This is a genomic window from Hymenobacter sp., from assembly GCF_036388155.1.
Classification (GTDB): Bacteria; Bacteroidota; Bacteroidia; order Cytophagales; family Hymenobacteraceae; genus Hymenobacter.
Genome location: NZ_DASVSI010000060.1, coordinates 1 through 57,383, shown reverse-complemented (window position 1 = coordinate 57,383; position 57,383 = coordinate 1). Strand labels below are relative to the sequence as shown.

At 62.0% G+C, this 57,383-nt stretch carries 48 protein-coding genes, 1 other RNA gene and 1 pseudogene; 34 read left to right on the top strand and 16 right to left on the bottom strand.

Going from position 1 to position 57,383, the window contains the following annotated elements:
* Positions 1-241: 241 nt before the first annotated feature.
* Positions 242-532 (bottom strand): type II toxin-antitoxin system RelE/ParE family toxin, encoded by a 291-nt coding sequence (locus VF629_RS08465; protein WP_331058033.1) that lies wholly within the window; start codon positions 530-532, stop codon positions 242-244.
* Positions 520-699 (bottom strand): hypothetical protein, encoded by a 180-nt coding sequence (locus tag VF629_RS08460; RefSeq protein WP_331058032.1) that lies wholly within the window; start codon positions 697-699, stop codon positions 520-522. The genes VF629_RS08465 and VF629_RS08460 overlap by 13 nt, the downstream gene beginning before the upstream one ends.
* A gap of 150 nt (positions 700-849) precedes the next feature.
* Here VF629_RS08460 and dnaN point away from each other — a divergent pair, with 150 nt between their 5' ends.
* Together dnaN and gldC are read left to right on the top strand one after the other, a co-directional pair.
* On the top strand, positions 850-1,974 hold the full coding sequence (gene dnaN, locus VF629_RS08455; RefSeq protein ID WP_331058031.1) for a DNA polymerase III subunit beta: 1,125 nt from the start codon (positions 850-852) through the stop codon (positions 1,972-1,974).
* 120 nt (positions 1,975-2,094) lie between these two features.
* Complete coding sequence (gene gldC / locus VF629_RS08450; RefSeq protein ID WP_331058030.1) at positions 2,095-2,430, top strand: gliding motility protein GldC; 336 nt, start codon at positions 2,095-2,097, stop codon at positions 2,428-2,430.
* 71 nt (positions 2,431-2,501) lie between these two features.
* Here gldC and VF629_RS08445 read toward each other — a convergent pair whose 3' ends face one another.
* From VF629_RS08445 to VF629_RS08425, 5 genes are all read right to left on the bottom strand, one after another.
* Positions 2,502-3,050 carry a hypothetical protein gene (locus tag VF629_RS08445; protein ID WP_331058029.1) on the bottom strand — a complete coding sequence of 183 codons (549 nt, stop codon included), beginning with the start codon at positions 3,048-3,050 and terminating at the stop codon, positions 2,502-2,504.
* A 127-nt stretch (positions 3,051-3,177) separates the two neighbouring features.
* Positions 3,178-3,717: a dCTP deaminase gene (dcd, locus tag VF629_RS08440; protein WP_331058028.1), complete on the bottom strand. Its 540-nt coding sequence runs from the start codon at positions 3,715-3,717 to the stop codon at positions 3,178-3,180.
* Between the two features lie 52 nt (positions 3,718-3,769).
* Positions 3,770-4,648 (bottom strand): hypothetical protein, encoded by an 879-nt coding sequence (locus tag VF629_RS08435; protein WP_331058027.1) that lies wholly within the window; start codon positions 4,646-4,648, stop codon positions 3,770-3,772.
* 82 nt (positions 4,649-4,730) lie between these two features.
* Positions 4,731-6,047, bottom strand: coding sequence for a glutamate-1-semialdehyde 2,1-aminomutase (gene hemL, locus VF629_RS08430; RefSeq protein WP_331058026.1), 1,317 nt, complete (start codon positions 6,045-6,047; stop codon positions 4,731-4,733).
* A 39-nt stretch (positions 6,048-6,086) separates the two neighbouring features.
* Positions 6,087-7,856, bottom strand: a complete 1,770-nt coding sequence (locus VF629_RS08425) for an ABC transporter substrate-binding protein (RefSeq protein ID WP_331058025.1) — start codon at positions 7,854-7,856, stop codon at positions 6,087-6,089.
* A 205-nt stretch (positions 7,857-8,061) separates the two neighbouring features.
* Here VF629_RS08425 and VF629_RS08420 point away from each other — a divergent pair, with 205 nt between their 5' ends.
* The 8 genes from VF629_RS08420 (at position 8,062) to VF629_RS08385 (ending at position 20,949) form a co-directional block, all read left to right on the top strand.
* Positions 8,062-8,718 carry a TetR/AcrR family transcriptional regulator gene (locus tag VF629_RS08420; RefSeq protein ID WP_331058024.1) on the top strand — a complete coding sequence of 219 codons (657 nt, stop codon included), beginning with the start codon at positions 8,062-8,064 and terminating at the stop codon, positions 8,716-8,718.
* A gap of 21 nt (positions 8,719-8,739) precedes the next feature.
* On the top strand, positions 8,740-10,479 hold the full coding sequence (locus VF629_RS08415; protein ID WP_331058023.1) for an ATP-binding cassette domain-containing protein: 1,740 nt from the start codon (positions 8,740-8,742) through the stop codon (positions 10,477-10,479).
* Between the two features lie 103 nt (positions 10,480-10,582).
* Positions 10,583-11,968 carry an HlyD family secretion protein gene (locus tag VF629_RS08410; protein ID WP_331058022.1) on the top strand — a complete coding sequence of 462 codons (1,386 nt, stop codon included), beginning with the start codon at positions 10,583-10,585 and terminating at the stop codon, positions 11,966-11,968.
* Positions 11,952-13,412, top strand: a complete 1,461-nt coding sequence (locus VF629_RS08405) for a TolC family protein (RefSeq protein ID WP_331058021.1) — start codon at positions 11,952-11,954, stop codon at positions 13,410-13,412. The genes VF629_RS08410 and VF629_RS08405 overlap by 17 nt, the downstream gene beginning before the upstream one ends.
* A gap of 163 nt (positions 13,413-13,575) precedes the next feature.
* The gene (locus VF629_RS08400) at positions 13,576-14,259 is read left to right on the top strand and encodes a DUF1361 domain-containing protein (RefSeq protein WP_331058020.1); all 684 of its coding nucleotides are present in this window, start codon (positions 13,576-13,578) and stop codon (positions 14,257-14,259) included.
* Between the two features lie 292 nt (positions 14,260-14,551).
* The gene (locus VF629_RS08395) at positions 14,552-17,539 is read left to right on the top strand and encodes a M1 family metallopeptidase (protein WP_331058019.1); all 2,988 of its coding nucleotides are present in this window, start codon (positions 14,552-14,554) and stop codon (positions 17,537-17,539) included.
* 134 nt (positions 17,540-17,673) lie between these two features.
* Positions 17,674-19,041, top strand: coding sequence for a dGTP triphosphohydrolase (gene dgt / locus VF629_RS08390; protein WP_331058018.1), 1,368 nt, complete (start codon positions 17,674-17,676; stop codon positions 19,039-19,041).
* Positions 19,042-19,059: 18 nt separating this feature from the next.
* Positions 19,060-20,949 (top strand): DUF4153 domain-containing protein, encoded by a 1,890-nt coding sequence (locus VF629_RS08385; RefSeq protein ID WP_331058017.1) that lies wholly within the window; start codon positions 19,060-19,062, stop codon positions 20,947-20,949.
* Positions 20,950-21,006: 57 nt separating this feature from the next.
* Here VF629_RS08385 and VF629_RS08380 read toward each other — a convergent pair whose 3' ends face one another.
* Genes VF629_RS08380 through guaA form a run of 3 tightly spaced genes read right to left on the bottom strand, consistent with a single transcriptional unit; the run spans position 21,007 to position 23,943 of the window.
* Complete coding sequence (locus VF629_RS08380) at positions 21,007-21,699, bottom strand: type 1 glutamine amidotransferase (RefSeq protein WP_331058016.1); 693 nt, start codon at positions 21,697-21,699, stop codon at positions 21,007-21,009.
* Positions 21,700-21,734: 35 nt separating this feature from the next.
* Positions 21,735-22,385 (bottom strand): DUF4291 domain-containing protein, encoded by a 651-nt coding sequence (locus VF629_RS08375; RefSeq protein WP_331058015.1) that lies wholly within the window; start codon positions 22,383-22,385, stop codon positions 21,735-21,737.
* 22 nt (positions 22,386-22,407) lie between these two features.
* Complete coding sequence (guaA, locus tag VF629_RS08370) at positions 22,408-23,943, bottom strand: glutamine-hydrolyzing GMP synthase (protein ID WP_331058014.1); 1,536 nt, start codon at positions 23,941-23,943, stop codon at positions 22,408-22,410.
* A 349-nt stretch (positions 23,944-24,292) separates the two neighbouring features.
* Here guaA and ffs point away from each other — a divergent pair.
* From ffs to VF629_RS08330, 8 genes are all read left to right on the top strand, one after another.
* An RNA gene (gene ffs / locus VF629_RS08365) (signal recognition particle sRNA small type) lies at positions 24,293-24,388 on the top strand.
* 181 nt (positions 24,389-24,569) lie between these two features.
* On the top strand, positions 24,570-25,226 hold the full coding sequence (gene fsa, locus VF629_RS08360; protein ID WP_331058013.1) for a fructose-6-phosphate aldolase: 657 nt from the start codon (positions 24,570-24,572) through the stop codon (positions 25,224-25,226).
* A gap of 91 nt (positions 25,227-25,317) precedes the next feature.
* A complete protein-coding gene (locus tag VF629_RS08355) occupies positions 25,318-25,521 on the top strand; it encodes a fructose-6-phosphate aldolase (protein WP_331058012.1) in 204 nt (67 codons plus the stop codon).
* Between the two features lie 249 nt (positions 25,522-25,770).
* Positions 25,771-26,412: a cell division ATP-binding protein FtsE gene (locus VF629_RS08350; RefSeq protein ID WP_331058085.1), complete on the top strand. Its 642-nt coding sequence runs from the start codon at positions 25,771-25,773 to the stop codon at positions 26,410-26,412.
* Between the two features lie 227 nt (positions 26,413-26,639).
* Positions 26,640-27,539 (top strand): glycosyltransferase, encoded by a 900-nt coding sequence (locus VF629_RS08345; protein ID WP_331058011.1) that lies wholly within the window; start codon positions 26,640-26,642, stop codon positions 27,537-27,539.
* 42 nt (positions 27,540-27,581) lie between these two features.
* Positions 27,582-28,739 (top strand): DegT/DnrJ/EryC1/StrS family aminotransferase, encoded by a 1,158-nt coding sequence (locus tag VF629_RS08340; RefSeq protein ID WP_331058010.1) that lies wholly within the window; start codon positions 27,582-27,584, stop codon positions 28,737-28,739.
* 3 nt (positions 28,740-28,742) lie between these two features.
* The gene (locus VF629_RS08335) at positions 28,743-29,774 is read left to right on the top strand and encodes a Gfo/Idh/MocA family oxidoreductase (protein ID WP_331058009.1); all 1,032 of its coding nucleotides are present in this window, start codon (positions 28,743-28,745) and stop codon (positions 29,772-29,774) included.
* A gap of 80 nt (positions 29,775-29,854) precedes the next feature.
* Positions 29,855-30,589 carry a hypothetical protein gene (locus VF629_RS08330; RefSeq protein WP_331058008.1) on the top strand — a complete coding sequence of 245 codons (735 nt, stop codon included), beginning with the start codon at positions 29,855-29,857 and terminating at the stop codon, positions 30,587-30,589.
* Positions 30,590-30,802: 213 nt separating this feature from the next.
* Here the strand turns inward: VF629_RS08330 and VF629_RS08325 are convergent, their stop codons facing one another.
* Complete coding sequence (locus tag VF629_RS08325) at positions 30,803-31,744, bottom strand: DUF3078 domain-containing protein (RefSeq protein WP_331058007.1); 942 nt, start codon at positions 31,742-31,744, stop codon at positions 30,803-30,805.
* A 267-nt stretch (positions 31,745-32,011) separates the two neighbouring features.
* Between VF629_RS08325 and VF629_RS08320 the strand changes: the two genes are divergently transcribed.
* The 6 genes from VF629_RS08320 (at position 32,012) to VF629_RS08295 (ending at position 40,345) form a co-directional block, all read left to right on the top strand.
* The gene (locus VF629_RS08320; protein WP_331058006.1) at positions 32,012-32,467 is read left to right on the top strand and encodes a BLUF domain-containing protein; all 456 of its coding nucleotides are present in this window, start codon (positions 32,012-32,014) and stop codon (positions 32,465-32,467) included.
* A gap of 51 nt (positions 32,468-32,518) precedes the next feature.
* On the top strand, positions 32,519-35,515 hold the full coding sequence (locus VF629_RS08315; RefSeq protein ID WP_331058005.1) for a PD-(D/E)XK nuclease family protein: 2,997 nt from the start codon (positions 32,519-32,521) through the stop codon (positions 35,513-35,515).
* A 16-nt stretch (positions 35,516-35,531) separates the two neighbouring features.
* Positions 35,532-35,984 carry a nucleoside deaminase gene (locus VF629_RS08310; RefSeq protein ID WP_331058004.1) on the top strand — a complete coding sequence of 151 codons (453 nt, stop codon included), beginning with the start codon at positions 35,532-35,534 and terminating at the stop codon, positions 35,982-35,984.
* A gap of 501 nt (positions 35,985-36,485) precedes the next feature.
* Positions 36,486-37,019, top strand: coding sequence for a helix-turn-helix domain-containing protein (locus VF629_RS08305; RefSeq protein WP_331058003.1), 534 nt, complete (start codon positions 36,486-36,488; stop codon positions 37,017-37,019).
* 252 nt (positions 37,020-37,271) lie between these two features.
* Positions 37,272-39,023, top strand: a complete 1,752-nt coding sequence (locus VF629_RS08300) for a chloride channel protein (protein WP_331058002.1) — start codon at positions 37,272-37,274, stop codon at positions 39,021-39,023.
* 47 nt (positions 39,024-39,070) lie between these two features.
* Positions 39,071-40,345 carry a TIGR03862 family flavoprotein gene (locus tag VF629_RS08295; RefSeq protein ID WP_331058001.1) on the top strand — a complete coding sequence of 425 codons (1,275 nt, stop codon included), beginning with the start codon at positions 39,071-39,073 and terminating at the stop codon, positions 40,343-40,345.
* A 9-nt stretch (positions 40,346-40,354) separates the two neighbouring features.
* Here the strand turns inward: VF629_RS08295 and VF629_RS08290 are convergent, their stop codons facing one another.
* The gene (locus VF629_RS08290; RefSeq protein ID WP_331058000.1) at positions 40,355-40,618 is read right to left on the bottom strand and encodes a hypothetical protein; all 264 of its coding nucleotides are present in this window, start codon (positions 40,616-40,618) and stop codon (positions 40,355-40,357) included.
* A gap of 184 nt (positions 40,619-40,802) precedes the next feature.
* Between VF629_RS08290 and VF629_RS08285 the strand changes: the two genes are divergently transcribed.
* Complete coding sequence (locus tag VF629_RS08285; protein ID WP_331057999.1) at positions 40,803-42,251, top strand: DNA integrity scanning protein DisA nucleotide-binding domain protein; 1,449 nt, start codon at positions 40,803-40,805, stop codon at positions 42,249-42,251.
* A 190-nt stretch (positions 42,252-42,441) separates the two neighbouring features.
* Here VF629_RS08285 and VF629_RS08280 read toward each other — a convergent pair whose 3' ends face one another.
* The gene (locus VF629_RS08280) at positions 42,442-43,434 is read right to left on the bottom strand and encodes an aldo/keto reductase (protein ID WP_331057998.1); all 993 of its coding nucleotides are present in this window, start codon (positions 43,432-43,434) and stop codon (positions 42,442-42,444) included.
* Between the two features lie 287 nt (positions 43,435-43,721).
* On the opposite strand from VF629_RS08280, the gene VF629_RS08275 reads away from it, so the two are divergent.
* From VF629_RS08275 to VF629_RS08245, 7 genes are all read left to right on the top strand, one after another.
* Entirely contained in the window at positions 43,722-44,180 is a 459-nt protein-coding gene (locus tag VF629_RS08275) for a hypothetical protein (RefSeq protein WP_331057997.1), read from the top strand.
* Positions 44,181-44,182: 2 nt separating this feature from the next.
* Positions 44,183-44,872 (top strand): SCO family protein, encoded by a 690-nt coding sequence (locus VF629_RS08270; RefSeq protein WP_331057996.1) that lies wholly within the window; start codon positions 44,183-44,185, stop codon positions 44,870-44,872.
* A complete protein-coding gene (locus VF629_RS08265; RefSeq protein ID WP_331057995.1) occupies positions 44,873-45,277 on the top strand; it encodes a cytochrome c in 405 nt (134 codons plus the stop codon). It abuts the gene before it with no gap.
* Positions 45,278-45,470: 193 nt separating this feature from the next.
* Positions 45,471-46,400 carry an enhanced serine sensitivity protein SseB C-terminal domain-containing protein gene (locus tag VF629_RS08260; protein WP_331057994.1) on the top strand — a complete coding sequence of 310 codons (930 nt, stop codon included), beginning with the start codon at positions 45,471-45,473 and terminating at the stop codon, positions 46,398-46,400.
* A gap of 194 nt (positions 46,401-46,594) precedes the next feature.
* On the top strand, positions 46,595-47,953 hold the full coding sequence (locus VF629_RS08255) for a M28 family peptidase (RefSeq protein WP_331057993.1): 1,359 nt from the start codon (positions 46,595-46,597) through the stop codon (positions 47,951-47,953).
* 87 nt (positions 47,954-48,040) lie between these two features.
* A complete protein-coding gene (locus tag VF629_RS08250; protein WP_331057992.1) occupies positions 48,041-48,430 on the top strand; it encodes a hypothetical protein in 390 nt (129 codons plus the stop codon).
* 98 nt (positions 48,431-48,528) lie between these two features.
* Positions 48,529-49,296 (top strand): slipin family protein, encoded by a 768-nt coding sequence (locus tag VF629_RS08245; RefSeq protein ID WP_331057991.1) that lies wholly within the window; start codon positions 48,529-48,531, stop codon positions 49,294-49,296.
* Between the two features lie 198 nt (positions 49,297-49,494).
* On the opposite strand, the gene VF629_RS08240 is transcribed toward VF629_RS08245, so the two are convergent.
* Positions 49,495-50,349: a DUF2911 domain-containing protein gene (locus VF629_RS08240; RefSeq protein WP_331057990.1), complete on the bottom strand. Its 855-nt coding sequence runs from the start codon at positions 50,347-50,349 to the stop codon at positions 49,495-49,497.
* A 226-nt stretch (positions 50,350-50,575) separates the two neighbouring features.
* Between VF629_RS08240 and VF629_RS08235 the strand changes: the two genes are divergently transcribed.
* Together VF629_RS08235 and VF629_RS08230 are read left to right on the top strand one after the other, a co-directional pair.
* Entirely contained in the window at positions 50,576-52,075 is a 1,500-nt protein-coding gene (locus tag VF629_RS08235) for an SDR family oxidoreductase (RefSeq protein WP_331057989.1), read from the top strand.
* Positions 52,076-52,249: 174 nt separating this feature from the next.
* Positions 52,250-54,097 carry a prolipoprotein diacylglyceryl transferase family protein gene (locus VF629_RS08230; RefSeq protein ID WP_331057988.1) on the top strand — a complete coding sequence of 616 codons (1,848 nt, stop codon included), beginning with the start codon at positions 52,250-52,252 and terminating at the stop codon, positions 54,095-54,097.
* 9 nt (positions 54,098-54,106) lie between these two features.
* Here the strand turns inward: VF629_RS08230 and VF629_RS08225 are convergent, their stop codons facing one another.
* Complete coding sequence (locus VF629_RS08225; RefSeq protein WP_331057987.1) at positions 54,107-56,686, bottom strand: DNA topoisomerase 3; 2,580 nt, start codon at positions 56,684-56,686, stop codon at positions 54,107-54,109.
* 111 nt (positions 56,687-56,797) lie between these two features.
* A pseudogene (locus VF629_RS08220) lies at positions 56,798-57,383 on the bottom strand (hypothetical protein); the annotation flags it as partial.

The following is a 57,383-nucleotide window of genomic DNA, read 5'->3' as shown; positions in this document are numbered from 1 at the left end:
ATGCAAACGTGGGCAGCGAGGTAGTGCTCAATACTGTGGCGGCTGTTGGAATAGCGTTGGTGCTCGGGCTGATAGTAGTCGCGCCGTTATTCCATTGGCTGAACAGCTAACGCTCCGCCAGCACCTAGGCGCTAGGGTGCATCCTGGCTTCTATGCCCTTACTGATGCCCAAATGGGCCGTTAGGCGAGTTACAGAGCATTCTTGGGTTCTGCGATTCTCTGAAAATTGTTTTGCGAACAGTTACAATTTCAACGGCCGCGCAGTATGATGAATCTTCAAAATCAGAATCCGGTCGTCAGACAGCAATTCGTAGATGATTCGATAGTTGCCTTCAAGTAATTCTCGCAACGACTCGTCATTCGGAGCTTCAGGCAACTTGCGGCCAGATTGCGGGAAGTTGTGCAAGACATCAACCCGGCTGATGATTTTGTCAAGCAGCCGATTCGCGTATGCCGGGGAGTTTTGCGAAAGATATTCGTGCAACTGGTGCAGGTCGTCGCGAGCACCGTTGACAAACGTTATTTTCGCCATGAGCTCACCTCGCGCTTCATGTCCTCAAAGGATACCGTTTCACCGTTCTCGCCCTGCTTACGGCGATTTTCAAGCTCCTCCAGCAGAATCAAACGCTCCACCAGCTCATTCAACTCAAAATTGCGCGGGAGGGCTTTAATAGTTTCGATGGCAGCTTCCTGGGTCATGGCGTAATAGCAATGGTATGTAAAGCAAGATACGCCCGCCACGAATAGGTTGGTTCAACGAATGCACGAAGCCAGCAAAAATGCTCTTTCCAAAGCCCAACCCCACCCCCTATCTTTGTCCTCCCTTATTCCAAGCCCCAGCCTTGCACCATGAAATTCATCGTATCATCCTCCGCGCTGCTTAAGCAGCTGCAAAGCATCAACGGCGTGGTTACGAACAACCCCGTGGTGCCCATTCTGGAGAACTTTCTCTTTGAGATTGAGGCCGGTAAGCTCACCATTACGGCCTCCGACCTGGAGACCAGCATGATTACCGAGCTACCCGTGGAGGCCCGCGACACCGGCCGCATCGCCGCGCCGGCCCGCATTCTGCTCGATACCCTGAAAAACCTGCCCGACCAGCCCGTGACTTTCACGTTGGACGAGGAGACCTACACCATTGAAATCAGCTCGGCCAACGGGCGCTACAAGCTGGCCGGTGAGAACGCCGCCGACTTCCCCCGCGTGCCGGTGGTGAAGGGCTCGGCCCCAATTGAAATGCCGTCGTCGTCGCTGGCCCGCGCCATTAATAAAACCATCTTCGCGGTGAGCACCGACGAGCTGCGCCCCGCCATGACTGGCATTCTGGTGCAGCTGGCTGACTCGCAAGTGACTTTTGTGGCCACCGATGGCCACCGCTTGCTCCGCTACCGCCGCCAGGACGTAGGCCCTGGTCAAACTGCCAACCTCATCATCCCGCGCAAAGCTTTCAACCTGCTGAAGGGCACGCTGCCCTCGGAGGCCACGCCGGTTAAGATGGAATTCAACCAGAGCAACGCTTTCTTCTCCTTCAACCAGATGCGCCTCGTGTGCCGCCTGATTGACGAGCGCTACCCGGACTACGAAAACGTGATTCCGGTGAGCAACCCCAATAAGCTCATCATCAACCGCGCCGAGCTGCTAAATTCGGTGCGCCGCATCAGCATCTACTCCAACAAAACCACCCACCAAGTGCGCCTGCGCCTGGCCGGCTCCGAGCTGGTGGTATCGGCCGAGGACCTGGACTTCAGCAACGAAGCCAAGGAAACGCTGACCTGCCAGTACGACGGCGAGGACATGGAAATTGGCTTCAATGCCCGCTTCTTGCTGGAAATGCTCTCGAACATCGACTCCGAGGAAATCACCCTGGAGCTGAGCACGCCCAACCGCGCCGGCCTGCTCATGCCTACCACGCCGGATGAAAACGAAAGCATCCTGATGCTGGTGATGCCAGTAATGCTAAACAACTACGTTTAATTTTTTGCCCTTAAAACTGTCATCCTGAGCGCAGCGAAGGACCTTGTCACCGCCGAACGATAGCCGTTCTGACTTGATAAGGTCCTTCGCTACGCTCAGGATGACACATTTTTATTAATCATGAAAAAATCAGAAATCCGCTTCAGCATTGCGCTCGACGAGAACAAAGTGCCCGAGGCCATCAGCTGGTCGGCTACCGATGCGGGGCCGGACATTCACTTTGCCAAGGCCATCAACATTGCCCTGTGGGACCGGGAGCAAGTGGGCACGATGAAAATTGACCTCTGGACCAAGGACATGCCCGTGGACGAGATGAAGCGATTCTGCGTGGACAACATTGGTTCGATGGCCGAAAACATCGTCACGGCCACCGACGACAAGGAAATGGCGGCCAAGATGCGGGCCCTTTGCAAAGAGCTGTCAGAATACCTCGACAAGCAGGAGCAAAACGGCTAACCGCTGAGAGTTCCCAAATAAAAAAAGCCCGATGCTGACAGCATCGGGCTTTTTTGTTGATTCTAAGTTAGCTAGCGGGCGTTTCGGCCCAGGTTGCCAGCGGGCTGATTGGCGGGCTTGGGCTTGGCCGGCGCGATGGTCGCGCCGTTGGCCCGCGCCGGTGCGGGGTTCTGCACCGAGTTGGTCAGCAAGATGCTAGCCGACTGAGCGGCGTAGTCTTTGTCGTACTTGTAGTAGGTGGCGCGCGAGCCGAAGTAGCTGCTATACTGGTCGTTGCTGAGCACGGCCTGCAGCTCCCGGTCGCGCTCCTTGCACACGCCGTTGCACTCCTGGTCAATCAGGGCTTGGTTGCCGGCGTTGCGCCGCTCAATTTCGGCCATCTTGGCTATTTTCTCGGCGTTGATGGCGCGGAGCTTTTCCGACTGGTAGTTGTTCAGGCGCAGGTCGCGCACCATCTGGTTGCTCAGGCGGTCGGCGCGGGCTTCCACGGGGTTGAGGCGCGGCGACGACTGGGTTTTGTCACGCAATTGCACGTTCGAGGCCCGGGGTGCCTGCTGGGCGGAAGCGGCACTAGCCCACAGGGCCAGCACCAGAGAAGCAAAAGCTGTTTTCGTCGTCATGGTCGTAGTAGTTTGGTACACACTTACGCAAGGACCGGGCCAGCGTAACCGGCTCAGGTACCCAATTAAACGAGCAAACGACGCTTCCGGTTCGGAATTGCACGAGGATATTAGCTCCTCCCTACCCCTACCAGTTGTTCTTCCACATCATCGACTCCACGGGCCGGTCGGTGCGGTCGTTGTATTTGGCGTTCAGCTTGCGGTTGTAAAAGGTGTTGACGTCGCCTTGCACCTTAAAGTAAATGAGCTGACCGATGGGCATGTTGCGGTAAACGCGCACGGGCATAGACACGCTGATTTCCAGCGTCCAATGGTTGCAAAAGCCCACGTCGCCCTTGCCCGCCGTGGCGTGAATGTCGATGCCGAGCCGGCCCACGCTGCTCTTGCCTTCCAGGAACGGCACGGTGGCGTGCGTCTCGGTGTATTCCTGCGTCACGCCCAGGTAGAGCGTGCCGGGCTGCAAGACGAACCCTTCGTCCTCGGGTATCTCAAAGGTGTCGATTTCGTTGTGCTTGCGGGCATCCAGCACGGCGTCGCGGTAGGTGGCCAGGTACGGGCCGAGGTGCACGTCGTAGGAATTGGTACCCAGGCAGCTGCGGTCGTAGGGCTGAATGACGATGGTGCCTTTTTCGATTTCCGCGAGGATTTGCTGGTCGGTAAGAATCATGTAAGGGAAACTGCTGAATGGGTGGCGGAAGCAAAAAGAAGTGCTTCCGCGGTTAATCGTCGTCGTGGCGGCGCCTCGTGCCGGGGGCATCATCGTCCTCTTCTTCCTCGTCGTACCGGTCTTCGCGTAGGCCTTCCGAGCGCGTGGGCCGCAGGCGACTGCTGAAGCTGCGGGGTTCGGGCTCGGGCTCCGGGTCGGCGGCCAGGTTGTTGACGCGGCGGTTGAGCGTGGGCAACACGCTGGTGGCCATGTACAACAGGAGCAGAAAGCTGCCCAGGCTCATGAAGAAAGTGAGGTAATCGAACCAGTCGCGGCGCGAGGGCGGGCCCGCGGGCGCGGAAGTCAGCGGCTGGTCGTCGGCGGTGGAGGCGGCTTCGGCGCCGTCGTTGTCGTGGGTGGTGAGGGGCGCCGTCACGGGTTGCTCGGGCTGGGCGTCGGCATCGGCGGGCGGCACGGCCGCCACGTCTTCGGGCGCGCCCGAGTCGTTGAACTGGGCTGTGGCCTGCTGAATGAGCCGCTGCTCGGCCCGGATGAGGGCCACCCGCTCATCGCGGGGCAGGTTGTGAATGAAGAACTCAAAGTTGCGGTCCACCAGCACCGATTTCAGCTGCTTCTCGAATTCCGCCAGCGTCATGGGGCCGTTGCCGAAGCGGTTTTTGTAGCGCTCGGCAACGCCGTTGTAGTTCATGAACAGCTGCTTGAGCGCGGCATTGGTGCCAAAGCCGTCGAACTCGCGGCGGGCGGCGGCGGTGCGCAACGTGAGCGGAAACTTGCCCCGCGTGAACGACTTGTCGTACACGGTTTCCATCGTCCGGAAGTTCAACTCGTCGATGGTCTTGTCGAACAAGCGCTTGTTGGCCTGTGCCGGCGTTTGGGCGTGCGCCCACGCGGTGAGCAGGAGAAAAAAAGTTAACAGGCGGAATCTCAACATTGGGCAAAGGTCGCAGATTAGGGCCGCGCAAGGTTTCGCAAGGGCAAAATAAGTTTTTCCTGTAACGCCACGCCGGCTAGCGTTACAGGCCGTGGGCTTCCAGCAACGACTCGCGGCAGGCCCGCAGGTACACGTCCACCAGCTCGTCGGTGATGGCCGTCGAAATGAACAGGGCCTCAAACTGCGAAGGCGCCAGGTAGATGCCGCGGTTCAGCATGGCGTGGAAGTAGCGGCCGAAAGCGGCCGTGTCGCAGTGCTTGGCGTCGTCCAGGTTGTTCACCGGCCGGTCGGTGAAAAACAGGCTATACATAGAGCCTACCCGGTTCACGGTGTAGTTCAGGCCCAGCTCGGCGGCAATCTGGCGGGTGCCGTCGGCCAGGCGGGCGGTGCTGTGTTCGAGGGAGGTGTAGACTTCGGGGTGCTCGTGTAGGTAGCCCAACTGGGCCATGCCCGCGGCGGTGGCCATGGGGTTGCCGGAGAGCGTGCCGGCCTGGTACACCTTGCCGGCGGGGGCCACGCAGTTCATGATGTCTTCGCGGCCGCCGTAGGCGCCCACGGGCAAGCCGCCCCCGATGATTTTGCCCAGGGTGGTAAGGTCGGGCCGAATGCCATACAGTTCTTGCGCGCCGCCCTGCGCCAGGCGGAAGCCCGTCATTACCTCGTCAAAAATGAGGACGATGCCGTGCTCGGTGCACAGGTCGCGCAGGGCCGGGAGGAAGCCTTCGGCGGGCGCCACCAGGCCCATGTTGCCGACCACCGGCTCCAGGATGAGGGCCGCTATCTCGCCGGGATTGGCGGCGATGAGCGCCTCAACGGCGGGCACGTCGTTGTAGGGCGCGGTGAGGGTGTCCTGCGCTACGCCGCGCGTCACGCCGGCCGAGTCGGGCTCGCCGGCCGTGAGGGCGCCGCTGCCGGCCGCAATCAGGAAGGCGTCGCCGTGGCCGTGGTAGCAGCCCTCAAACTTGATGAATTTGGAGCGTCCGGTGTAGCCGCGCGCGGCCCGGATGGCCGACATGCACGCCTCAGTGCCGGAGTTCACCAAGCGCACTTTCTCGATGCTGGGCACCATTTTTTGAATCAGCTCGGCCATTTCGACTTCCCGGGTCGTGGGAGTGCCAAAGCTGAGCGAGTGCGGCAGGGCCCGGGCCACGGCATCGAGCACGACCTGCGGCGCGTGGCCCAGTATCATCGGGCCCCAGGAATTGATGAAGTCAACGTAGCGGTTGCCGTCGACGTCGGTGAGCCAGGCGCCGTTGGCGCTCTGCATGAACACCGGCGAGCCGCCCACCGAACGGAAGGCGCGTACCGGCGAATTAACACCGCCCGGAATGAGGTTTTTGGCCCGTTCAAACAGCGCGGCGGAAGTGCTGAGGTCGAGCGTAGTGCTAAGGTTGAGCATGGAAATAAACGAATGAGGTGGAAGGAAGCCAGCGGGCGGTTAGCGCACCACCTGTACTTCCAAGTTGTTGAGCTTGACGATGGGCACCACTTGGTTGTCGTGGGCGCCGCCAGCGTAGCTCTGGCCTTCGAAAATTGCCCCCGGCAGCGGCGGCGTGCCCGCCAGCCCGGCTTGAAAACCCGGCCCAAACTGAAAGAGTGCGGTGCCGAAGTACAACAGCATTTCGAAGCCTTGGTTGGCGTAAATGGAGGGCGGCAGCCGCTGCGCCTGCAAATAGAGCTGGCGGAAGCGCCGATAGCCAGGCGAATACTCGTCGTAGTACTTGGGCTGCACGAAGTATTGCCCGGGGGCGTTGAGCTGCGAAATATCGAGGCGCGGGTTGTCGAGCCAGGAGCCGGGGGCGAGCAGCGGCGGGCGCGTGGCCGTGGGCTGCTGGCGCCACACCTTAAGGGCCTGGGGGCCCACGGTGCGGTTGTCGGACACCACCACTAGGTGGCTGGCAGTGGTCAGGTTGAGGCCGGTAAAGGCGGCGGTCATGCTTTCGACCACGTCGGGATTGAAGCGCCGCAGCACTTCCATTTTCCCGCCCTGGGCTTCGTAGGCGGCTTTGTAAGCATTGGCAAAGGCGGTGGGGTCCTTGGCGTCTTCGTGCAGGAGCAAGCCCGGCCGCCCCGCGCCAAAGGCACTGAGCGCGAACTGGGCCGCCACCCGGCCCTGCGTGGCCGAGCTGGGGCCGTAGAGGTAATGCCAGGGATTATCCAGCACCAAATCAGCGTCCTGCGACAGTGGATTGACGCACACAATCTGGTGCTCGCGGGCGTAGCGGGCCAGCAAGCGCGCGCCCGACTTATAGACCGGGCCGATAAGCAAATCCATGCCCGCCAGCTCGGGCAGGGCCAGCACTTGCTTCAGGGTCAGGGTGTCGGCGCCGGTGTCGTAGGCGAAGATTTGCAGGGGGCGGCCGGCGCGCTGCAGGCTGTCTTGGGCCAGGCGCAGCCCGGCGTAGAGGTCCGTCACAAACTGGTTTTTACGGACGGTTTGCCAGCTGGGGTCGTTCAGCTCAAAAGGAAGCAGCACGGCCACGCTGTAGCTGCTTTTCTTGGCCGCGCGGGGCCGGGGCGTGTAGCGGGCGCGGTCGAGGTTGAATTTTTTTACCAACTCGTCCAGCTGCGGCCGGTCGGCGTCGGCGTAGGCGCCGCCGAACACGAGGTGTTCGGCGTACGCCCGCCCAATGAGGGCGTCGTCGGGGTAGCGGCGCAGCAGGCGCTGCCAGGTGCCGCGGTCACGCACGCGGGCCAGGTAGGTGGTTTTCATAGCCTCGCGCTCGGGCGTCAGCCGGCCCTGGGGAATGGCATCGAGCGTTTTGAGGGCGGTGTCGTAGTCCTCCTGCTCGAAGGAAACCTGGCCTTGCAAAAACAAGGCGTCGGGCAGGTTGGGATAGGTGGGGTATTCGGTGCGCAGCAGGTTGAGCAGCTGCTCGGCCTCGGCCCACTCCTTCAGGCGGGCGGCGGCCACGGCGCTGAGGTAGGCGGCGTCGGCGCCGCGGGCAAAGCGCGCGCTGGGCTGGGCCAGCGGTGCCAATTGCTGCAGGGCGGCGGCGTAGTTGCCCTGGTCGAGCTGCGTTTTGCCGGTGCGGTAGCGGGCCGCGGCGTCGGCAGCAGGCGTCGTCGCAGCAGCGGGGCGGGCCTTGGTTGACGCCGGGGTTGCCGGGCGAGGCTTGGCGGGCGTTTGGGCCAGGGCGGGGCTGGTCAGCAGCAGGCCGGCCACTAGCCACCCAAGCGGCTGCCGCCCCATAGAAAAAAACGTCATCGAACCAATAAATGCGCTTGCCTCCGTGGAAAGCGCAGCAAAATTAGCCACAAATAGCGGGGGCCCACTTCCCGGCGGCCGAGGAAGCTAAGCGAGGGACAGCAGAAAATTAAAAGGCTATTAAAAATGATAGTAATGCTTTCATGGTAAATAGTGGTGCATGAATTTTGCACCAGAATTCGGTAGTTTCTCACCTGGCAATGCCATGAACCAGACCATACGGCCCACCCTCAACGGCCACTTGTATTTGCGCGACCCTCAGGGCACGGAGCTGGGCCACCGCATCCTGGCCGAAAGCGTGCGCCTCATCGACGAGGTAGGCTTCGAGCAATTCACGTTCAAAAAGCTGGCCGCGGTGCTGGCCTCCACCGAAGCCAGCATCTACCGGTACTTCGAAAACAAGCACCGGCTGCTGGTGTACCTGGTGAGCTGGCACTGGACGTGGCTGCGGTTTCAGCTGCGGTTTCACACCCACAACGTGCCCGACCCCATCCAGCGCCTGCGCCTGGCGCTCGGGGTGTTGTGCCGGGCCCACCTCGACGACCCCGCCACAGCCGGCCTGGACGAAGCCGCCCTCTACCGCATTGTGATGGCCGAGGCCAGCAAAGCCTTCCTGACCAAAGAGGTCGACGCCGACAATCAGGCGGGGCTGTTTCAGGAATACAAGCTGCTGGCGGCCGAGCTGGTGGCGCTGGTGCTGGAAATCAACCCCCACTACCCCTACCCGAAGGCGCTGGTGAGCACGCTGCTGGAGTCGGCGCGCAAGCAGCTGTTTTTTGCCCAGCACCTGCCCTCGCTTTCGGATGGCAGCGGCAACGTGGCCGCTTTTCTCGAACACCTGGCCCTGGCGGCCCTCGCCTAACGCACTCACACAGACTTTCTCATGGCTTCTGCTAATTCGCTTTCCCCCGTTCAGCGGCTGTTCCGCCTGCTGGCCGCCGAGCGCACCGACATCACCTACCTCTACGTGTACGCGGCCCTGGCCGGCATCATCAGCCTGAGCTTGCCGCTGGGGGTGCAGTCGGTGATTGGTTTTGTGAGCAGCGGCGCCGTCAGCACCTCGCTGGTGGTGCTCATTGGCCTGATTGTGTTGGGCACGCTGCTGGTGGGCGCCCTGCAAATCATGCAGGTGTCGTTGGTCGAGTACATCCAGCAGCGGCTCATGGCCCGCATCACCCTGGACTTTGCCGTGCGCCTGCCCAAGGTGCGGGCCGAGACATTAGAAGGTGAGTACCTGCCCGAGCTGATGAACCGCCTGCTCGACGTGCCCACGCTGCAAAAGGGCCTGGCCACGCTGCTCATCGAGTTTTCGGCCGCGGCGCTGCAAATCCTGTTCGGGCTGGTGCTGCTCTCTTTTTACCACCCCATTTTCATTGCGTTTGGGCTGGTGCTGGTGCTGGGGTTGTACGGACTCATTGCCGCCACGGGGCCCAAAGGGCTGACCACCAGCATCCGGGAAAGCCAGTATAAGTACCGCGTGGTGGCCTGGCTGGAAGACGTGGCCCGCACCGTGGGCAGCTTCCGCCTGCCGGCCCGGCAGGGCCTGGCCCTCGACCGCACCGACGACCTGCTGAACGGCTACCTCGGGGCCCGCGCGGCCCACTTCCGGGTGCTGCTCACCCAAACCTGGGGCTTCGTGGCTTTCAAAACCTTGGTCACGGCCGCGCTGCTGGGCATTGGCTGCTGGCTGTTGATTTCGAAACAAATAAACATCGGTCAGTTCGTGGCCGCCGAAATCGTCATCATCCTCACCATCAACGCCGTGGAAAAGGTAATTCTGAAGCTCGACGTGGTGTACGATGCCCTGACTTCAATCGACAAAATCGGCCACGTGCTGGACTTGGAAGCTTACGCTCCGGCGGCGGGCAAGGCAGAGCTGCCGGCGGCGAAAGCCGGAGCCACCCCGGGCATGGCGGTGGAGCTGCGCGGCCTGACGTACGCCTACCCCAACTCGCCGCGTCCCATCCTGCAGGGAATCACCCTGGAGCTGAAGCCTCACGAGCACCTGGCCCTGGCCGGGGCCGACGGCGCGGGCAAAACCACCCTGCTGCGCCTGCTGGCCGGCTTGCTCGATGGCTACACGGGCGAGGTGGCCTACCAGGGCCTGGCGCTGCCCGACCTCAGCCCCGACGCCCTGGCCGCCGCCGTGGGCGACAACCTGGCCCACCAGCACTTGTTCTCGGGCACGGTGCTCGAAAACATCACCCTCAATCAGCCCCAGCTCACGGCTGCCGACGCGGCCTGGGCCGTGGAACTGGCGGGCCTGCGCGAGCACCTGTACGCGCGCCGCTCGGGCCTGCAAACATTGGTCGGCCCCGGGCACCCCATGGGGGCCGGCACCACCCATAAAATCCTGCTCGCCCGGGCCTTGGTGGGCCGGCCGCGGCTGCTGCTGCTCGACCACCTGCTGCCCGCCGCCTCGCTGGCCGAACGGGTGCGGGTGCTGACCGGCCTGCTGGCCCCCGGCCTGCCCTGGACCGTGATACTGGGCACCACCCAGCCCGAGCTGCTGGCCTTGCTGTCCCGCGTGGCCGTGCTGGCCGAAGGCCGCATAGTAGCCGACGGCCCCTGGGCCGAGGTGAGCCAAACGCCCGAATTGCGGGTTCTGCTCGGGACGGTGTAGTTGGGGTGTGCCCCACGCACCGGCCTGCGCACATTGTCTCAGTTGCTTACTTCCACCACCCTGTTACCCGGCGAGGCCTAGCCTCGCACCTCTCTTCTTCGCCATGCCCTTTGCTGAATTTCCAAATCCCGAAACCCATCCGGAAGCGGGCCGCTTCACCGCTTTCCTGCGGACGCGCACGCCCCAGGCGGGGCGCACCCTGGCCCAGTGGGCGGGGGGCCTGGGCCTGCTGGTGCTGCTGGCCGGCTTCCTGCCCTGGACGCAGAACATCCGCTCGACGGGCAAACTGACCACGCTGCGGCCCCAAGACCGGCCCCAAACCGTGCCCAGCACCATTGGCGGCCGCATCAAAACCTGGCGGGTGCAGGAAGGCCAGCTGGTGCAAAAAGGCGACACGCTGGCCGAAATCGTTGAAATCAAAGAGAAGTATTTCGACCCCGAGCTGATTGCCCGCACCCGCGAGCAGCTGGAAGCCAAGATTTCCGGCTTGCGCGAGAACGCCGCCAAAACCCAAGCGCTGGGCTCGCAGCAGGTGGCCCTGCGCCTGGGCCTGGACGCGAGCCTGGCCAAAGCCCGCAACAAGGTGCGCCAGGCCGACCTGAAAGTGCGCTCCGACCGGGCCGAGCTGGTGGCCGCCCGTGCCGACTTTGCCATTGCCGAGCGCCAGCAGGAACGCCAGGAATACCTGTACAAGCAAGGCCTGAAAAGCCTGACGGAACTAGAACAGCGCCGCCTGAAATTCCAGGAAAGCGCCGCCAAGCTGCAGGCCGTGCAGAACAAGCTGGCCGCCTCGCGGCAGGACTCGCTCAGTGCCCGCATTGAGCTGCAGTCATTGGACGCCGAATACGCCGACAAGCTGGCCAAAAGCGAGAGCGACCGCCGCTCGGCCACGGGCTACCAGTTCGACACGGAAGGCCAAATTGCCAAAATGCGCAACGAACTGGCCAACCTCAGCATCCGGGCCGGCTACTACTTCATCACGGCGCCCCAAACGGGCTACGTGGTGCGGGCCCTGAAGGAAGGCCAGGGCGAGATTGTGAAGGAAGGCGAAGACTTGGTGACGCTGATGCCGTCGAACCCACGCCTGGCCGCCGAGCTCTACGTGAAGCCCATGGACGTGCCGCTGCTGCGGGTGGGCCGCCGGGTGCGGCTGCAGTTCGACGGCTGGCCGGCGCTGGTGTTCACGGGCTGGCCGGGCAGCAGCTTCGGCACGTTCGGCGGCGTGGTGCAGGTCATCGACAACATCGACTCGCAGGGCCAATACCGCATTCTGGTGACGCACGAGCCGGGAACCGAGACCTGGCCGGCGCCCCTGCGGGTGGGTTCGGGCGTGTACGGCTGGGCCTTGCTCGACGACGTGCCGGTGTGGTACGAGCTGTGGCGGCAAATCAACGGCTTCCCGCCCAACTACGTGGGCACCGCACCAGCCTATGCGGGGGGGAAAGCGGACAAGACGGATAAAAAAGCTGACAATGCAACCGAAGAATAAGCACGTTCGGGCGGGCCGCCTGCTGGCGGCGTTGCTACTGCTCCTGCTGCCGCGGGTGGTACCGGCCCAGTCCGCGCCACCCGCCGATTCGGTCGTCATCACCCACGCCGAGTTCCTGAGCCTGCTCGACCAGTTTCACCCCATTGCCAAACAGGCAGCCCTCAACACCGAGCGGGCGCAGCAGGAAATCCGGCAGGCGCGCGGCGCCTTCGACCCCAACGTGTCGGCCAAGTACTACGGCAAGGCCTTGAAAGGCAAGGACTACTACCACGACTGGGAAACCGCCTTGCGCATTCCCACCTGGTTTGGCGTTGACGTGAAAGCCGGCTGGGACCGCGGCGTGGGCCCCTACGTAAACCCGCAGGAGTACACCGCGGCCGGTGGCCTCAGCTACGTGGGCCTGAGCGTGCCCCTGAGCCAGGGCCTGCTTATTGACGAGCGCCGCACGACCCTGCGCGTGGCCCAGGCCCTCACCAACCTGGCCGAAGCCGAACGCCGCGCCATACGCAACAAGCTGCGCCTGAGCGCCAGCAAGGACTACTGGGAGTGGGCCCTGGCTACCCAGCGCCTGCGCCTGCTCGCGGCCAACGAGCAAGTGGCCGGCACTCGCTTTGCTGCCACGCGCCAGCGCGTGCTGGCCGGCGACCTGGCCGCCATCGACTCGGTGGAAGCCCTGACGGAATTCCAAAACCGCCAGGCGCAGCGCGTGGCCGCGCGGGTGCAGTGGCAAAATGCTGCCCTGGTGGCTTCCAGCTACCTCTGGGACGCCGACGGGCGCCCCCGAGAGCTGCCGCCCACGGCCCAGCCCCAGGCCTTGCCGCCGGCCCCGGCCTGGCGCGCGCTCCGGCCCGACTCCTTGGCCGCCCTTACGGCCCAGGCCCAGGAGCGCCACCCCGACCTGGCCAAAACCCGCGCCAAGCAGGTGCAGCTGGGCCTGGAGAATCGCCTGGCGCTGAACAAGCTGCTGCCCAAGCTCAGCGTTGATTATAACCTGCTGCTGCCCGGCACGCCGTTTGGGCTGGAGGGCCGTCCGCAGCCGTTCGTGGGCGGGTATTCCAGCAACAACTACAAGCTCGGGGTGAGCTTTGCCCAGCCCCTGCTGCTGCGCACGGAGCGGGCCAAGCGCCAGCTGGTGCAGCTCAAGCTGCGCGACGCCAGCTACCAGTTCAGCAACGACCAGCGCCAGGTGGCCAATGCCGTGCAAGCCGCTGCCAACGACTGGCAGGCCCTGCTCGACCAGCTGCGGCTGCAGCAGCAAGCCACCGTCAACTACCAGCGCCTGCGCGACGGCGAGCAGGTTCGGTTTGATGCCGGCGAAAGCACCGTGTTTTTTATCAACTCGCGCGAAGCCAGCCTGCTGGGCGCCCGGCAAAAGCTGGCCGAGCTGCAAGCCAAATACGCCCAAACCCAGGCCCAGCTGCGCTACGCTGCCGGCGGCGACTGATGGGAGAGCGGATGAGTAGCGTGGCTTTGACGCTCGTGTCATTCCCCGCCAATTAACTCGAGTCCGCACACGACAGGCTTGCAAACAACGTTGAGGCACAACGCTGCGTCCTTTCTGTAGGTGGTGCCTATGCCGCTAGTCAGCCCGCACGTATATTAGTCTTATGCAAGAGTCCTCTTTTGTCAGCCTCCCCTTTTCTCGTTCCCGGCTCACGCTGGTGTTTGTGCTGGCCGCTTCCCTGGCCCTCAGCATGGTGCTGGTAATGGGGCGGGTGGTAATGACGGGTCGGTTCACGTTTCTGTTCCTAATTTGGAACCTGTTCCTGGCCGTGATTCCCTTTGCCCTCAGCACCATGCTGGGCACGGCCCGGGGGCCGTTGCGCGCCCGGGTCCTGGTGCCGGTGGGCGCGGCGTGGCTGCTGTTTTTCCCGAACGCGCCTTACATCCTCACCGACCTGTTTCACCTCGACTCCCGGCCGGGGGTGCCGCTCTGGTACGACCTGGCCGTGATACTGAGCTGCGCTTGGAACGGCCTGATGCTGGCCTATGCCTCCCTGGCCGACATGCAGCGACTGGTGCAGCTACGCTTGGGGCCCATCGCCGGCTGGGCTTTCGCGGTGGTGGCGCTGCTGCTGAGCAGCTTTGGCATTTACCTGGGGCGCTACCTGCGCTTCAACTCTTGGGACGTGCTGGCCAACCCGCTCACCCTGTTCTACGACATCGTGAACCGGCTTATTCACCCGTTCAGCTTCCCGGGCACCTGGGGCCTGACCCTGGTTTTTGGCGTGTTCCTGCTGGTTGGCTACGGCACCGTGCGGGCGCTGGGCCGCTCGCACGAAGAAGCCTAATGGACTTCTGCTTCCGAATAACTGGTAACCGTTGTTGCTGAGCCGCGGCGTTCCCGGTTGCCTACGCAGGAGCTAAGTTTTACGGCCGGGCCCCGTGGAAAGTAGCGCGGATTCTGCAGTCCGCGTCCCCGGCGGACACCCGAACGACTTTAACGGCGCGGTGACGCGGACTACAAAGTCCGCGCTACCTTCCGCCGGGCCCGAAACTGCTGTAACAACTGCTTCCCGGTATCGGGTTGCGGCGTAGCTTCGCCTCCTGGGTGCGGCTCTACTCCCGGCCCCGAACTGTTGTATGCGTCAACCCCTACTCTGCGGGCTGCTGGCTCTGCTGCCCTGCCTGGCTTCGGCCCAGGCCACCAAACCCGCCCGCGCCACTTCTGCGGCTTATTTCCAGCAAGAAGTCAATTACTCCATCGACGTCACGCTCGACGACAAGGCCCACCAGCTCACGGGCCGCGAGGAGCTCACCTACACCAACCACGCGCCCACGGCGCTGACGTTCATTTGGTTTCACCTGTGGCCCAATGCCTACCGGGACAACTCCACGGCATTTGCCAAGCAGCAGCTGCGTAACGGCAAGCGCAAATTCCAATTTGCCAAGGCGGCCGACCGGGGCTTCATCGACGGGCTCGACTTCAAGGTAAACGGGCAGCCGGCCAAACTGGAGTTTGACCCCAACAACCCGGACGTGGCCAAGCTGCTGCTCCCCCAAAAGCTGGCCCCCGATGCGAGCGTCACCATCAGCACGCCGTTTCGGGTGAAAATTCCGGCCTCGTTTTCCCGGCTTGGGCACGTGGGGCAGAGCTACCAAATCACGCAGTGGTACCCCAAGCCGGCGGTGTACGACCGCCGCGGCTGGCACCCCATGCCCTACCTCGACCAGGGCGAATTCTATTCGGAGTTCGGCTCCTTCGACGTGACCATTACCCTACCCACCAACTATACGGTGGGCGCCACCGGCGAGCTGCAAAACCCAGACGAGCGCGCCCGCCTGGACGCGCTGGCCGCCGCCACGGCCCTGAAGAAAACCAGCAAGGACTTTGGTAACAGCATGGCTTTTCCGGCTTCGGATGCCACCACCAAAACGCTGCGCTACAAGCAGGACCGCGTGCACGACTTCGCTTGGTTTGCCGATAAGCGCTACAACGTGCTCAAAAGCGCCGTCACGCTACCATCGGGCCGCAGCGTCACGTCGTGGGTGCTGTTCACGAATAAGGAGCCCATGAAATGGCTGAAGGGGCTGCAGGACGTGAACGCCGCCCTCACGTACTATTCGCGCTGGGTGGGCGAGTACCCCTACTCCGCCGCCACGGCCGTAGACGGCGCCTTGAGCGCCGGCTCCGGCATGGAGTACCCGATGGTGACCGTGACGCAGCCCGCGGCCGTGGTGCACGAAGTGGGTCACAACTGGTTTTACGGCATTTTGGGCAGCAACGAGCGCGACTTTCCGTGGCTGGACGAGGGCGTGAATTCCTACGTGGAAAACCGCGTGAACGAGCGGGACACCGCGTCGGAAGCGGGCTTCTCCAGCGTGACCAGAGCCCCGGCCAAGGTGAAGCGCGCCCTCGGCCTCGACAACCTGCCGGTGGCGGCCATTGACCAAGCGCCCTACCAAGCCATGGCCAGCCGCGGACTCGACCAGCCGGTGCAGGGGCCCTCTTCGGCCGCTTTCGGTCAGGGGAACTATGGCATAAGCGTGTACTTCAAGACGGCGGCGCTGCTGCGCTACCTGGCCGGCTACCTGGGGCAGGAAAAATTCGACCAGGCCATGCAGGCATACTTCGCCAAGTGGCAGTTCAAGCACCCCTACCCCGAAGACTTCGAAGCGGTGTTTGAGGAGAGCACGGGGCAAAAGCTGGACTGGTTTTTCCGGGAAATGCTCACCGGCACCCGCCAGTACAACGCCGACATTTTTGCCACCCAGCAGATTGGCGACGTGGTGAAAGTGCTGGTCCGCACCGACTCGCCGGTGCAGTGGGCCGTACCGGTTTCCACGGTCGACGCGCAAGGCAAGGTCCTGCAAACGCTCTGGACGCCGCCCTTTGGCGACCCCGAAGACGACGCCGAAAGCCAGCTCGATTTCCGCCGCGAAAACGTGGCCGCCATCGTGGTGGACGCTGAATACGTGACGCCCCAGCTTAATCGCCGCGACGACCGCCTTGCCTTGGGCGACGGCAACTTCCGCCGCTGGGAGCCGCTGAAAGTGAAGCCCCTGGCCAGCATAGAGCGCTGGGACCGAGCGGTGCTCAACTGGGCGCCGGTGCTGGGGGCCAATACGTCGGACAAATTCATGCTGGGCGCCGCGTTCTACAACAGCTTGCTCACCACCAAAAAGCTGCAATACCTGGCCATGCCCATGTACAGCTTCAACCGCAACGAGCTGAACGGCATCGCCTCCCTCAATCTGAACGTGCTGCCCGAGAAAGGCAGCCGGCGGGTGACGACCGGGGTGGTGCTGCAACGGTTTGAGCGGTACGTGAAAGTGGAACCCCGCCTCACCTTCGTCCTCCCCCACTCGGCCTTCGACCGGCCCCAACACCAGTTCGAGGTGGCCCTCACCACCATCGACGACCAGGACCGGGGCGTGAACAGCATCATCACGGGCGAGTACGGCGTGCGCGGCGGCAACGCGCTGCACAAGTGGAACGCCGCGGTCGAACTCAACCAGTTCGACGACAAGCCCGACCGCGAAACCGTTGGCAATTCACAGGCCCTGCTTCTGCGGGCGCAGGCCCGCTACCAGCGGTTTTACACCGAAAAAAAGCGGCTCACGGTGCGGCTCTTTGGCGGGCGCTTCCTCAGCCAGTCCACCAATTCCATCTTCGTGCTTGGCCTGAGCGGCAGCCCCGACTACCGCCGCCAAACCGCCTTCCTCGACCGCCAGCAGATTTCGGACGCCCTCACCGCTCAGGTTCACCAAACCGATAACCGCGACGGCGCCTTCAAAGCCTTTGTGCCCGTGGCCAGCGGCAAATGGCTCAGCACCCTCAACCTGCAAGCCGACCTGCCGAAGGTGCCCCTGGGCATTTTTGCTGACTTTGGGGCCACGGCCGAGCGCCAGCTGGCCGCTGACCGCCCGGCTCAGCGACTGTTCTACGATGCCGGCGTGGTGGTGCCCGTCGTGCACGACTTCTTCGAGCTCTACTTGCCTGTGGCCGGCTCGCAGTACCAAAACGGCTTGCCCGCCAACCGTAAGGACTTCACCGACCGCATCCGCTTCGTACTCAACCTGAACCAGGCCAACCCCTTCCAGCTGCTGGACAAGCTGCTGGCCCAATAGCCTCAATGGGTGAATGGGCGAAGAAGTGAATGGGTGAATAAGTTGCCATTCACCGTTTTGCTGCTGCCTCATTAGCTCCCAGTCCTACGCTCATTCACCCATTCACTCCTTCGCCCATTCACCCATTGCCAAACATGTCCTGGCCGCGCCTGCTCTCGCAGCGCCGCTTTCCCGACCAGCAACTGCCGCCTCCCAGCGCCGCCCCCGTCCGCGGGGCCTTTGTGCAAGACTACGACCGGGTGGTGTTCAGCTCCGCCTTTCGGCGCCTGCAGCGCAAAACCCAGGTGATGCCCCTGCCCGAAACCGACTTCGTGCACACCCGCCTCACCCACTCGCTCGAAACGGCCGTGGTGGGCCGCTCATTGGGGCGCTTGGCTGCCCGCCAGCTGGTGGAAAACGACACCGACTTGGCGCAGCAATTGCCCAATTTCGACCAGGACTGCGGCGACATCGTGGCCGCTGCCTGCCTGGCCCACGACATTGGCAACCCGCCGTTTGGGCATTCCGGCGAAGACGCCATTAGCAGCTACTTCCTCAGCGCCGCGGCGGCCCCGTATATGGCCAAACTCACCGCGGCCGAAGTAGCCGATTTGCAGCATTTTGAGGGCAACGCGGCGGGTTTTCGCATTCTCACGCACACCTATGCCGCGCACAGCACCGGCACCGCCGGCCTGGGCCTTACCTACGCCACGCTGGGCGCCTTCACCAAATACCCGCGCCCCAGCCTCGTACCCGATGCCGCGAAGGTCGGCGGGGCTTCCGAGAAGAAGTACGGGCATTTCCAGACCGAAAGCGCCCGCTTCCAGCACGTGGCCACCGAGCTGGGCTTGCTGCCCAAAGACGCAGCCGCGGGTTTCTACCACCGCCACCCGCTGGCGTTTCTGGTCGAGGCCGCCGACGACCTGTGCTACCGCATCATCGACTTTGAGGACGGCCTGAAACTGGGCCTCATTGCCCCCGAAACCGGCCTGCCGCTCTTGAAAAAGATGCTCAACGACCCCGCCGGGCGCGTGGGCAGCGTGCAGTGGCACGACTGGCGCGAAGAACTGGGCTACATCCGCGCCCGCCTCATCGGCAAGCTGGTAGCGGAATTGGCCGCGCTGTTTGGGCAGCACGCGCCGGCCATCCTGCGCGGCACCTACGACCAGTCCCTCATCAAAGAGCTTAGCTGCTGGATTGACTTGCAGGAAGTGCAGCGCCTGAGCATCAACCAGCTCTACCGCAGCCGCCCGGTGCTGGAAATCGAAGCCGCTGGTTTCGACGTGCTGGGTGGCTTGCTCGACGCTTTTCTCTGCGCCATTTTTGACGAAAGCCAGGGCCACCGCAGCCGCAAACTGCTCCTGCTGCTGCCCGAGCAGTTCCGCGCCGAAGGCCACCAAGCCCACGTTTCGGCTTACGAGAAAATCCTGCTGCTCACCGACTTCGTGGCCGGCATGACCGACCAGAACGCCCTGAGCTTGTACAAGACCATTAAGGGCATTGAGTTGCCGAAAGGGTTTTAACCGCCGTCCCGCCGTGTCATGACGTTACCTTCCCTCCAGCGCCTCACCACCGGAGCCATACGGGTGTGGCAGCGCTTTCCGCTTGCGCTGTTGTGCGGGTTTGTGCTCGGCGGCATCAGCATTTACTACAACCACCTCGAATTTGAGAAGAAATCAGCCCTATCCTGGTTTTTCCCGGCGCTCTCAACCGCCGGGTTGGGACTTACGCTGCTGCTGACCGTGGCCTTGCTCGCGGAGCGGCACCGGTGGCCCGCTGTGTGGCGCTGGGGCGCGCAGGCCGGGGCCGTGGCATTGCTGGGCACCTGGTACTGGCTGGTGCCTTCGGAGGGCAACCTGGAGTGGGGCCTGCGTTTGGTGCTATTGGGCGTCGGGCTGCACCTATCCGTGTCGGCGGCGCCCCATCTGGCCGAGCTGCGGCACGGGGCCGACACGCCCGGCTTCTGGCGCTACAACGAGACGTTGTTTCTGCGCATTCTCACGGCCGTGTTGTACTCGGGCGTGCTGTTTGTCGGTTGCTCGCTGGCCCTGCTGGCCATCGCCAACCTGTTCGACGTTGAGCTGAACGAGCACATCTACACGGACTTGTTTGTGGTGCTGGGCACCGTCTTCAACACCTGGTTTTTTCTGGCCGGCGTGCCCGAAGACTTTGCCGCGTTGGAAGCGGCAACCGAATCGTACCCGAAAGGGCTCAAGCTCTTCACCCAGTTCGTGCTGCTGCCGCTGGTGGTGCTCTATCTGGGCATTCTCTACGCCTACATGGGCCGCATTGTGCTGCTGTGGACGTTGCCCAAGGGCTGGGTTTCTACGCTGATACTGGCCTTGGCGGTGGCGGGTATTTTTGCACTGCTCCTCATTCATCCCATTCGGCATTCCGCCGAGAATGCGTGGATTCGCACCTTCGCCCGGTGGTTCTACCGGGCCTTGTTTCCCCTGCTGGCCTTGCTGGCCGTGGCCATTGGCACCCGCGTCCGGGACTACGGCATTACCGAGGAACGGTACTTTGTGCTGGTGCTGGCCGCGTGGCTGTTCGGCATGGCCATCTATTTTCTGGTGCGGCGCGGGCAAGGCATTGTGTGGGTGCCGACTTCCTTGGCGTTGGTCGCCTTTCTGTCGGCGGCCGGGCCGTGGGGCGCTTTTGCCGTGGCCCAGCGCAGCCAGTTAAACCAACTGCGTCAATTAGCCGACCAGTACCATTTGCTGAAGAATGGCCGCCTCGACGACGCCGGCAAGCGCGTCCCCAACTTGCCATTCGAGGCCCGCAAACGAATTTCCTCCATTTTCGATTTTTTTGGCCAGCGAGACGCCGTGGCCTCCCTACAGCCGTTGTTTGCTGCCACCATCACGGAGCCCACGGCTGCTCAGCAGTACCCAACAGAAGGGCTGCGTCGCATGTCTGAAACAGAACGTTTGTTCGCCATATTTGGCATCCAAGAAGTTGGACGTTACCAAACCCAAGAGTTTGTGGCAACGGAAAAGCACGCCGAATTCTACACCGAGCGCAAGGGCTATGCCTTGGGCGAAGGACGCTACTGGCTTGATGATGTTCAACAGCAACGGTATCCGGTAGACGCCAGCATGGACATTGTAGCCGAGGTTGCCACCACCACGGGCAATTTCCGGCTTCGCGCCCAGCGGCACGGCCGCGACCTGCTACTCGACCAACTGCGTGCCGATGGGCGCTGGCAACCCCGGCTTACCCTTGGTGTCGGGGCACTCGCCGACTCGCTGGTCCGCGTGCACGGCTCCGATGCTGAGCAGTCCATAGAACTCCCAACCAACAATTTTGCTCTGCACGCGGCCGACAAAAATGTATCCATTCGGCTGTTTCTCCAATCTCTTTCGCGGGAGGAGCGTCAGCAAAAGACGTATTACTACTTCAATGCCACGGCTCTATTGGAGGAGAAGTAAGGCGCAGCAGCCTGTCGTAGTTGTATAGCCAACGAAGGTTTGGCGCCGGCGCCGTTCTTACGGTTGCTCTGCCTCGTGCAGCGCCACCAGATTCGCCAGCAACGACTCCAGTAGCTTGCGCCCCTTCCACACCGATTTCAGCTTGGCCCGAATCTGCTCGGCCGTTTGCACGAACTCCTGTTCCTCGGCGTGCTCGTGCCCTTCGAAGGCCATGAGCTGCTCCACCATGGGCACGGTCATCTCCGGGTGAAACTGCAGGCCAATCACGCCGTCGCCCCACACAAAGCCCTGCGTGGCGCACCCTGCCGACATGCCCACCCGCATGGCCCCGGGCGGCACCGTGAAGGTATCCAGATGCCAGTGCAGCACAGCCGCCTTCTCCGGCCACCCCTGCAACAGTGGATGCTCCAGCGACTTGGCTGAAAAGCGCACGGTCCAGAACCCGATTTCGGGTTCGTGGTTAGGCTTCACTTCGCCACCTAGCGCCTCGGCCACCAGCTGCGCGCCCAGACAAATGGCCAGCGTGATTTTGCCCGCCCGCAATGCTTCCCTGATGAATGCTTTTTCCTCCCGTAGCCACGGCAGGCTTTCTTCGTCGTGCACGCTCATGGCTCCACCCAAAATCAGCAGGCCGTCGAACTCAGCCGGAGCAGGAAAGACTAGATTTGGCTCGAATAAGTGAGTAAATGTGAGCGAATGGCCATGCGCAGCCAGCCAGTCAGCAGCGTGGCCGGGGCCTTCGTCAGACATGTGTTGGAGGCAATGCCAGCGCATGGTCTTTGTGATTAAGCAAGCGTCGATGAAAGCCCGATTTTCTGGCACAACACCGGGTTAGTTGGTAAGTAAACTCGCTCTTGAGGAACCAGCAGATGCTCAATACCCTTGGCGTCAACATGTTGCTTTTGCTGCTGCACAAAGTCGGTTACATCTTCAATCAAGCGAATCTGACTCTTACCAAAATTTTCCAGCATATCACCTTTTAGCCCCAGCTGAATGGCCCGGCGAGTGATTTTGGCACCATAAGGATTGTGGTCTGGGTCCCATTGCAAGCGCACCTGCTTGGTCGCCAATTCACGCTTCCAGACCTCTTCAGATTCGTAGTTGCCCGCACTAAACGTCGAAAAAGCAGCTTGACTTAAGATGTCTTCGAAAGCTGTTTTATCTAGCCAAAAAGCGAGCACTCGTTCTTGATTTTCCTTAGTCGCCCATCCGCAGCGATACATCATCCACAGAAAGTTGGGTTTAATCCAAGACATGCGGTCGTAGCTAAAAGCCGTTCCGCCAAGACACTGATGCTTTACTGCGAAATCCGCAATAGCTGGCTTATAGGCTTGGTAAACAACAACTAGGCCTTCCGCTTGATGAGCAATAATGTGTTGCCCTTCGCTCGGAAGATGGCTAAGCGAAAGCAAGTACTTCTCGGTTGAAATCCTCATGCCCGGAAAATATCAGGAATGGCTACTCCCACTCAATAGTAGCCGGGGGCTTGCTCGAAATGTCGTACACCACGCGGTTGATGCCCCGCACTTGATTGATGATTTTGTTCGATACCTCGGCCAGGAATTCGTAGGGCAGGTGGGCCCAGTCGGCGGTCATGCCGTCCACGCTGGTCACGGCGCGGAGGGCCACCACTCGCTCGTAAGTGCGCTCGTCACCCATCACGCCCACACTTTGCACGGGCAGCAGCATGGCGCCGGCCTGCCATACCTGGCTGTAAAGGCCGTGCTCTTTCAGCAGATTGATGAACACGCCATCGGCGCGCTGGAGCAGGTCCACTTTCTCGGGCGTGATGTCGCCGAGGATGCGGATTCCCAAGCCAGGGCCGGGGAACGGATGGCGGTTCAGAATCTCGGCCGGTAGCTCGAGCGCGGCACCTACTTCGCGCACTTCGTCTTTGAAAAGCATGCGCAGCGGCTCCACGATTTTCAGGTTCATCTTCTCCGGTAAGCCGCCCACATTGTGGTGGCTCTTGATGGTCACGGCTGGCCCTTTCACCGACACCGACTCAATTACGTCGGGGTAGATGGTGCCCTGCGCCAGCCATGCCGCGCCCTGCACCTTCTGCGCCTCGCGGTCGAACACCTCGATAAACGTCCGGCCAATGGCCTTGCGCTTGGCTTCTGGGTCGCTCAGGCCTTCCAGTGCTTTGTAGAATTCCGGGGCGGCATTCACGCCCGTCACGTTCAGGCCCAGGCCTTCGTAGGCTTTGAGCACGGTGGCAAACTCGTCTTGGCGCAGCAGACCGTTATCGACGAAAATGCCGTGCAGGCGCGGGCCAATAGCGCGGTGCAGCAGCAGCGCCGCTACGCTCGAATCGACGCCGCCCGAGAGGCCGAGGATAACCTGGTCGTCGGGGCCGATGGTGTGCTGCAAGGCCAGCACGGCGGAATCCACGAAGTGGTCGGGCGTCCAGCTTTGGGCGCACTGGCAGATGTTGACCACAAAGTTGTGCAGCAGCAGCTTGCCTTCCGTGGAGTGCGTTACCTCCGGGTGAAACTGGATGCCGTACGTTTCCTGGCCTTCGATTTTGAAAGCCGCCACCGCCACTTCAGGCGTGCTGGCAATGATGTCGTAGCCCGCCGGCAGCGTTTGGATGGTGTCGCCGTGCGACATCCACACCTGCGAGCCCGCGTGCATGCCGTTCAGCAACGGCGAGGCGTCGTTGAGTTCCGCGAGGCGGGCCCGGCCGTACTCCCGAATGGTAGCAGGCGTCACCTCGCCTCCGCCCTGCTGGGCCAGCAGCTGCGCGCCGTAGCACACGCCCAGCACCGGCACGTGGCCGAGCAAATGGCTCAAATCGGGGTTGGGGGCACCTTCCTCCCGCACCGAGCAGGGCGAGCCAGAAAGAATAACGCCCCGAATGTCCTCCGTTAAAGCGAGGTTCGGGGCGTGGGTATAGGGGTGAATTTCGCAAAACACGTGCAGCTCGCGGATGCGCCGGGCTATCAATTGCGTGTATTGCGAGCCGAAATCCAGAATGATAAGTCGTTCCATGCCGCAAAGCTACTCACTGAATTTTCGGACAACCGCATTTTTTGCCCAATAAAGCGCGGCTTTCCCCCTCGATAGTGCCCAGCTTGCAGCAAGAGGCCCGGCACTGCTTTCGCGCCGGGCACCGAAGGCCTGGTTGCAGCATTGCTGGCTTCCGGGCCATAGTTCGGGGTAAACACAACCCATTTTACAGGAGGTCTTTGATGCCAGCCCATTGCGGCATTGTCATTCCTGCAACTTTGAGTTCGAACCCATGCACCGGGAAGCTTGCCATGGATTTTATTAAGGAGCGTGATGGCAACGAAAATTAGCTTTTCGTTGCGCTAACCCAGATTATGTGCTACCTTTGCAGCGGCAAGTCAGAACGACCAGCTCCTGCTGAACTCCCCCAGGACCGGAAGGTAGCAAGGGTAGGTGGTTGTAGCGGTGCGATTTTGGCTTGCTTTTTTTGTCTTTTCCAGTCGGCCCCGGCGCTGCTCTGTTCCGCATGTTGGCGGGCCATTGAGTAGCTTTGGGGCCGACTCTTTTTTGGGGACTTGGGGTCTTAGGTGCTTGGGAACTTGGTTTTTTCGCCGTGCTGCCGCAACCTAAACCAAGTTCCCAAGCACCTAAGACCCCAAGTCCCCACTATGAAATTCTTCATTGACACCGCCAACCTCGACGACATCCGCGAAGCCGTTGAACTCGGCGTCCTCGACGGCGTGACCACCAACCCCTCCCTGATGGCCAAAGAAGGCATCAGCGGCGTGGACAACGTGCTGGCGCACTACCGCCAAATCTGCGAGTTGGTGGACGGCGACGTGTCGGCGGAAGTCATTGCCACCGACTACGCGGGCATCGTCCGCGAAGGCGAAGAGCTGGCCGAGCTGCACCCCAACATCGTGGTGAAAGTGCCCATGATTAAGGACGGCATCAAGGCCATCAAGTATTTTGCCGATAAAGGCATCAAAACTAACTGCACGCTCATTTTCACGGCGGGCCAAGCGCTGCTGGCAGCCAAGGCCGGCGCCACGTACGTGTCGCCTTTCGTGGGCCGCTTGGATGACATCGGCCACGACGGCTTGCAGCTGATTGAGCAGATTGTGCAGATTTTCAGCAACTACGGCTACCCCACCGAAGTGCTGGCCGCCTCGGTGCGCCACGTGCCGCACCTGATTCAATGCGCCGAAATTGGCGCGGACGTGGTCACTTGCCCGCTCAACGTCATCACCGGCTTGCTCAACCACCCCCTAACCGACAAGGGCTTGGCGACGTTTCTGGCCGACCACAAGAAGGTAAATTCTTAATGTGCTGATTTTTTGATGTGCTGATGTGCTTGCTTTCATTGGCAACGCAACTCGGCACATCAGCACATCAACTGATTAACACATCAATAAGATGTACATCATCAAAGTAAAAGGGAAGGCCAAAATTCCGGACTACATCCAGCTGCGGGACGAGGCGTTTGTGCTCATTGCCTACTTCCGGGCCGACCGCCCCTTGAAGGACCTGCACCGCTACGGCCTCGATGGCAAGGAAACGGAGCTGGCGGCGGTGATTGCCGGCCTGGAATTTGGCAAGCTTCAACCGCTGGCCATCTAAACCCCCTATTGGCTACGCCGTCCTTCGGGCCATTCGGATTTTGCGAATTTCACAGCTTTTGTGAACGATTAACTTCGCGAATCCTGGACGTAACTCATGTGGCTGCCTTAATCATGGGCCGCATTGGTTGCTGCCGCAAGCAATTGCGGGGCAGCACCCTTGTCTGCGACATCTACAAAATCCGTCAAATCCGATAAATTCGCTAAATCCGTGGTTGAAAACGTTATTGAGCTGCACGATGCCACGATAATGCAGGAGCAGCAGGCGGTGCTGCAAGGAGTGTCGTTTACCTTAGAAAAAAGCGCTTTTGCCTACCTGGTGGGCCGCACGGGCTCGGGCAAGTCGTCGCTGCTGAAAACGTTGTACGCCGACCTACCGCTGCAAAGCGGCATGGGCACCGTGGCCGGGTTTCCGTTGGCCAAGCTGCCGGCCGGCAAGGTGCCCTACCTGCGGCGCCGGCTGGGCATCGTTTTCCAGGACTTTCAGCTGCTCTCCGACCGCACGGTGGCCGAAAACCTGATGTTCGTGCTCAACGCCACGGGCTGGAAGGGCAAAGCCAAAAAGCAGCAGCGCATCAGCGACGTGCTCACGCAAGTGGGCCTGAACGGGGCCGCCAACCGCATGCCCCACCGCCTCTCCGGCGGCGAGCAGCAGCGCGTCGTCATTGCCCGCGCCATGCTCAACGAGCCCGTGCTCCTGCTGGCCGACGAACCCACCGGTAACCTCGACCCCGACGTTTCGGCCAGCATCATGCAGCTGTTTGGCGAAATCAACAACGCCGGCACCGCCATCCTCATGGCCACTCACAACTTCCAGCTGATTGAAAAATACCCCCACCGCGTGCTAACCTGCAAAGACGGTGAGTTGCTGGACTCGGCCCGGGCGCAGTAAGCGTGGCGCAGGTCGTTCGGCAACTTCAGGCGGAAATACTGCGGGTGGTAGGCCGCGCTACCATTCAGCCGTGGGGCCCTGTTTCTCTCCCTGAGGGGCCCGGGAACGGGTCCAATACTTGGGCGGTCACCTCCTGAGTATGGCCGTTGTAAATAACCTTGGCAGGCAAGCATAAACCAAGTCAAGATTACCTTGTTTGCTTGCTGAGCATCAAATATGTAACAAGAATGGTCGAGCAAAGCGGACTGTCCATCCTGATTCCGGTTTTTAATTGCGACGTCACGAAACTGGTGTGGCAGTTGGTGGAGCAGGCGGAGACATGGCCCGGTCCGGTGACCATTGATGTGCTCGATGATGCCTCCACCCTGCCCTTCCGCCTGCTCAATGCCCAGATAACCGACTGGCCGCTGGTTCGCTATCAGAAGCTGCCCCGCAACATCGGCCGGGCGGCCATCCGCAACCGGATGGCGGCCGATGCGGAGCACGAGTGGCTGCTGCTGCTCGACAACGACAGCCTGCTGCCCGACGCGCAGTTTTTGGCCCGCTACGCCGCCGCGCGCAACCTGGGAGAAGTAGTCGTGGGCGGCACTTGCTACGAGGCTACCCCGCCCACTGACCCCGTCCTGTTCCTGCGCTGGCGCTACGGCTGCGCCCGCGAAGCCCGCGCTGCCGCGCAGCGGCAGCAAGCTCCCTACAACCAACTGAGCATTAACAACGCGCTAATTCGTGCCGACGTTTTCCGGGCTTTTCCCTTGCGCGAAAGCCTGCGCGGCTACGGCCACGAGGACACCTTATTTGGGAAGGCGCTGGCGGCGGCCCAGGTGCGCGTGCACCACTTCGACAACCCGGTGCTGCACAATGGGCTGGAGCCCGCCGCGACGTTCCTGAGCAAAAGCGAGCAAGCCGTGCACAATCTGGCGCTGACGTTCCGGGAGCAAGGCAGTGCCGAGGGGTCGCGGCTGTTGCAGGCGGCGGAACGGCTGCGCCGGCTGGGTATGGCCCGCGTGGTACAGGCTGCGTTGGGCACCGCCGCGCCGGCGCTCCGGCGCCAGGTGTTGTCGAAGTCGCCCAAGCTGGGCTGTCTGGACATGCTCAAGCTGCATTGGCTGCTGCGGGAACTGGCCTAAGTTTGCCCAGTATATTTGGCGGTTTCCGCCCCACCAGCCGCTTTGATACTGCCCGCTCCCCCTTCTCCCATCTTGCTGCTCGATTTGGCGGCCGAACACGCGGCCCTGCAGCCCGCGCTGGACGAGGCCCTGCGCGAGGTGATGCACAGCGGGGCGTTTATCCAGGGCCCGGCCGTGGGGCAGTTTGCAACGGAGCTGGGCGACTACCTCGGCGGCGCCCACGTTACGCCCTGCGCCAACGGTACCGACGCCCTTACCCTGGCCTTATTGAGCCTAAGCCTACCCGCTCGGGCCGAGGTCATTATTCCGGCCTTCACGTACGTGGCCACGCTGGAGGCAGCAGCCCTGCTTGGCTTGCGCCCCGTGTTGGTCGACGTGCTTCCCAACACGTTTGCCATCGACCCCGCCGCCGTGGAAGCGGCCATCACCCCGCGTACGGGGGCCATCATGGCCGTGCACTTGTTCGGGCAATGCGCCGACCTGGGAGCCCTGCGGGCCATTGCCGCCCGCACCGGCGTGGCCCTGATTGAGGACAACGCCCAAGCCATTGGCGCCACGTTTCGCTTTGCTTCTGGCGAAGTGGCTTTTGCCGGCACCGTGGGCGAAGTGGGCACTACGTCCTTCTTTCCTTCCAAAAACCTCGGGGCCCTGGGCGATGGCGGCGCCCTATTCACACGCGACTCGCAACGCGCTGCTTTGCTCCAACAGCTAGCCAACCACGGCCAGAGCCAGAAGTACCACCACCAGCACATTGGCCTGAACTCCCGCCTCGACACCATGCAGGCCGCCTTGCTCCGGGTGAAGCTGAAGCACTTGCCCGCGGCCACCGCCGGCCGCCAGGCCGTAGCCGCCCGCTACGACGCGGCGCTGGCCACCATTCCCGGCGTGCGCATCCCGGCCCGGGACCCGCGCAGCACCCACGTTTTTCACCAATACACCATCACCCTCCCCGAAGCCGCGCGGCGCGACGAGCTGCAGCATTTTCTGAAACGGTGCGGCGTCCCGACCATGGTGTACTACCCGCTGCCGGTGCACGCGCAGCCGGCTTATGCCTATTTGGGCTACCAGGCGGGGCAGTTTCCGGTGGCGGAGCGGTTGTGCGGGGCGGTGCTTTCGCTCCCGGCGCACCCGTTGCTTACCGAGGAGCAGCAGGCATATGTTATTTCGTGCCTCACCTCCTTTTCCGACACGCACTCCTAATTCGTGAGCCACTCAGCCAGAAGTACTTCTGTTCGCTTCGCCATATGCGGCGTGGGCCACATCGGCCGCCGTCACGCCGCGCTGGTTTCACGCCACAAGGGGGCCGAACTCGCCGCACTGATTGACGTCCGGACCGACTTGCGGCCCGGCCTGGCCAGCGAGTTTCCCGGCGTGCCGTTCTTCGCTTCCCTCGAAGAATACCTGCAAACCGGCCCCCCGACCGATGTGCTCACCGTGGCTACGCCCAACGGCTGGCACGCCCCGCAAGCGGTGGCGGGCCTGCGCCAGGGCCTGCACGTGGTCATCGAGAAGCCCATTGCCCTCACCACAGCCGATGCGGAGGCCATCGTGCAGACGGCCCAGCAAACCGGAAAGCTGGTGTTTGGGGTGATGCAGAACCGCTATTCCCCGCCCGCCGCCTGGCTAAAGCAGATTGTGGACGAAGGCCGCCTCGGCCAGGTGTTTTTGGTGCAACTCAACTGCTTCTGGAACCGCGACGCCCGCTACTACCGCACCGGCGGCTGGAAAGGTACCCAGGCCCTGGACGGCGGCACCCTCTTCACCCAGTTCAGCCACTTCGTGGATTTGCTGTATTGGATATTCGGCGACGTTACCAACCTGTCGGCCCGCTTCCGCGATTTCACCCACGCCGGCCTAACGGAATTCGAGGACAGCGGCCTTGTCACCTTCGACTTGGTGCGCGGCGGCAGCGGCACCCTCAGCTACAGCACCGCCGTGTGGGACCGCAACCTCGAAAGCAGCCTCACCGTGGTGGCCGAGCGCGGCAGCCTGCGCATTGCCGGCCAATACATGGACAAGGTGGAGTACTGCCACGTAGAGGGCTACACCCTGCCCGACTTGCCCCCCACCAACCCCGCCAACCACTACGGCGCCTTCCAGGGCTCGGCCGCCAACCACGTACAAGTCATCGACAACGTGGTGGACACCGTGCAACAGCGCAGCTCCGCTTCAACTAATGCGCTAGAAGGATTGAAGGTGGTGGAGATAATTGAGCGGATTTACGCGCTGCGGTAGCGACGGCCGAACATCAAAAAAGCTATTTATAAGCGCTAAACGAGGCTACCATTACCCGCCGATTTCCTGGATTACCCCCAATGCTCATTGCTTTTTCACGTTGCCATTATCAGGTAATGAAGCTTACTACTGCTTTCGTCCTGAGCTTTTTAGTCAGTGAAGCATGCGCCCAACAATTTCAATACCCTGCTATCAAACGCAACGCGCAACAGCTAACCGACTTTGTGCCTTCAGGCTGGGAAATACGCGACCAGGCAACCGGCGACTTGAACAAGGACGGCCTGGCCGATGCGGCGCTGGTGCTGGAGCGCTCAACCAGAAACGGAGTGGCCGATGAGCAGGACTCAACCGCCTCGGCACTGCCCCGGATATTGGTCGTCCTGTTCAAATCGGCGGGAAACAAGGGCTATGCCTTAAGCGCGCAAAGCAATTCGTTTATTTTAACCCAAGAAGACCCCGAAATGGATGACCCCTTCACCGGAATTTCCATTGCCCGGGGGGCTTTAAAAATCGGTTTCCAGTACTTTCGCAAAGATTCCCATGATGATACGTCCACCAGCGCGTACAAATTCCGGCACGATGGCCGCCATTTCGTCTTGATTGGCGCCGACGTTTCAGTTACGGGCCGCATGAGTTACACTTTCCAGGAGTACAGCTATAATTTCTTGACCCGTAAATGCGTTTTGAGCACAGGCGACTTGGGCGAAGCTCCTTCGAAAACCATCACCAAATCGTTTTCGCTGCCCGTGCTCAAAACCCTCGAAACATTCACCAAGCCTGGCACCTGGAACATTGAGAAGGATTTCACGCTCTAAGGCGCCGCTCTCCCGCCAGTTGGCCCGCAATCAAACCGCTCTTTCGGAGTTTGACTCCGGAAGCCGACTGCTAGGGACTTGTAGTCCCCGCCATAGAACTAACGCCCCCATGCGAGCGGAGTGAAACTCCGCAACGGCTCTGCTTCCGGAGTCAAACTCCGAAAGAGCGCGGGGGCGTTGGTTCAAGCATAAGAATAACAGGGGGTTCCTACCCTACTTCTTCTCCTCCACAAAATTCTGGAAGGCGTAGGCCACCCCGATGGTGAGGCCCTGCGAGTACTGCACGCCGGCGTCTTGGTCGAAGTCGTAGAGGGCAATGCCGTTGACGGCGATGTTGACGTATTTGCCCACTTTGGCGGTGAGGCCGAGGTCGAGGCGGTGGTCAATTTCCTTGGTGTTGAAGTTGCTGTAGTTGGCAAACAGCACGTAGCGGGCCTTGAGATTGACGGTGGGGCTGAGGTTTTTGTCGTACTCGGCCAGCACCTGGGCGGCCAGGATTTCCCAGCGGGAGCTGCGGCCGGGCCGCACGCCGTAAGGCTTTTCGCCCAGCACTTCCACGAAACGCTCGGTGCGGCTCACCACGGTAAGGCGCGGCGCGAAGGGCGCCAGCCGCACCCGGAAAGTGGGATTGGGGTGGTACTCGAAGCCGTAGGCCGCAGTCAGAAAGCCAGGGGCGAAGAAATCGGAAGTCTGGCGGGCCCGGTCGTTGCCGGCGGCGTCTTCGTCGTACTTGTAGCCGGGGGCGAACTGGGTGAGCAAGTTCAGGGAAAGAAACATGTTCCAGTCGGAGCTGATGTCGCGGCCGTACTTCGTGTCGAGGTAGAGCCGGTCCTGCCCCTTGCGGTAGCCCAGGCCCTTGGTTTCGGAAAAGGCAAAGAGGAAGTCAGATTCGTTGTCGAAAGAATTAACGCCCAGCTTGCGGTTGGCTCGAAGGTTGGCCAGGGCGTTGAAGCCGATGGTGTTCACGCCGCCGCCGCGCCAGTTGCTGCTCAGCAACGACTCGTTGAGGCCCAGGCCCGCTTTGCCGGACTTGCGCCAGAGGGGCTCGGGCGGTGGGTTGGGCACGGCGGCGGGGTCGGGCAGCGTGGGCGTCTGGGCGTGGGCGGCAGTGGCGGCCAGCACGGCGACGAAGGCAAAGGGTAGCTGAATGCGCATGGCTTTCGAAATTAAATTGTCGAGGTAAATAAAAGCCTCAATCTTCTGATGAGCCAATTCTTCTGTCCCCCGCTGGCGTCGGCCACAGTTGCCCCGCATCAGCGCCCACCATGGGCACTTGCGAAAGCCGCAACCACCACCGCCCGAACGGAACGTGCACTTTGGTGAGCCATTTTCGTATACTTGTGATGGTCAGTGCCACGACTGACTGGGCGCCAGCGTTTGGTATTGCCTGCGCCGCCGTGTTTTACCGTAGTCCTCGCACTCATGGACCTCTATCAACTTGTTTACCAAAGCCTCTCGCTGGTACCTTTTGAGGAGCCTGAACTGCTGGCCTTGCTGCAATGGTCCCGGGCTTACAACCGGCGCCACCACATCACGGGCCTGCTGCTTTACACCCCCGACGGCCGGTTTCTGCAGGTGCTGGAAGGCTCCCGCGAAGCCGTGCGCAACCTGTACTACCACCGCATTGTGCGCGATACCCGCCACTACAATCAGCAAGTGTTCAGCGAAGGACTGTGCGAGCAGCGCACGTTCCGGACGTGGTCCATGGGCTTCCGGGTAGCGCAGGCGCAGGACCTGCGCACCTTCCTGGGGTACGTGCCCCCGGACGTTCCGGGCCTGCTCGTTCCGCGCCCGCACACCCGGCCCGAACTCATGGCGTTGTTGCGGGATTTTCTAACCCAGTGCGAAACCGAGCCGAGCCTGGAACACCCGTGCTAGCAAAGGCTGTTCAACGGTTTCGCCCCGCCCTCACCGGGTATCTTTGCTTCGATGCCTGCCCACCCTGCTCCCTTTCCCCTTGCGGCGCCCGCCGACCCGCTGGCGGCTCCTGTTTCCTTCCTGGCCCAGACCGCGCGCGAGTTGCTGGAACGCTACGGCTCGGGCCCCCTCGACGAGTTGTCCGACATTGTGGTCGTGGTGCCCACGCGCCGCGCCGTGGTCTATTTGAAGAACGAGTTGGCCTTGGCCCTGCCCATGGGTTCGCCGCTGTGGGCCCCGCGCGTGGCCGCCATGGAAGACTACATGGTGGAGCTGGCCGGCGTGCAAGTCGAAGAGCCCATTGCCCTGCAGCTGCTGCTCTACGACATCCTCAAAGGCATCGATGCCGACCTCGACTTTGACCGGTTCGTGGGTTGGGCCGGCCTGCTGCTGAGCGACTTCTCCAACCTCGACCAGAACCTGGCGCCCACTCGCAAGGTGTTCGAATACCTCAGCCAAGCCAAAGCCCTGGAGCGTTGGGACCTCGAAGCCCTGCCCGCCAACAGTCGCGCCGCCGCGCACTCGTTTAGCTTCTGGGACCAGCTCGAAAAAGTGTACCGCGAGCTGCAGCGCCGCATGCTGGCCACGCACCTGGCCTACCCCGGCCTGGCCTACCGCCGCGCCGTGGAAAAGCTGGAGAAACAGCTGGCCGACCCCGCCGCACCTGCCCCCGTGCAGCACGTGTTCGTGGGCCTGGGCAACTTGTCGCGCTCCGAAGAAAAGCTCATTCGCCTGCTCATCGGGGCGGGCCGGGCCGAAGTCCGCTTCGACGCCGACCCCTTCTACCTCGACCTCGACTCGCCCAACCGGGCCGGGCAGCACCTGCGCCGCTACTTCAAGCAGTGGAACCTGCCCCGCGAGCACATGGGCGGCGGCGTGGAATGGCTGCGCGGCCAGCCCCGCCACGTGCGCTACCTGGGCGTGGCCAACCCCAGCATGCAAGGCAAGCTGGCCGGCCAGCTCCTGGCCGAAGCCCGCCGCCAGTACCCCGACGCCAGCGTGGCCATTGTGCTGCCCGACGAGACGCTGCTGCTGCCGGTGCTCCACGGCCTGCCGCCCGACGAGGTGCCCGACTACAACGTGACCATGGGCCTGAGCTTCCAGGCCACGCCCCTCTTCAACCTGGTCGATTTGCTGTTCGAGGTGCACCTTACCGGCATTCGGGAAGGCAGCGCCGAATCGGGCTACGGCGTACCGCGCTACCACCATTTGGCGGTGACCAAGCTGCTGAGCCATCCCTTTCTGCGCCGCTACCAGCAGTGGCTCGACCGGCAGCCCGACCAGCCCCAGTACCACGGCGTTCTGGACCAGGTGTGCCGCGAAATCGTGCGCCTCAACGCCGTGCTGCTGCCCGCCACCGAGCTGCTGAAGCTCGGAGCGCACCACCCGCTCATCGAGGCGCTGTTCAACACCTGGAACAACTGCGACGACATCATCGCGGCCTGCCACACGCTGATTGACTTGCTCAAGCAAGTGTATGCTGACAAGCAGTCGGGCATTGAAGCCGAATACCTTTACCTGTTTTACACCCTCATCAAGCAGCTCGACTCGGCCTTCGACTGCCGCGAGCAGCGCCTGTCGGTGCGCTCCTTCCGGCGGTTCCTGTACGAGCAAATGGCCCGCACCCGCCTGCCCTTCTCGGGTGAGCCGCTGGCCGACGTGCAGGTGATGGGTTTGCTCGAAACCCGGGCCCTGGACTTCGACCACGTCATCATCCTCAGCTGCAACGAAGGCGTGCTGCCGGCGCCCAAAAAGCAGCAGTCGCTTTTCCCGTACGACGTCCTCACCGAGTTCAAGCTGCCCACTTACGCCGATGCCGAGGCCATCACGGCCTACAACTTCTGGCGCCTGCTGCAGCGCACCCAGCGCGTGGACTTGGTACACGTGCTGCCCGGCGCCGAAGGCATCAAGAGCGGCGAGCGCAGCCGCTTTCTGTTGCAACTGCAGAACGACTTACTGCCCCAAAACCCGCAGCTCACGCTGGAGGATTTGGCCGTTTCGGTAGTTGGGCCAGAAACCGAAGTGGGGGTTGACGCCTACGAAGGCGACCTAATTCTGGAGAAGGACGCCGAGATGCTGGCCGCCCTGCGCGGCGTGCTCGAACGCAACATCTCGCCTTCGCGCCTGAATGACTTCCTGGCCTGCTCGCTTCGCTTCTACTTTTCGAAAGTGGCCCGTTTCTACGAAAACGAAGCCGTGGAAGAAACCCTGGAAGCGGGCAGCTTCGGCACGATGGTGCACGCGGCGCTCGAAAACCTCATGCGGCCTTTCGAGCAGGACGCCTGCCCCCTCACCGCGGCCGACATCCCCAACCTGGTGAAACAAGCGGCCGAGGAAGTGCGCAAAGCCCTGCGCCAGGAAGAAACCGAAAAGCACGCCCGCCCCGACGAAGGCCTCAACCACGTGTACGGGCAAGTGGCCGTGCGCCTCATCACGCGCTACCTCGAAGGCTTGGAGGAGAAAGAAGGGCTGCCGCTGCGACTTTTCAGCCTGGAAAAAGACCTGGCCGCCACCGTATTTGTGGATGTGCCGGAGTCGGGCCGCCTGGCAGTGCGCCTCTTCGGCAAAGCCGACCGAGTGGACCAACTGCCCGACGGCCGCCTGCGCGTGGTAGACTACAAAACTGGCCTCGTCGAAGCCAACGACCTAAACCTGACCGGCTACCGCAACCGCTTCACCCCCGCCGAAGCCACCGAGCGCCTGCTCTACGAAGCCTCCTCGAGCGCCGACAAAGTGCGGCAGTTGTGGCTGTACCGGTTCATGCTGGCCAGCACCGAAAAGCGCGAAACCGAGAACACCGCCATCGTTTCGATGCGAAACCTAGACAAAGGCCTGCTCTCAGCGGACTTAAGTTTTCTCACCAGCGAGGGCCAGGATTTCGTGCAGACCTCGGAAGAGCTGGTCACCAAGATTGTGCTGCGCATCCTCGACCCCAACGAGCCTATCCGCAAAACCGATGATTTCAAAAAGTGCGAACATTGCCCCTACAAAGGCATTTGCGCACGCTAATTCACTTCCCTTCTATATGTCCAACCAACCCCAAAAAGACGAATTCATGCAAGCCGCCATCGACGAAGCCCGCCTGGGCCGTTCGCAAGGAGGCATTCCCATCGGCTCGGTGCTCATCCGCGACGGTAAAATTGTGGGCCAGGGCCACAACAAGCGCGTGCAGGAAGACTCCCCCATCAAGCACGGCGAAATGGATTGCCTGACCAACGCCGGCCGCCAGCGCACCTACCGCGACACCGTCATCTACACCACGCTGATGCCGTGCTACATGTGCGCTGGCACCATCGTGCAATTCAAAATCCCCAAGGTCATCGTGGGCGAGTCGCGCACGTTTGGCGAGTCGCGTGCTTTCCTGGAGAGCCATGGTGTGGAAGTAGTAGACCTTGATTTGCAAGAGTGCGTCGACATGATGGATGAGTTTATCCAAGCAGAGCCCACCCTCTGGAACGAGGACATCATGGAGCTATAAAACGTCGCGCCGGCCAATCTCTGACGAGCATTTAGGTGAAAATGAGCGCATACCCCATCCCACCCGCTTCAGAAACCGCCATTTTATATAGCTGGTAATCAATACTAGTGAGTGTTTGCTCACACTTAGTGAGTCACTACTCATCGGTACTCCCGCTGTTGTGGCCTACCTTTGCTTCAGCTAATGGGAAACGATTGACTGGTTGACCCGTTAGACAACTTCTACGTTCTTTTCGCCAGGTGTCTCCCACCCCATCTGGGAATAAAATTGGTTGAAAGTCTAAAAGCTTTCAACACGTTACAGCCGGTTAAATCGAAACCCTCGATTTGACCGGCTGTATTTTTTTGCCCTCTCGACGCGTTCGCAAACGCCAGCAAACTCGTCAATAGTGCAGTCGGCACCGTTCTCAAGGCCTTATCTTGCCGCGGTCTCCTGCAGACTGCTAGGGCAACAACTGTCCGATTCCAACTATCCATTTTTTTTCTTCTACCCGGTTGGACCATGACCAGTCATTCTAAAATTGAACAAGCCGCTCTTCAGCTTTTCGGAGAACGCGGGTACGATAGCACCTCAACGCAGCTCATCGCTCGGCAAGCCGGCGTGTCGGAAGCCCTGCTTTTCAAATATTTTCTCAGCAAGGAAAAACTCTTTGAGTACCTCATCAAGCAAGGGTTTCGGCGCATTGTGGAAGCCAACCGCGGCATCCTAACCGAGAAGAACCCTCGGACGCTCATTGAAAACGTCATCGACCTCCCCTACAAACTGGTGCACGACGAGCCCGACTTCTGGAAGATGCAGGACAAGGAGTTTAACCGGCCGCTGGTGCAGAAGTACTTCCAGCGCTTCATGAGCCCGATTGATAACCTGCTTAAGCAAGCCTTTACCGAAGTGGGCGCCGACGCCCCCGACCTGAACACGCTGCAACTGCTCCTGCTCATTCAGAGCCTCTGGCGCAACCTGCTTTACGAGCACAACGCCCCACTCTCGCAACTGCGTGCCCACTTGAAACGCACGCATGTTCCAGCGGCGGCCTAGTTTTTTCTGAATCAGATTGCTTTTAAAGTGCGAGGCCTGGTTTAGTTGCAATAAATTTGTGCAAGCGGCTTCGCAGCCGCTGCACACCACATCTGAGGGAATAGTCCGCAGTTTCAACGCGTAAAGAGTCGGGCTCAACGAGCTTTTGCCGATTTTCAACATCTGCCGGCCCGTTTTTTGCGTTGCTACTACTGCGTTAACTGCCCTCTTTCGCTCATGCCTCACCACGCCGTCCACCGATTGTTGCGTCCTATGCTTGTTTGGCGGGCGCGCCACATCAGCGAGCGGATGTACATGCTCCTGCTGAGCGTGTTGGTGGGCGCGGCAGCCGGCTTGGCGGCGGTACTGCTCAAAATTTCGGTACGGTGGGGCCAGGAAATGCTGCAAGGCGGCATTTCGGAGCCCAGCCGGGTGTTTGCACTGTCGGTGTATCCCCTCATCGGCATCACGCTCACGGTGCTGTTTACCAAGTATTTTCTGGGGGGCCAACTGGGCCGCGGCATTGGCCCCATCATCTACAACACCGCCCGCGAGGGCAGCGTGGTGCCCCGCTCCAAGCTGTACTCCCAGCTGGTCACGGCGTTTCTGACGGTCACTTTTGGGGGCTCGGCCGGTACCGAGGCACCCATTTCGGTGACGGGCGCGGCCATCGGCTCCAATTCGGGCCGGGTGCTGCACCTCGACCGGCGCCGGCGGCGTTTGCTCACGGGCTGTGGGGCAGCAGCAGGCGTGGCGGCCATCTTTAACTCTCCCATTGCGGGCGTGCTGTTCGCTGTGGAAACCATTTTGCTGGAGCTGCCGGCGCAGTATTTTATTCCACTGCTCATCTCGTCGGCCACGGCCACGGTGGTGTCCAAAGCGCTTTACGCGGGTCAGCCTTTCGTGCTCATTACCACCAGCTGGCCTCTCGATGCGGTGCCGTTTTACGTGCTGCTGGGCTTGTTTACAGCCTTTTTCTCGGTTTACATGATTCGGACCTACCACTGGTTCGAGAAGTTTTTTGACCGGTGGCCTGGCCTGGACTGGCGCAAGGTGCTGATGGGTGGCACGGCCCTGGGCCTGCTCATTTTCCTCTTCCCGACCCTTTACGGCGAGGGCTACAACACCGTGGAACTGCTGCTGCGCGGCCACTCCGAGCGGCTGACCGACGCCAGTATTTTCTCGGTTTACCAGGACAACAACCCGTGGCTTTTGCTGGTGCTGGTGCTGTTTAGCTTGCTGCTGAAGGTGGTGGCTACCAGCATCACGGTGGGCGCCGGGGGCAATGGTGGCATGTTCGGCTCGTCGTTGTTTGCGGGGGCGCTGGCAGGGTTCTTCTTTGCCCGGCTCATCAACCTGAGTGGGCTTACGCACATCCCGGAGGTGCATTTTGTGGTGTTGGGCATGGCCGGTACGCTGGCCGGTGTTATTCACGCGCCGCTCACGGCCATCTTCCTCATTGCGGAAATTACCGGTGGGTATGCCCTGTTTGTGCCGCTGATGCTTGTTAGCAGTTCCTCCTACCTCATTACCAAGTATTTCGAGCCGTATTCGGTGTACACGCGCAAGCTCACGGCCCGTGGCGTGGACGTGTACGCCAACCGCGACCGCGGCCTGCTGGCCCAACTCGACCCGCGCAAGCTGCTGGAAACCGACTTCATTGCGGTGCGGCCCAGCACCACGTTGGGCGAATTGGTTGACGTTTTCCGGCACGCTTCGCGCAACCTGTTCCCGGTGGTGGCCGCGGGGGGCCGGCTGCTCGGCGTGGTCAGCCTCGACTCGGTACGCGACGCGCTGTTTGACGATGCGCACTACGCCACCACCCAAGTGCGCGAGTTGATGGAGCCCGCCCCCGCCGTGGTAGGCCCCAACGATGACTTGGAACATACCCTGGCGCTGTTTGACCGGCACGGGGCCTGGGCGCTGCCCGTGTGCGAGGAAGACGGCCGCTACCTTGGGTTCATCCTCAAATCGGCTATTCTGGCCCGCTACCGGCGGCAGCTTATTCAGGAAAGCGAAGCGTAAGGCTGTGCTTAGTGAAAAAGGAGGAATGAGGAGTATACTTGCCAAGCGTGTCTGAAAATTCCTCGTTCTCCGCTCCTCGTTCTGCATTAAGCGAAGCGTTTGTGGCCGTCATCGGCGGTGGCCCGGCCGGCCTGCTAGCCGCCCAACGCCTGGCCGAAGCTGGGCTGCGCGTGCGGGTGTACGAGGCCCAAGCGACGGTGGGACGCAAGTTTTTGGTGGCCGGGCACGGCGGCTTTAACCTAAGCAATGCCGAGGAGCTGCGCACGTTTGCACAACGCTACGGGTCGCAGGGAAGCCGTTTTCAGGACCTGCTCAGCCACTTTTCGCCGGCTGACTTGCGCGCCTGGGCAGCCGACTTGGGCATTGCCACGTTCGTGGGCACCAGCGGCCGGGTCTTTCCGGAAGCCGCGCACAAACCCGCCGACTTGCTTCGGGCTTGGCTGCAGCGCTTGCGCGGGCTGGGCGTAGAACTGCACACCCGGCACCGCTGGCTGGGATTTGCCGGGGCATCGGGCCTGCGCTTGCGCAACGAAACCGCCGGTTCAGATGGTCCTGAGTACGTGCTGGAGCCCGCCGCCACGGTGCTGGCGCTGGGCGGCGCCAGCTGGGCCAAAACCGGCTCCGATGGGGCCTGGGTGCCGCTGCTTGAGGAGCTAGGCGTGCCGGTAGTGCCGTTTGCGCCGGCCAACTGCGGTGCCGAAGTCGGCTGGTCGTCTTTTTTCAAGGAGCGAGTAGGCCGTGCACCCCTCAAAAACATTGGCCTGCGGGTAAACGACGGCCCGCAGGTGCGCGGCGAAATCATGCTGACCGACTACGGGCTGGAGGGCACGCCCGTGTACGCCCTCACGCCGCAGGTGCGGGCGGCGCTGGCCAGCGGCCAGCCGGCCGTGCTGCACCTCAACCTCAAACCCGACCTGGCCCCCGCTGCGCTGTTGGCCAAGCTGCGCCAGCGCCGGGCGGGCGCTTCGTTGCCCGATTTTTTGCGGAAGGCGCTGCACTTGGGCCCGCCCGTGCCAACGCTTGTGCGCGAAGTGCTGCCGGAAGTCACTCCCCTGACTGCGGAACAACTGGCCGAGCTGCTAGTGGCCCTCCCACTGCCCGTAACCGGGCTGCGCCCGTTGGATGAGGCCATTTCCACCGCCGGCGGCATTGCCTTTGAAGCGGTGGATGAGCATTTCATGCTGCGGCAACGGCCCAACACCTACGTGGCCGGCGAAATGCTGGACTGGGAAGCGCCCACCGGGGGCTACCTGCTGCAGGGCTGCTTCAGCACCGGGGCGTGGGTGGCCAGGGGCATCGTTGCCAAACTCAGAAATTCGTAAAATTCTTGGTTAGCGCTCGGCTTTCAGGGCCTTGGCGCGCTCTTCGGCTTCGCGCAGGATTTGGCGGGCTTCGCCCAGCAGGCGGCGGCCGGGGTTGAGCTCGTCGCGGGCAATGAGGGCGAAAAGCAGGAAAAAAGAAACGAACGGCAGCACCCAGCCGAGCACAAACCAGAGCCAGAACGAGCGGCCGCGGCTGTGAGCGCAATACCCCGTCAGTATCGGAATGAAGGAGATGGCCACCGCCACCACGAAAAGCATGTCGACGAAGAGCATAGGCTTAGGGGGGTTAGCGGTGAGGGATGGCGTGGCGGGTTTATCCCGAAGATACAGGGTTGCGGCCGGCAAATGAAGCATCTAAACGGGAAATTTGTTTCATAGTACCACTATTAAGCGCTTTTTTCCGTAGTTCGGGGCGAAGTCGGGTCCGCAACGGGATTCGGCCGTCCTGAAACTGCCCATGTGGGAACACCAAAGTCTATTTCGCGTTTCGGCTCAACTCTTTGCCGAAGGCATTTTCAATCTGCTTGACCGGGGGCTGCGTCCCGAAATATTTTTGCTGGGCTTCGCTTCGGCCAAAGAATCGGACGAGCCCGGCGCCGTGGTGGTGGAGCCCAATTCGCTGCGCTACTCACCGGCCGATTTTAAGGACGTGAAAGAACACGCCGCCGCGCTCGAAGCGGACGGGGGACCCAAAGGCTCCGTGTACCACCTGCACCCCAACGACCACGACCGCAGCGAAAAGCAGCACTGGTACGAACTGATGTGCCAGGCCACCGAAAGCACCCTCCAAAGCCTGACCGCGGCGCGCCGGGAAAACCGACGCTCGTTCTGCTCGGTGCCGGTGAGCTTGCAGGGCTACCTCGTGACGGTGGTGTTGCAAGTGTCGGCCGACTGCTACAACGGCTATTACGCCCTTCCCAAGCCCGGCAGTGGCCGCCCGGCCAACCTGCCCCACGCGGCGGTGCTGGAGTTTTTGCACGACTGCAGCCGCGCCCTGCGCGAAGCCGACACCGCCGACAACGACCAGCCCGTGCTCGACCGCGACCACAACGAGCTGCTGCGCTCGGCCGGCCGCCGGCTGATGTTGCGGGTAGCCCCCGCCGGCACCCACGGCCTGTACGACGCCTGCAACGGCGTGGCCGCCCTGCGCCACGAGGGCGACGAAGGCATCGGGACCATGCTGGTGAGCCGGCGCCTGCACCCGGCCATTGTGCCGGTGCTGACCCTGGAAACGCCCGTGCCCATGCGCGACCACCGCTCCATCCGCAAGCTGCTGGAGCTGAGCGAGGGCCACACCGCCCTGATTTCCGACGCCTCGCACGTGTTTGGCCTGGGCCAACTCGTGCCCGATTCCGACTCGCAGTTCGAGCCCCTGGTCACGGTGCACTTCACGAACCACTACGGCTGGGAAATGAGCCACGCCGGCCACGTGCTCATGCGCGTGGTGAGCAACACGCCCCGCCTGCCCCAGGGCCAGGTGGCGGCCGATAATTTTGGGCGCATCATCCGCATCGTGTTTCCGAATCTGGATGCCGACAGCACCGATTATCTCTGGGACCTGGCACAAAAGGCCAGCACCCAGCCCACGGGCACCATTCTGGTCATCAGCACGGGCGCAGCCCAGGAGGCCAAGCGCCTGACGCGCCAGTGCTTCCGGGTGGTGCCGCGCATCATGACGCCCTCGGTGCTGAAGCTGGTCACGAACATCGACGGGGCCGTGCTCATCGAGCCCAACGGCATGTGCCACGCCATTGGCGCCATCCTCGACGGCCTGGCCACCGACAAAGGCGACTCCTCGCGTGGCGCCCGCTACAACTCGGCCCTGCGCTACGTGAACAGCAGCAAGTACCCCGCCCTGGCCGTGGTGGTCAGCGAAGACGGCTGGATTGATTTGCTGCCCTCGTGAGCAATGGGTGAATGGGTGAATGGCTGAATGGGTGAATGGGTGAATGATGCGGCATCAACCAGTCATTCCCAATAACCAAGGTGCAGGGCCGCGGTCACACAGGTAGATACTGCCCAATCGACCAGTTTGCTTCTTGCTAATTGCTTGTTCAACCTTTATTCACCATTCGCCCATTCGCCCATTCGCCCATTCACCCATTGACGCTCCCCATCATGGCTTCGGGGTAGCGCTGGCCAGCGGCGGCCTTGCCTTTGGGCGCGATTTCGTCGAGCTGGGCCAGTTCGTCTTTTGATAGTTCGACTTCCAGGGCGCCCAGGTTTTCTTCCAGGTATTTCACACGTTTGGTGCCCGGAATGGGCACTACGTCATCGCCCTGGGCCAGCACCCAGGCCAGAGCCAATTGGCTGGCGGAGCAGCGCTTTTGGCCGGCCAGGTCTTTGATGCGGGCCACGAGGTCGAGGTTTTTTTGGAAATTTTCGCCCTGGAAGCGGGGCGTGTGCCGGCGGTAGTCATCGGCTTCCAGGTCTTCGAACTTCGTGATTTGGCCGGTTAGAAAACCGCGACCCAGCGGCGAATACGGCACAAACCCGACGCCCAGCTCATGGATGGTGGGCAGTATTTCGTCTTCCGGCTCGCGGCTCCAGAGCGAGTATTCGGTTTGCAGGGCGGCAATGGGGTGCACGGCCACGGCGCGGCGCACGGTGGCGGGCGCGGCTTCGCTCAGGCCAAGGAAGCGGACTTTGCCTTCCTCCACCAAGCGGCTCATGGCGCCCACGGTTTCCTCAATGGGCGTGTTGGGGTCGACGCGGTGCTGGTAATACAGGTCGATGTGGTCGGTGCCGAGGCGCTTGAGGCTGCCCTCGCATGCGGCTTTCACATACTCGGGCCGGCCGTTGATGCCGCGTTTGGCCGGGTCGTTGGGGTCGCGCTGGATGCCGAATTTGGTGGCGATGATGGCGCTGCTGCGCTTGCCTTTGAGGGCACGGCCGAGCAGCTCTTCGTTTTTGTAGGGGCCGTACATGTCGGCGGTGTCGAAAAAGGTGACGCCCAGCTCCAGGGCGCGGTGCAAGGTGCGCGTGCTTTCGGCATCGTCCTGGCCACCGTAGAAGTCGGACATGCCCATGCAGCCCAGGCCCAGGGCAGAAACGGTGAGGCCGGAGCGGCCCAGTTGACGGGTTTTCATACGTGTGTGTTGGTTGAAAGAAAAGACTGTGCTTTTAAGCTTACGCACGACGCATGCTAACCGACCAAACAAGGCAGCTGTTTAGGAAGTGTGTCGCTTGCCAGTCCGACGCCCGAGGCGTCCGACCGGTTGTTGGTCAGCAACCGTTGGAGCATCGTGCGGCAACCGGTCGGACGCCTAGGGCGTCGGACCGGCAAGTGACTTGCTAAACTGCTTCAAGGCTTTGATTATTCGCCTGGCAAGGCTGGCCACCCCCGCCTCACGCGAAGCAGGCGTACCTTTACGGAGTGAATACTTCCCGACTCACCCTACGGGCCGTGCTGCCCGCGGCGCTGGCCCTGCTGGCTGCCTGCACCTCGCCCAACCAGCCCATTGCCGAGCGCGGCGCGCCCTCGCCCGCCTCGGCAGCCGAAATGGCCCTCATGGCCCGCCACGATTCGTTGATGGCGCAAATGGACCAGCTTTTTCAGCTCAAGGCGAAGATTAACGCCACGAAGTCGCCCGCTGCCGGCCCCTACCTGCGCGGACTGGCCGCCGCCGATGAGGCCATGATGAGATGGATGCGTCAGTACAAAGCGCCCGACACGACGGCCGCGCCCGCCGCGCGCCTGGCCTATTTCCAGCAGCAGCAACAGGTGCTGGCCGGCGTGCGCCAGCAGTTTCGCGCAACGATAGATTCGGCTTCGTTGTTTATCAAGCAGCACCCCGCCGCGGCCACTCCGGCCGCGCCCGCCTCTTCCAAATAACGATGTTGAAACGCTTGTTTTTGCTTCCTGCGTTGGCCGCCGTTCTTGCCACCGCCTGCACCAGTCCCGACACCACCGCCCGCCTCCCCATCTTGGGTGAGCGCGACGTACGCCCACGTGCCGACGGCGGCCCCGCCGACACCGTGTTTGCCACCGTGCCAGCCTTCCGCCTCACCGACCAGAGCGGAAAAGTCATTACCAATAAGACCTTCGCGGGCCGCGCCTACGTGGCCGACTTCTTCTTTGCCACCTGCCCCGGCATCTGCCCCAAAATGCAGGGCGAGCTGCTGAAAGTGTACGCCAAGTATGGCAAGGACCCACGCCTGGCTTTCCTTTCGCACACCATCGACCCGGCCCACGACAGCATTCCGGTGCTGCGCGACTACGCCGACCGCCTGGGCATGGGCGGGGCGCGCAACTGGTACTTCGCCACCACCGGCGCCCACGGCGAGCCCACCGCCCGCGACACCGTGTTTCAGCTGGCCCGCGCCTACTTCACCGCTGCCGAACCCGACAAAACGGCCCCCGGCGGCTTTGCCCACAACGGCACCTTTGCGCTAGTGGACGACCAAGGCCACATTCGCGGCCTCTACGACAGCCTCAACGCCCAGGAAGTAGAACGCCTCATGAAGGAGCTGCCCACGCTGCTGGCCGAAATTGAGACCCGGAAACCTGGCGTGGCCCAACGCTAAATGAGGGCGTGGGCCAGCCTCCTGCTGGGCGGCGCGGTGCTTGCTACCACGCTGCCCGGCTGTTTCAGCAACAACCGCAAGCAGGGCGAGCGGCTGTATGTGCAGCACTGCGCCAGCTGCCACGGCGACCAGGGCCAGGGGTTGGCCCGCCTGATTCCGCCGCTGGCGGGCGCCGATTACCTTACCAAGCACCGCGACGAGCTGGCCTGCCTGCTCCGCAACGGCCAAAAGGGCCCCATTGTGGTAAACGGCATCAGCTACAACAACGTGATGCCCGGAGAGAAGGGCTTGAGCCCCGCGCAGATTACCAACTTGCTCAACTACATCGAGAACCACTGGGGCAACAAAGGGCCGCTTCGGACAATCAACCAGACGCAGCAACAGCTCGACGCCTGCCGCCAGTAAACGAGACGAAACCCCGACTGAGAAAGGCCGCGTCCTGCTCATCTCGCGTTTGCGCAGCCGAGGCGCAGGGGGCGAGAGGCTTCAATCAGGCCAAACAGGTCATTCGATTCCCGTGCATCAGCCCTTTTCACGTCTACCAAACCCGTTTTTCGCCGTAGATTGCGCTTCCAACACATTCGCATTTTAATCCGCTATGGGCCTGTTTGATTTCCTGAAAAGTAAACCCGCTGATACTCCGGCTACCCCGACCCCAGCCAGCAACCCCTCGGCCACGCCGGCCGAAAAACCCGCCGGTGGCCCCCGTTATCAGGGCTCGAAGTTCACGGCCCCGGTAGAGCCGGTTGCGCCCGTGCCCACTTATCAGGTTCCGGAGCCCGTTCCCCTGCCCTACGAGCCGGAAAACGTGCTGGAGCAACTGCTGCTGCTGGCCGCCACCGACGAAAACGCCCGCCCGGCCTTTTACCAGGCGCTGCTGCAGGAGGAAATTCTGATGATTCTGGCGCCCATGGAAGGCATTGCCGAAGGCGAAGTCGTGCTAAGCGAAGGCCAGGAGATTCAATTGCAGATTCTGGCCGATGGCAAGCTGCCCATCTTCTCCTCGGTGCCCCGCCTGACGGACGGCGGCGTGGAAAACGGGCCCGTGAGCTACGTGCGCCTGCCGGGCCACGCATTTTTCAACATGGTGCAGGGCCAGGACTGCGTGCTCAACCCCTTCTCGCCGGCCGGCAAGCTGCTGCCCAAGGACGAGTTGGCCGCGCTGCTGTCGGGCCAGCTCACCGGCCCGCTTTCGCCGGCCGGCGGCGATGCCCAGGTAATGCTCAGCGAACCCGCCGACTACCCCACGGCCGTGGCCGACGCCATCAAGGAATGGGCCGCCACCCAGCCGCACATCGAAACGGCTTTCCTGGCCCAAATGCAGCTGGCCAACAACCCTGAAGTGCCCCGTCTGCTGCTCGCCTTCGAGAGCACCAACCCCGACCCCAGCTTCATGCAGGAGCTAGGTCCGGTACTGCAAGGACAAACCAACGCCTACCAATTCGTGGACCTCATGCTGCTGGATGTGAACTCCGACGAGGGCGTAAACCCGTATTTCCGGACGGTGGAGCCGTTTTATAAGAAGTAATGTAGGACATCAAACTCCCCTCCTTACCAAGGAGGGGATGTTTCAGCGCAGCTGAAACGGGGGTGGTTGTGGCGTATGCGCCGGCAGAAATTCTTCCGCCGAATGATGCAGACGCCCACAACCACCCCCGTTTGGCTTTCAGCCAAACATCCCCTCCTTACCAAGGAGGGGAGTTTTCGTTCTAACTTTCCCACATGAAACTCGCTGCACTCCTACTTCTGGCGCCTTTTGCCGCCCTTGCCCAAACCAAACCCGGCCCCCTGCTCCCACCGGCCGACCCCAAAATTCAAAAGCTGGTGGAGGAAATCTCGGCCAAAAACCTGGAGGCCGACATCCGCAAGCTGGTTTCGTTTGGCACGCGCCACACGCTGAGCGACACTCAGAGCCCCACGCGCGGCATTGGCGCGGCCCGCAACTACGTGCGCGACGAGTTTCTGAAGTACAGCAAAGCCGGTGGGGGCCGCATGACCGTGGAGATGGACACCTTCACCGTGAAGCCCGACGGCCGCCGCATCAACAAGCCCGTGCTGATGGCCAACGTGCTGGCCACCCTGCCCGGCACCGACCCCAACGACACCCGCGTTATCCTGGTGAGCGGCCACATCGACTCGCGGGTGAGCGACGTGATGAACGCCACCGCCGACGCGCCCGGCGCCAACGACGACGGCTCGGGCACGGTGCTGGTGATGGAGCTGGCCCGCGTGCTGGCCGGGCAGAAGTTTCCGTGCACCCTGAAGTTTGTGGCCGTGCAGGGCGAAGAGCAGGGCCTCTACGGTTCGGGCCACCTGGCCGAGCGCGCCAAAAAAGAAGGCTGGAACCTGATTGCGATGCTCAACAACGACATCGTGGGCAACTCGCACGGTTTCGACCCGGTGATTAACGACGACAAGCGCCTGCGCGTGTTCAGCGAAGGCGTGCCGGCCAACGAAACGCCCGACCAGGCCAAAATTCGCCGCCAGCTCAGCAACGAGAACGACGGCATCAGCCGCCAACTCGCCCGGTACACGCAACGCGTGGGCCAGCTCTATGGCAAAGGCCACCAAGTGGTGATGGAGTACCGCCCCGACCGGTTCTTGCGCGGCGGCGACCACACGCCCTTCAACCAGCAGGGCTTTGCGGCCGTCCGCTTCACCGAAATGAACGAGGACTACACCCACCAGCACCAGGACCTGCGCACCGAAAAAGGCCGGGCCTACGGCGACGTGATTGAAGGCGTGGACTTTGCCTACCTGCGCCGCAACGCCGGCATCAACCTCGCCACGATGGTGAGTCTGGCCCTGGCGCCCGCCGCCCCCGCCAAGGTGGAAGTCCTCACCGCCAACCTCACCAACCGCACCGAGCTGCGCTGGCAGGCCCCCGCCGCCGGCCCCAAGCCCAGCGGCTACGTGGTGCTGGTGCGCGAAACCAGCGCCCCGCAGTGGCAGCAGCGCATCCCCGTGACTGGCCTGGCCGTGAACCTGGACATCAGCAAAGACAACTTCATTTTCGCGGTGGCCAGCGTGGACGCCGCCGGGCATGAGAGCGTGCCGGTGCTGCCGGTGGTGGGGCGGTAAGGCGAAGAATGTCTCAGAAACATCTCGGGTGGCTCACGCAACCCTTGCGTCTACTCGCAGGTCAGACAGGAAACTATCTTTCTCGCTATGCGCCACTTATTAGCCCTTGCTTCATCTTTTCTGCTGTTAGCAGTCAGTAGCTGCCAAAAATCAGTTCCTAGCCCTGACCTAAATGGTACATACACAGGAACCTTTCAGCGAGAGCCCGGTGGTCAAGTATCACAGGTAAGCTTGACTTTTTCGGAAGGCGAATGGAACGGCACGAGCCAAAAAGTCAAATATCCGGCGCTGTGCTCGGGCACTTATAAGGTGACCAACAAGAACAAGATAATCTTTACCAATGCATGCGTTTGGACAGCAGAATTCGATTGGACACTCATCCTCGGCGGTGAATACGATTTGAATACAAAGGGAAAGACTATAGAAATTATCGAGCAAAGGGGGAATGGAAGGGACATATACCGTTTAAGCAAGTGAGTTGCGATGTAACGGGGCTTCCTGCTGATGAAGGAGTGATGTAATGCTGGCCTCGCCGCGGCGATACATGGACCAAATTTCACCAACCCATTCCGGTCATGTCACCGCTCTTCATCGTTCTCTTCATTGTTCTTTTTCTGTTGTCCGGCTTGCGCATTGCGCAGGAATACGAGCGGGCCATTGTGTTTCGGCTGGGCCGGTTTGTGGGCACGCGCGGGCCGGGGCTGTACTGGATAATCCCGATTATCGAGCGCCAGCAGACCATTGACATCCGCACCAAAACGGTCGATTTGGAGCAGCAGGAAACCATCACCAAAGACAGCGTAACCATCAAGGTCAACGCCGTGCTGTGGTTTCGGGTGGTGAACCCGGCCGACGCCATCATCAAAGTCGCCAACTTCAACCAAGCCGTTTACCAATTGGCGGTCACGGCGCTGCGCAACATCATTGGGCAGCACCAGCTGGATGAGGTGCTGCGCGAGCGCGCCCAAATCAACACGGCGCTGCTGCAAATCGTGGACGCGGCCACCGAATCCTGGGGCGTAAAAATCGAGCTGGTCGAAATCAAGGACGTGGAAATTCCGGAGTCCATGCAGCGGGCCATGGCGCGCGAGGCCGAGGCCATCCGGGAGAAACGGGCCCGCATCATCAAGGCCGAAGCGGAGCTGGAAGCCAGCATTAAGCTCACGCAGGGCGCCAAGCAGATGGAGGAAAGCCCCATTGCCCTGGAGCTGCGCCGCATGCAAATGCTCTCGGAAATCGGCATCGATAATAACACGACAACCATCATGCTCATTCCGTCGGAGTTCACCAAAGCCGCCAACAGCTTCACCCAGATGGTGGAGCAGGGCAACAAGCAGGCGTAACCTCACCCCTGACCCCTGCCGGGCACGGCCCCTCTCCAAATAAGAGGGGGCACCGGTTCTGCTCAGATGGATGATTAGTAGCAAAAGAAAAAACCCGCCATCAGCGGGCTTTTTCTTTGATTAAATGACGCCAAAGGCAAGGCCGGTGCCCCCTCTTTTTTGGAGAGGGGCCGTGCCCGGCAGGGGTCAGGGGTGAGGTTATTTCCGCGCCAAAGCCAGCACCTCCTGATTCAAACGGATGTATTCGGCTTTCGAGACTTCGTTTTTATCGGTCTGCACCATTTCCAACGACTTGTTAGCGGCCTCGATGGCGTCCTTGTTCTTGCCTTGTTTTTGCAGGAGTTTGGCTTTCCAATAGTAGCCGTAGTAGCTGGTGGGGTTGGCTTTGATGAACTCGTCGACCCAGCCGAGGGCGGGCGTAAGGTCTTTGCCGGCGTTGAAGTAATACTGCGCGGCGGTGATGTAGGGCTTCTTTTCGCCCTTCATGGCCTGCTCAATCTGGCCCATCACAATGCGGTCGGGGTCGGCCGTGATGGGCAGAGCCACCTGGGTGCGGTCCCAGCTCACCACCAGGTCGGCGGCGTTGGGGCGCAGGTTTTCCACGGTCAGCGACATGGTTTCCACGGGCGCAGCGAGCTTAGTGGGCTTGGCTTTCACGCGCAGCACGTCGAGAGCCTGTTTGTATTGGTAGGTGCCCCACTGGGCCGTGTCGCGGTTCAGGATGAAGGTCCACTCCTTGGCGTCGGGGATGGTGAGGAGGGCGTAGGCGCCGGCGGGCACCGCTTGCCCGTTGATTTTTACTTCTTCCCCGAAGCGCACTTTCGTGATGGTGTTGGCGCCGGTGCGCCACACCGTGCCGTTGGGCACCAGATTGCCGAACGCGGCCCGGCCCCGCAGCGACGGCCGCGAATACGTCAGGTCGATGTAGGAAGTGGAGAAGCTCTGGCGAATGTGCGTGGCCGGGCTCAGGGGCGGGGCCGTGAGCTTGGTTTGGGCGTGAGCGGTGGCGGCCAGCAGCAGGCCCGAGGCGAGGAGTGGGACGAAGTGTTTCATGCCGGCAAAGATGCTGATTTAGTGCGGAGGATGCAGCGTGGGCACTGGTTGGTTCCACGGCGGCAAACAACTCGCCGCCGCAGCCGTTCCGTTAATAGAATGTCCTGTCAATGAACCGTCCTGTCGAGCGCAGCCGAGACATCTCGCGTGTGGTAGTAATTAGTTTTCCGAGGCGAGATGTCTCAGCTGCGCTCGACAGGACGGTTCATATTCTTTAAGGCTGCCCATGAAAATCCTTCTCACCGGGGCCACCGGCTACATTGGCCAACGCCTGCTGCCGCTCCTCGCCGCCGAGCACGACGTGGTGTGCCTCGTTCGCGACGCCCGCCGCTTTGCACTGGCCGACATCTTGCCCGAGACGCTGCTGCCCCGCGTGAGCGTGGCCCAGGGCGACTTGCTCAAGCCCGAGACCTTGGCCGACGTGCCCACCGACATCGACGCGGCTTATTACCTGGTGCATTCCATGAGCGGCGGCAGCAAGAACTTCTACCAGCTGGAACAGGAGTCAGCCCGCAATTTCACGCAGTTTCTCGACACCACGACGGCGCGGCAAGTCATCTACCTCTCGGGCATTGCCAACGACCAGGGCCTGAGCGTGCACCTGCGCTCGCGCTACGCGGTGGAAGACGTGCTGAGCCAAGCCGCCACCGCCAAACTGACCGTGTTGCGGGCCAGCATCATCATCGGCTCGGGGTCGGCGTCCTTTGAGATAATCCGCGACTTGGTCGAAAAGCTGCCCGTGATGGTGACGCCGCGCTGGCTGAACTCGCGCTGCCAGCCCATTGGCATCCGCGACATCATGTTTTACCTGACCCAGGTGCTCGACAACCCCGCCTGTTTCGACCGGGCCTTCGACGTGGGCGGGCCCGATGTGCTGGCTTACCGCGACATGCTGCTGGGCCTGGCGGCGGTGCGCGGCTACAAGCGCTGGATTGTGACCGTGCCCGTACTCACGCCCCGGCTGTCGTCGTGGTGGCTGTATCTGGTCACGAGCACCACGTTTTCGCTGGCCCAAAGCCTGGTCGAAAGCCTCAAAAACGACACCGTTTGCGACCCCGCCAAGAGCATCGACGCGGTGATTCCGCACCACTGCATGAGCTACCGGGAGGCGCTGGCCCTGGCATTCACCCGCATCGAGCAGAACGAAGTCGTCAGCTCCTGGTCCGATGCGCTGAGCTCGGGCACCATGCGCCAGAACTACATGGACGCCATCCAAATCCCGAAGAACGGCATGTTCTTCGACCGCCAGCTAATGCCTTTTCAGCGGCCCGTGCCAGAGGTGCTCGACAACATCTGGCGCATTGGCGGCGACCGGGGCTGGTACAAAACCGACTGGCTCTGGCAGCTGCGCGGCATCCTGGACAAGGCCGTGGGCGGCCCGGGCCTGCGCCGCGGCCGCCGCTCGCCCAGCCGCCTGCGGGCCGGCGACCCGCTCGACTTCTGGCGCGTGCTGGTGGCCGACAAAGCAAACCGGCGCCTTTTGCTCTACGCCGAAATGAAGCTGCCGGGCGAGGCCTGGCTGCAATTCCGCATCGTGGACCAGGAAGACGGCAGCCAAGCCGTGGAGCAGCTGGCCGCCTACCGCCCGCGCGGGCTGGCCGGGCGGCTGTACTGGTATTCGGTCCTGCCCTTCCACGGCATCATCTTCAAGGGCATGGTCAAGAATTTGGTGAGGTACCGTGAGCCAGTAACAGTTCCCCAACAGCAGCCCGAGCATGCGCAATAAACAAGCACCTGCAAAGACTGATTATTTGGATATAAATACCTAGTATTCAATAGCTGTTTATCGTTCTTATTAACAAATCAAAGTCTGATGCTGGCTAAGTTGTACTTGCTGCTGGCTTGGCTTAGGAAGTAGGTTTAAGCTCTCAACCTGAGGAGCCTGCTTATCCTGATTTTCATGACCTTCCCCTACTCCGACGGCCACGACTTCTACACTCCGTTTTACCTGCTTGCCACCCTCACCAATGTGCTGCTGTTGCTGGTGGAGGGCTGGCGGCGCGGTTTCCCATTGCGCCCTTGGCTGACGCTGGTTGCGGCCAGTAGCCTGGCCCTCATTCTGGGCACCAAGCTCATCACCCACGGCGTAGCCGAGTGGCCCGCGCTGCTGCTCAGCGACGCGCCCAGCAGTCCGGCGCGCTCCATTCTGGGCGGTGGCTTGGCCGCAACCCTTACGGCCCTGGCGCTGCGGCGCTGGCTGGGTTTGAGTTGGCGGGTGTTGGACGCCCTGGCGCTGCCGTTGTGCGGGGCGCTGGCGGTGCAGTGCGTGGGCTGTGTGCTCACAGGCTGCTGCTTTGGCCAGCCCACGGCCGCGCCCTGGGGCCTGACCTACGCCGCCCACACCCTGCCGTGGTGGAGCCAGGTGCAGGCCGGGATGCTGCCCGCCACGGCGGCGCACTGCCTGCCGGTGGCGCCTACGCAACTAATGGCCCTGCTGCTGTGCGCGGCCGTGGGCGGCGTGCTGCTGGCTACCCGGCACCGGCGCTGGCCGGTGGGCTCGTGGCTGCTGCTGCAAACGGGCCTGCTGCTGCTGGGGCGCTTCGGGCTGTCGTTCTGGCGCGACCCGGCGGGCGAGCCAGTTGCCAGCACGGTGCATACCGTGCTGGGTGGAAGCTGGACGGAGCTGCAGTTCGGCTTGCTGCCTTTGGGGCTGATGGCGCTGGCGACGTGGGCTTGGCGGGTGCGGCGAGCGGGCCCGGCCGCAGCGGCCCCGAAAACGGTGGCGGTTAACGCTCCCACCCGCTCCGTGGCCGTGGTGCTGGTCATGCTGGCCCTCACGGCCGTGCTGGGGCGCCACGCCCTCACCCTGCCCGAAGTGCTGGTGGTGCGCGCGCTGCTGCTGGCGGTGCTGGTCGCCGAAGCCAGGGCTGCGGTAGCCACGCTGCAAGCCCGGGGCCCGCGCCTGGTGGGCCTGCCGCTGAGCGTGCTGCTGGCCGGGCTGGTGCTGCTGTCTACCGCGCAGGTCCCGGCGGCCCTGCGTGTCTCGGCGGCAGACAGCACCCGCATTCGTCGCACCACCATCATCACAGGCGGGGTGCTGGGCAACCACCGCGAAACCGAACAAGACATACTCAGCGACTCGGGGTGCGGGGGCTCGCAGCGCCTCGCCTTGCAGCAGCAAGCGGGCGTGGTGGGCGGTGAAGTAGCGGTGGAAAAATCCGGGCCTGTGGGGCGGACCGGCACCTGGGGCGGCGGCGTTTGGGTGGGCCAGCAACGCATCGATATGTTGCCGCTGGACCCGGACGGTAACACCTTCATCACCGCTCGCGACAGCACCGTGCGCAAGCGGCTGGCCGACGTGCACATCTACCGCGAGGTACACCGCGAAAACGGCTGGCTCTCAACAGATGTTCGCCTGGGCCTGCACATCGGCAGCCTGGGCTATTACAGCTATTTTGGCGATGGCGAAAGCAAGGGGAGCACCCCGGTAATGCCGGAGCTGATGGTCCGCATTGGGAAACCGTCCGTCCTGTTCGCGCAAGCCGATTTAGGCTACGGGGCCGAGAACGTGATGGGCGGGCTCACCACGCGCTTTGGGCTGGGTTCGGGACTGGGCAGCGCTAACGGGTCCAGGCTGGTGGCCGGCTACGCAATTTCGCCGAACCAGGTCCGCCCCAGTCTGGGCTTTGTGAGCGCCAATCTGCGGCTGCCCGGCCGCACCGGCTTCAGCCTGGAGCCGTACTACGCCACCAACTTTGCCCGCAACTACAACCTGAGTCTCAAATTGAACTACCGAATCAGCCGCTGATTCCGAACCCTACGCAAACACCGGTACGACGCGGCCTTCTTCCACCTTCAGCGCCGCGTCGTACTTCTTGCCGGTTTTGCTGGAGATGAAGCCCTTGATGACGCTGGTTTCGCCGCGGCGCAGCAGCTGCTTGAGCTGCGTTTCGGTGAGCTGCTTGCCGCCCCATTCGAAAGCCACTCTAAACTGACAGTCTTCGCGGAAGCGGGAGCAACCGTAAGCCGCCTTGCCTTTGAGCATGGTGCCCAGCTTGCACACCGGGCAGGGAATCTCGCCGGAGTCGGGCGAGGCGCCGGGCTTGCTTTCCGCCACGAGCAAAAGTGTGGGCTGGAAGGCACCGTCCAAGCCAATGGCGGCGTCGAACTTCTGCCCCTCGGCCCCGAAGAAGCCTTTCATGACGGGCGTGCGGCCTTTGGCCAGCAGGGCTTTCACTTGCGGGTCGCTGAGCTTCTTGCCGTGCACCTCGACGGGCAGGCGGAAAGAGCAACCTTCGCGAAAACGCACGCAACCGAAAGCGGTTTTGCCGCGCACCACGTGGCCGGTTTTGCAGGCCGGGCAGTAGCCCAAGCCGTTGGCACCGGGCAGGGTGGCAGGCCCGCCGAGCTTGGTGGGGCGGCCGCTGGTCATGCCCGCGGGCACTTTGCTGGCCCCACCATTGGCCTGGGCTTGCTGCACGGCCAGCTCGGCGCTGCCGGACGTGACCATGCGGCCGCGGCCGTCGTTCTTCACTTCGGCCACCATCTCCTTCACCAGGCCCGAAAGTTCGCCCAGGAAGCCTTCCGACGACAGCTCGCCGCGCTCAATCTGACGGAGCTTGTGCTCCCACTGACCGGTTAGCTCCGCTGATTTTAGGGTAGGGTTACGAATGAGGCCAATCAATTCTACGCCGGTGGGCGTGGGCACGATGCGCTTTTTCTCGCGCCGGATGTAGTTGCGCTTAAACAGCGTTTCGATGATAGCGGCGCGGGTGCTGGGGCGGCCGATGCCGTTTTCCTTCATGGCCTGGCGCAACTCTTCGTCGTCGATGTTGCGGCCGGCGGTTTCCATGCCGCGCAGCAGGGTGGCTTCGGTGTAGTCCTTGGGCGGCTGGGTCATTTTGCTCTCCAGCCGGGGGTCGTGGGGGCCGCTTTCGCCTTTCACAAAGTTGGGCAGGACGGTGGAAACCGCGTCGTCATCGGCTTCGGCCGCCGCGCCGGCTGCACCAGGCGCGGGAGTTGGCTTGGGAGCCGCTTGTTGGGTGGGGTCGCCGTAGACCACGCGCCAGCCGGGGTTGAGAATCTGGCGGCCGCGCACGCGGAACGGCCGCTCGGCGGCTTCGGCCAGCACGGTGGTGTTGCTCACCTCGCAATCCGGGTAAAAGGCGGCGATGAAGCGGCGCGCAATGATGTCGTACACGCTGGTTTCCATGCCGCCGCTCGGGCCAGCCGCCCCCGTCGGGATGATGGCGTGGTGGTCGGTGACTTTGTTGTTGTTGAAAACCTTGGGCGTTTTGGGAATCTTGCCGGCCAGCAGCGGCTTGGTTAGCGCGTCGTAGCCAATGCCGCGCAGAATGCCGGGGATTTTAGCGTACTGGTCGTCGGGCAGGAACGTGGTGTCAACGCGCGGGTAGCTCACGGCCTTTTTCTCGTACAGCGCCTGCACAATTTTCAGCGTGTCCTCAGCCGACAAGCCCAACTGGTTGTTGCACTGCACCTGCAGCGAGGTCAAGTCGAACAGGCGCGGCGGGGACTCGCGGCCTTTCTTGATTTCCACGTCGGTTACGCGCAACGGGGCGGGGCGCACGGCTTCCAGGGCTTCGCGGGCTTCTTCCTCGGTCACGAAATAGCCCAGGGCCCGCAGCCGCGACTTGGTATCGGGCGCGGCGTCGGCGTCTTTGGCCTTATCAGGCGCGGCCATGTGGCTAAACAGCGTGCCGCGGTATTCGGTCTTCAGCACCCAATAAGGCTCAGGCCGGAAGTTCTGGATTTCGTGCCAGCGCTCCACCAGCAAGGCCAGGGTGGGCGTTTGCACGCGGCCGATGCTCAGCAGTTGCTTGTCCTGGTAGGTGGTGTATTTGAGGGTAAAAAGGCGCGTGGCGTTCAGGCCCAGCAACCAATCGCCCACGGCGCGGCTTTTGCCGGCCTGGTAGAGGCTGTCGAATTCCTTGGCCTCGCGCAGGTTGGCGAAACCCTGGCGGATGGCCTCCTCGGTGAGCGACGAAATCCAGAGGCGCTTCACGGGCTTGCGGCACTTGGCCTCCATCAGCACCCAGCGCTGAATCACCTCCCCTTCCTGGCCGGCGTCGCCGCAGTTGATGACTTCCGTGGCCTCGTCCACCAGCTTTTTGATGGTGTGGAACTGCTTCACCACGCCCTCGTCACGCCGCATGAGCTTGATGCCGAACGTGTCGGGAATCATGGGCAGGTTGTGCAGGCTCCAACGCTTCCACTCGGGCTGGTAGTCGTCGGGCTCCTTCAGCTGGCAGAAGTGGCCGAACGTCCAGGTGACCTGGTAGCCGTTGCCTTCCATGTAGCCGTCCATGCGGCGGGTGGCGCCCAGCACGTTGGCAATTTCACGAGCGACGCTGGGCTTTTCGGCAATGCAAACTATCACGGAATCAGAGATGATTTTGAAGGGTGCGCCTGGGTTTTCCGGCGTAGGGAATCAACAAAGGTAACCGGAGAAAAGGTCGCGTTTTTAAGCGCAAAGCGTTTGTCTACTTTCTCATTTTTTAGTGGGTTTGTGGCGTAGCTTTATTACACAGGCACACCGAAATCCTAGCCACTCCTGGGGACCGACGTAAGGAAAATCCGTTTTCAGGGTAAAGTCCTGAATCGAATTTTTAAAAGAGCCCCCTTTAGCAATCCCCGGAGTAGCCGTAAGTTCGGCGGCATTACCAATCATGTTGTAAAGCCCGAACGTGCTGGGCGGGTGGGCATAGATATAATCAGTTATCTCAAAGCCATCAGTAAGGCTCACATGGGGATTGTTCTGCTTATCACATCGAAACGGAGCAAGCGTACTGCCCACGTAACCAATTTCCTGCACGTTGAACTCCATTTCAAATAACGTATCATTTGGCAGCTCCCCACCGCCTTGCTTGCGTAGGCAGGCTGCTAATTCACCGGGGTTCTTGATGCGAAGTCGCTTGTATCGTGCTGTTCCCGGTGCAGGTGGGCGCATTACTCCATAAGGCGAGTCTGCCGACGCTAACCCTCCCGCAGCAGCCGTTTCCCATTCCTCAACCGTAGGCAGCCGATAGGTAATAGATACTTCATACTGTTCCAGAAGCCGCTTGTGCTTTTTTTGG

What these genes read in the sequence shown, in the direction of transcription:
- VF629_RS08465 (WP_331058033.1), bottom strand. Translation starts at nt 532, where the DNA reads ATGGCGAAAATAACGTTTGTCAACGGTGCTCGCGACGACCTGCACCAG.
- VF629_RS08460 (WP_331058032.1), bottom strand. Translation starts at nt 699, where the DNA reads ATGACCCAGGAAGCTGCCATCGAAACTATTAAAGCCCTCCCGCGCAAT.
- dnaN (WP_331058031.1), top strand. Translation starts at nt 850, where the DNA reads ATGAAATTCATCGTATCATCCTCCGCGCTGCTTAAGCAGCTGCAAAGC.
- gldC (WP_331058030.1), top strand. Translation starts at nt 2,095, where the DNA reads ATGAAAAAATCAGAAATCCGCTTCAGCATTGCGCTCGACGAGAACAAA.
- VF629_RS08445 (WP_331058029.1), bottom strand. Translation starts at nt 3,050, where the DNA reads ATGACGACGAAAACAGCTTTTGCTTCTCTGGTGCTGGCCCTGTGGGCT.
- dcd (WP_331058028.1), bottom strand. Translation starts at nt 3,717, where the DNA reads ATGATTCTTACCGACCAGCAAATCCTCGCGGAAATCGAAAAAGGCACC.
- VF629_RS08435 (WP_331058027.1), bottom strand. Translation starts at nt 4,648, where the DNA reads ATGTTGAGATTCCGCCTGTTAACTTTTTTTCTCCTGCTCACCGCGTGG.
- hemL (WP_331058026.1), bottom strand. Translation starts at nt 6,047, where the DNA reads ATGCTCAACCTTAGCACTACGCTCGACCTCAGCACTTCCGCCGCGCTG.
- VF629_RS08425 (WP_331058025.1), bottom strand. Translation starts at nt 7,856, where the DNA reads ATGACGTTTTTTTCTATGGGGCGGCAGCCGCTTGGGTGGCTAGTGGCC.
- VF629_RS08420 (WP_331058024.1), top strand. Translation starts at nt 8,062, where the DNA reads ATGAACCAGACCATACGGCCCACCCTCAACGGCCACTTGTATTTGCGC.
- VF629_RS08415 (WP_331058023.1), top strand. Translation starts at nt 8,740, where the DNA reads ATGGCTTCTGCTAATTCGCTTTCCCCCGTTCAGCGGCTGTTCCGCCTG.
- VF629_RS08410 (WP_331058022.1), top strand. Translation starts at nt 10,583, where the DNA reads ATGCCCTTTGCTGAATTTCCAAATCCCGAAACCCATCCGGAAGCGGGC.
- VF629_RS08405 (WP_331058021.1), top strand. Translation starts at nt 11,952, where the DNA reads ATGCAACCGAAGAATAAGCACGTTCGGGCGGGCCGCCTGCTGGCGGCG.
- VF629_RS08400 (WP_331058020.1), top strand. Translation starts at nt 13,576, where the DNA reads ATGCAAGAGTCCTCTTTTGTCAGCCTCCCCTTTTCTCGTTCCCGGCTC.
- VF629_RS08395 (WP_331058019.1), top strand. Translation starts at nt 14,552, where the DNA reads ATGCGTCAACCCCTACTCTGCGGGCTGCTGGCTCTGCTGCCCTGCCTG.
- dgt (WP_331058018.1), top strand. Translation starts at nt 17,674, where the DNA reads ATGTCCTGGCCGCGCCTGCTCTCGCAGCGCCGCTTTCCCGACCAGCAA.
- VF629_RS08385 (WP_331058017.1), top strand. Translation starts at nt 19,060, where the DNA reads ATGACGTTACCTTCCCTCCAGCGCCTCACCACCGGAGCCATACGGGTG.
- VF629_RS08380 (WP_331058016.1), bottom strand. Translation starts at nt 21,699, where the DNA reads ATGTCTGACGAAGGCCCCGGCCACGCTGCTGACTGGCTGGCTGCGCAT.
- VF629_RS08375 (WP_331058015.1), bottom strand. Translation starts at nt 22,385, where the DNA reads ATGAGGATTTCAACCGAGAAGTACTTGCTTTCGCTTAGCCATCTTCCG.
- guaA (WP_331058014.1), bottom strand. Translation starts at nt 23,943, where the DNA reads ATGGAACGACTTATCATTCTGGATTTCGGCTCGCAATACACGCAATTG.
- fsa (WP_331058013.1), top strand. Translation starts at nt 24,570, where the DNA reads ATGAAATTCTTCATTGACACCGCCAACCTCGACGACATCCGCGAAGCC.
- VF629_RS08355 (WP_331058012.1), top strand. Translation starts at nt 25,318, where the DNA reads ATGTACATCATCAAAGTAAAAGGGAAGGCCAAAATTCCGGACTACATC.
- VF629_RS08350 (WP_331058085.1), top strand. Translation starts at nt 25,771, where the DNA reads ATGCAGGAGCAGCAGGCGGTGCTGCAAGGAGTGTCGTTTACCTTAGAA.
- VF629_RS08345 (WP_331058011.1), top strand. Translation starts at nt 26,640, where the DNA reads ATGGTCGAGCAAAGCGGACTGTCCATCCTGATTCCGGTTTTTAATTGC.
- VF629_RS08330 (WP_331058008.1), top strand. Translation starts at nt 29,855, where the DNA reads ATGCTCATTGCTTTTTCACGTTGCCATTATCAGGTAATGAAGCTTACT.
- VF629_RS08325 (WP_331058007.1), bottom strand. Translation starts at nt 31,744, where the DNA reads ATGCGCATTCAGCTACCCTTTGCCTTCGTCGCCGTGCTGGCCGCCACT.
- VF629_RS08320 (WP_331058006.1), top strand. Translation starts at nt 32,012, where the DNA reads ATGGACCTCTATCAACTTGTTTACCAAAGCCTCTCGCTGGTACCTTTT.
- VF629_RS08315 (WP_331058005.1), top strand. Translation starts at nt 32,519, where the DNA reads ATGCCTGCCCACCCTGCTCCCTTTCCCCTTGCGGCGCCCGCCGACCCG.
- VF629_RS08310 (WP_331058004.1), top strand. Translation starts at nt 35,532, where the DNA reads ATGTCCAACCAACCCCAAAAAGACGAATTCATGCAAGCCGCCATCGAC.
- VF629_RS08305 (WP_331058003.1), top strand. Translation starts at nt 36,486, where the DNA reads ATGACCAGTCATTCTAAAATTGAACAAGCCGCTCTTCAGCTTTTCGGA.
- VF629_RS08300 (WP_331058002.1), top strand. Translation starts at nt 37,272, where the DNA reads ATGCTTGTTTGGCGGGCGCGCCACATCAGCGAGCGGATGTACATGCTC.
- VF629_RS08290 (WP_331058000.1), bottom strand. Translation starts at nt 40,618, where the DNA reads ATGCTCTTCGTCGACATGCTTTTCGTGGTGGCGGTGGCCATCTCCTTC.
- VF629_RS08285 (WP_331057999.1), top strand. Translation starts at nt 40,803, where the DNA reads ATGTGGGAACACCAAAGTCTATTTCGCGTTTCGGCTCAACTCTTTGCC.
- VF629_RS08280 (WP_331057998.1), bottom strand. Translation starts at nt 43,434, where the DNA reads ATGAAAACCCGTCAACTGGGCCGCTCCGGCCTCACCGTTTCTGCCCTG.
- VF629_RS08270 (WP_331057996.1), top strand. Translation starts at nt 44,183, where the DNA reads ATGTTGAAACGCTTGTTTTTGCTTCCTGCGTTGGCCGCCGTTCTTGCC.
- VF629_RS08265 (WP_331057995.1), top strand. Translation starts at nt 44,873, where the DNA reads ATGAGGGCGTGGGCCAGCCTCCTGCTGGGCGGCGCGGTGCTTGCTACC.
- VF629_RS08260 (WP_331057994.1), top strand. Translation starts at nt 45,471, where the DNA reads ATGGGCCTGTTTGATTTCCTGAAAAGTAAACCCGCTGATACTCCGGCT.
- VF629_RS08255 (WP_331057993.1), top strand. Translation starts at nt 46,595, where the DNA reads ATGAAACTCGCTGCACTCCTACTTCTGGCGCCTTTTGCCGCCCTTGCC.
- VF629_RS08250 (WP_331057992.1), top strand. Translation starts at nt 48,041, where the DNA reads ATGCGCCACTTATTAGCCCTTGCTTCATCTTTTCTGCTGTTAGCAGTC.
- VF629_RS08245 (WP_331057991.1), top strand. Translation starts at nt 48,529, where the DNA reads ATGTCACCGCTCTTCATCGTTCTCTTCATTGTTCTTTTTCTGTTGTCC.
- VF629_RS08240 (WP_331057990.1), bottom strand. Translation starts at nt 50,349, where the DNA reads ATGAAACACTTCGTCCCACTCCTCGCCTCGGGCCTGCTGCTGGCCGCC.
- VF629_RS08235 (WP_331057989.1), top strand. Translation starts at nt 50,576, where the DNA reads ATGAAAATCCTTCTCACCGGGGCCACCGGCTACATTGGCCAACGCCTG.
- VF629_RS08230 (WP_331057988.1), top strand. Translation starts at nt 52,250, where the DNA reads ATGACCTTCCCCTACTCCGACGGCCACGACTTCTACACTCCGTTTTAC.